Source organism: Neisseria sp. HMSC073G10 (assembly GCF_001812605.1).
Lineage (GTDB): Bacteria > Pseudomonadota > Gammaproteobacteria > Burkholderiales > Neisseriaceae > Neisseria > Neisseria subflava_A.
Map to the genome: position 1 here is coordinate 153,699 of NZ_KV809528.1, position 42,279 is coordinate 195,977.

At 47.4% G+C, this 42,279-nt stretch carries 40 protein-coding genes and 1 pseudogene; 14 read left to right on the top strand and 27 right to left on the bottom strand.

Annotation, left to right across the window (positions count from 1 at the left end; genetic code table 11):
• Positions 1-21: 21 nt before the first annotated feature.
• From HMPREF2865_RS06680 to galE, 9 genes are all read right to left on the bottom strand, one after another.
• On the bottom strand, positions 22-1,044 hold the full coding sequence (locus HMPREF2865_RS06680; RefSeq protein WP_070646506.1) for a lysozyme inhibitor LprI family protein: 1,023 nt from the start codon (positions 1,042-1,044) through the stop codon (positions 22-24).
• 105 nt (positions 1,045-1,149) lie between these two features.
• Positions 1,150-2,364, bottom strand: a complete 1,215-nt coding sequence (gene gltS / locus HMPREF2865_RS06685) for a sodium/glutamate symporter (protein ID WP_070646507.1) — start codon at positions 2,362-2,364, stop codon at positions 1,150-1,152.
• 217 nt (positions 2,365-2,581) lie between these two features.
• Positions 2,582-3,988 carry an SEL1-like repeat protein gene (locus HMPREF2865_RS06690; RefSeq protein ID WP_070646508.1) on the bottom strand — a complete coding sequence of 469 codons (1,407 nt, stop codon included), beginning with the start codon at positions 3,986-3,988 and terminating at the stop codon, positions 2,582-2,584.
• Between the two features lie 368 nt (positions 3,989-4,356).
• The gene (locus HMPREF2865_RS06695; RefSeq protein WP_070646509.1) at positions 4,357-5,616 is read right to left on the bottom strand and encodes a capsule biosynthesis protein; all 1,260 of its coding nucleotides are present in this window, start codon (positions 5,614-5,616) and stop codon (positions 4,357-4,359) included.
• Between the two features lie 136 nt (positions 5,617-5,752).
• Positions 5,753-7,867 carry a capsular polysaccharide biosynthesis protein gene (locus tag HMPREF2865_RS06700; RefSeq protein WP_070646510.1) on the bottom strand — a complete coding sequence of 705 codons (2,115 nt, stop codon included), beginning with the start codon at positions 7,865-7,867 and terminating at the stop codon, positions 5,753-5,755.
• A gap of 24 nt (positions 7,868-7,891) precedes the next feature.
• Positions 7,892-8,431: a dTDP-4-dehydrorhamnose 3,5-epimerase gene (gene rfbC, locus HMPREF2865_RS06705; RefSeq protein WP_070646575.1), complete on the bottom strand. Its 540-nt coding sequence runs from the start codon at positions 8,429-8,431 to the stop codon at positions 7,892-7,894.
• A 53-nt stretch (positions 8,432-8,484) separates the two neighbouring features.
• Positions 8,485-9,351: a glucose-1-phosphate thymidylyltransferase RfbA gene (rfbA, locus tag HMPREF2865_RS06710; RefSeq protein ID WP_070646511.1), complete on the bottom strand. Its 867-nt coding sequence runs from the start codon at positions 9,349-9,351 to the stop codon at positions 8,485-8,487.
• A 73-nt stretch (positions 9,352-9,424) separates the two neighbouring features.
• Positions 9,425-10,492 carry a dTDP-glucose 4,6-dehydratase gene (gene rffG, locus HMPREF2865_RS06715; RefSeq protein ID WP_070646512.1) on the bottom strand — a complete coding sequence of 356 codons (1,068 nt, stop codon included), beginning with the start codon at positions 10,490-10,492 and terminating at the stop codon, positions 9,425-9,427.
• A gap of 116 nt (positions 10,493-10,608) precedes the next feature.
• Entirely contained in the window at positions 10,609-11,625 is a 1,017-nt protein-coding gene (gene galE / locus HMPREF2865_RS06720) for a UDP-glucose 4-epimerase GalE (RefSeq protein ID WP_070646513.1), read from the bottom strand.
• A 221-nt stretch (positions 11,626-11,846) separates the two neighbouring features.
• Between galE and HMPREF2865_RS06725 the strand changes: the two genes are divergently transcribed.
• The 3 genes from HMPREF2865_RS06725 to HMPREF2865_RS06735 are packed head-to-tail and all read left to right on the top strand — an operon-like array spanning position 11,847 to position 14,892.
• Positions 11,847-12,077 (top strand): acyl carrier protein, encoded by a 231-nt coding sequence (locus HMPREF2865_RS06725; RefSeq protein WP_003747973.1) that lies wholly within the window; start codon positions 11,847-11,849, stop codon positions 12,075-12,077.
• A gap of 3 nt (positions 12,078-12,080) precedes the next feature.
• The gene (locus HMPREF2865_RS06730) at positions 12,081-13,520 is read left to right on the top strand and encodes an AMP-binding protein (RefSeq protein ID WP_004519078.1); all 1,440 of its coding nucleotides are present in this window, start codon (positions 12,081-12,083) and stop codon (positions 13,518-13,520) included.
• Position 13,521: 1 nt separating this feature from the next.
• The gene (locus tag HMPREF2865_RS06735; protein ID WP_070646514.1) at positions 13,522-14,892 is read left to right on the top strand and encodes an XcbB/CpsF family capsular polysaccharide biosynthesis protein; all 1,371 of its coding nucleotides are present in this window, start codon (positions 13,522-13,524) and stop codon (positions 14,890-14,892) included.
• Between the two features lie 103 nt (positions 14,893-14,995).
• Here HMPREF2865_RS06735 and HMPREF2865_RS06740 read toward each other — a convergent pair whose 3' ends face one another.
• Both HMPREF2865_RS06740 and HMPREF2865_RS06745 read right to left on the bottom strand, forming a co-directional pair.
• Entirely contained in the window at positions 14,996-18,685 is a 3,690-nt protein-coding gene (locus HMPREF2865_RS06740; protein WP_070646515.1) for a CDP-glycerol glycerophosphotransferase family protein, read from the bottom strand.
• Between the two features lie 18 nt (positions 18,686-18,703).
• Positions 18,704-19,807 (bottom strand): stealth family protein, encoded by a 1,104-nt coding sequence (locus HMPREF2865_RS06745; protein ID WP_070646516.1) that lies wholly within the window; start codon positions 19,805-19,807, stop codon positions 18,704-18,706.
• A 120-nt stretch (positions 19,808-19,927) separates the two neighbouring features.
• On the opposite strand from HMPREF2865_RS06745, the gene HMPREF2865_RS06750 reads away from it, so the two are divergent.
• From HMPREF2865_RS06750 to HMPREF2865_RS06785, 9 genes are all read left to right on the top strand, one after another.
• Positions 19,928-21,106, top strand: a complete 1,179-nt coding sequence (locus HMPREF2865_RS06750; RefSeq protein ID WP_070646517.1) for a polysaccharide biosynthesis/export family protein — start codon at positions 19,928-19,930, stop codon at positions 21,104-21,106.
• 11 nt (positions 21,107-21,117) lie between these two features.
• The gene (locus HMPREF2865_RS06755; RefSeq protein ID WP_070646518.1) at positions 21,118-22,287 is read left to right on the top strand and encodes a capsule biosynthesis protein; all 1,170 of its coding nucleotides are present in this window, start codon (positions 21,118-21,120) and stop codon (positions 22,285-22,287) included.
• Complete coding sequence (locus HMPREF2865_RS06760; RefSeq protein ID WP_070646519.1) at positions 22,287-23,084, top strand: ABC transporter permease; 798 nt, start codon at positions 22,287-22,289, stop codon at positions 23,082-23,084. Before HMPREF2865_RS06755 ends, HMPREF2865_RS06760 begins: the two co-directional genes overlap by 1 nt.
• Positions 23,081-23,731: an ABC transporter ATP-binding protein gene (locus HMPREF2865_RS06765; RefSeq protein ID WP_036492188.1), complete on the top strand. Its 651-nt coding sequence runs from the start codon at positions 23,081-23,083 to the stop codon at positions 23,729-23,731. Before HMPREF2865_RS06760 ends, HMPREF2865_RS06765 begins: the two co-directional genes overlap by 4 nt.
• 202 nt (positions 23,732-23,933) lie before the next feature.
• On the top strand, positions 23,934-24,953 hold the full coding sequence (locus tag HMPREF2865_RS06770; RefSeq protein WP_063076743.1) for an FRG domain-containing protein: 1,020 nt from the start codon (positions 23,934-23,936) through the stop codon (positions 24,951-24,953).
• A gap of 62 nt (positions 24,954-25,015) precedes the next feature.
• A complete protein-coding gene (locus HMPREF2865_RS06775) occupies positions 25,016-27,289 on the top strand; it encodes a Tex family protein (protein WP_070646520.1) in 2,274 nt (757 codons plus the stop codon).
• 145 nt (positions 27,290-27,434) lie between these two features.
• Positions 27,435-28,064, top strand: a complete 630-nt coding sequence (locus HMPREF2865_RS12375; RefSeq protein WP_283120649.1) for a Fic/DOC family N-terminal domain-containing protein — start codon at positions 27,435-27,437, stop codon at positions 28,062-28,064.
• The gene (locus HMPREF2865_RS12380) at positions 27,968-28,501 is read left to right on the top strand and encodes a Fic family protein (protein ID WP_283120650.1); all 534 of its coding nucleotides are present in this window, start codon (positions 27,968-27,970) and stop codon (positions 28,499-28,501) included. Before HMPREF2865_RS12375 ends, HMPREF2865_RS12380 begins: the two co-directional genes overlap by 97 nt.
• A 129-nt stretch (positions 28,502-28,630) precedes the next feature.
• Positions 28,631-28,972, top strand: a complete 342-nt coding sequence (locus tag HMPREF2865_RS06785; protein WP_003683849.1) for a hypothetical protein — start codon at positions 28,631-28,633, stop codon at positions 28,970-28,972.
• Positions 28,973-29,029: 57 nt separating this feature from the next.
• Here HMPREF2865_RS06785 and HMPREF2865_RS06790 read toward each other — a convergent pair whose 3' ends face one another.
• The gene (locus HMPREF2865_RS06790) at positions 29,030-29,920 is read right to left on the bottom strand and encodes a LysR family transcriptional regulator (RefSeq protein WP_070646521.1); all 891 of its coding nucleotides are present in this window, start codon (positions 29,918-29,920) and stop codon (positions 29,030-29,032) included.
• A gap of 127 nt (positions 29,921-30,047) precedes the next feature.
• Here HMPREF2865_RS06790 and HMPREF2865_RS06795 point away from each other — a divergent pair, with 127 nt between their 5' ends.
• Both HMPREF2865_RS06795 and HMPREF2865_RS06800 read left to right on the top strand, forming a co-directional pair.
• Positions 30,048-30,443 (top strand): DoxX family protein, encoded by a 396-nt coding sequence (locus tag HMPREF2865_RS06795; RefSeq protein WP_049335799.1) that lies wholly within the window; start codon positions 30,048-30,050, stop codon positions 30,441-30,443.
• A 15-nt stretch (positions 30,444-30,458) separates the two neighbouring features.
• Entirely contained in the window at positions 30,459-31,064 is a 606-nt protein-coding gene (locus tag HMPREF2865_RS06800) for a nitroreductase family protein (RefSeq protein WP_049335801.1), read from the top strand.
• 112 nt (positions 31,065-31,176) lie between these two features.
• Here HMPREF2865_RS06800 and cysS read toward each other — a convergent pair whose 3' ends face one another.
• The 15 genes and pseudogenes from cysS to HMPREF2865_RS11690 form a co-directional block, all read right to left on the bottom strand.
• Positions 31,177-32,805 (bottom strand): cysteine--tRNA ligase, encoded by a 1,629-nt coding sequence (gene cysS / locus HMPREF2865_RS06805; protein WP_168163635.1) that lies wholly within the window; start codon positions 32,803-32,805, stop codon positions 31,177-31,179.
• 63 nt (positions 32,806-32,868) lie between these two features.
• Positions 32,869-33,477: a cysteine--tRNA ligase gene (locus HMPREF2865_RS06810; RefSeq protein WP_070646522.1), complete on the bottom strand. Its 609-nt coding sequence runs from the start codon at positions 33,475-33,477 to the stop codon at positions 32,869-32,871.
• Between the two features lie 9 nt (positions 33,478-33,486).
• Entirely contained in the window at positions 33,487-34,644 is a 1,158-nt protein-coding gene (locus HMPREF2865_RS06815) for an AAA family ATPase (RefSeq protein ID WP_070646523.1), read from the bottom strand.
• Between the two features lie 83 nt (positions 34,645-34,727).
• Positions 34,728-35,882, bottom strand: a complete 1,155-nt coding sequence (obgE, locus tag HMPREF2865_RS06820) for a GTPase ObgE (protein WP_070646524.1) — start codon at positions 35,880-35,882, stop codon at positions 34,728-34,730.
• A 143-nt stretch (positions 35,883-36,025) separates the two neighbouring features.
• Positions 36,026-36,514 (bottom strand): peroxiredoxin family protein, encoded by a 489-nt coding sequence (locus tag HMPREF2865_RS06825; protein ID WP_004519060.1) that lies wholly within the window; start codon positions 36,512-36,514, stop codon positions 36,026-36,028.
• Positions 36,511-36,894: an acyl-CoA thioesterase gene (locus HMPREF2865_RS06830; RefSeq protein ID WP_070646525.1), complete on the bottom strand. Its 384-nt coding sequence runs from the start codon at positions 36,892-36,894 to the stop codon at positions 36,511-36,513. The genes HMPREF2865_RS06825 and HMPREF2865_RS06830 overlap by 4 nt, the downstream gene beginning before the upstream one ends.
• Positions 36,894-37,256, bottom strand: a complete 363-nt coding sequence (locus HMPREF2865_RS06835) for a hypothetical protein (protein ID WP_003681812.1) — start codon at positions 37,254-37,256, stop codon at positions 36,894-36,896. The genes HMPREF2865_RS06830 and HMPREF2865_RS06835 overlap by 1 nt, the downstream gene beginning before the upstream one ends.
• A gap of 114 nt (positions 37,257-37,370) precedes the next feature.
• Positions 37,371-38,195 (bottom strand): MlaA family lipoprotein, encoded by an 825-nt coding sequence (locus HMPREF2865_RS06840; RefSeq protein WP_070646526.1) that lies wholly within the window; start codon positions 38,193-38,195, stop codon positions 37,371-37,373.
• The gene (locus tag HMPREF2865_RS06845; RefSeq protein ID WP_036493932.1) at positions 38,192-38,470 is read right to left on the bottom strand and encodes an STAS domain-containing protein; all 279 of its coding nucleotides are present in this window, start codon (positions 38,468-38,470) and stop codon (positions 38,192-38,194) included. Before HMPREF2865_RS06845 ends, HMPREF2865_RS06840 begins: the two co-directional genes overlap by 4 nt.
• 63 nt (positions 38,471-38,533) lie before the next feature.
• Positions 38,534-39,124: an MlaC/ttg2D family ABC transporter substrate-binding protein gene (locus tag HMPREF2865_RS06850; RefSeq protein ID WP_049332874.1), complete on the bottom strand. Its 591-nt coding sequence runs from the start codon at positions 39,122-39,124 to the stop codon at positions 38,534-38,536.
• 32 nt (positions 39,125-39,156) lie between these two features.
• Complete coding sequence (gene mlaD / locus HMPREF2865_RS06855; RefSeq protein WP_003748012.1) at positions 39,157-39,651, bottom strand: outer membrane lipid asymmetry maintenance protein MlaD; 495 nt, start codon at positions 39,649-39,651, stop codon at positions 39,157-39,159.
• 49 nt (positions 39,652-39,700) lie between these two features.
• Positions 39,701-40,477 carry a lipid asymmetry maintenance ABC transporter permease subunit MlaE gene (gene mlaE, locus HMPREF2865_RS06860; RefSeq protein WP_049344968.1) on the bottom strand — a complete coding sequence of 259 codons (777 nt, stop codon included), beginning with the start codon at positions 40,475-40,477 and terminating at the stop codon, positions 39,701-39,703.
• 65 nt (positions 40,478-40,542) lie between these two features.
• The gene (locus tag HMPREF2865_RS06865) at positions 40,543-41,343 is read right to left on the bottom strand and encodes an ABC transporter ATP-binding protein (protein WP_070646527.1); all 801 of its coding nucleotides are present in this window, start codon (positions 41,341-41,343) and stop codon (positions 40,543-40,545) included.
• A 189-nt stretch (positions 41,344-41,532) separates the two neighbouring features.
• Positions 41,533-41,727 (bottom strand): annotated as a pseudogene (locus tag HMPREF2865_RS12475) (hypothetical protein); the annotation flags it as partial.
• Between the two features lie 113 nt (positions 41,728-41,840).
• Complete coding sequence (locus tag HMPREF2865_RS11690) at positions 41,841-42,077, bottom strand: YrhB domain-containing protein (RefSeq protein WP_081456507.1); 237 nt, start codon at positions 42,075-42,077, stop codon at positions 41,841-41,843.
• Positions 42,078-42,279 lie beyond the last annotated feature (202 nt).

The window sequence follows — 42,279 nt, forward strand, 5'->3', positions numbered from 1 at the left end:
GTTCGGACGGCCTTATCGGTTTTAGTTGATGGAATAGCCGCGCAGGTATTGCGTACGTTCGCGGGTCATGCGTGTTTCACACTGCAGGCGCAGGTATTCTGCTTGCGCGGCGTTGTCTGCGGACGCGGCGGCTTGTTGGCAGTTGAGTTTTTTGCTTTGAATCCAGGTGCGTTGTTCGCCGAGGATTTGTTGTTTGACATCGCTGTCCATGCCGCCCCAGAGGTCGTTGATCTCGCCGTCTGCCTGACGGTTTTGCGCGCGCGCGTTGTCGAGCTCGCTTTGGCTGAGGCCGGGTGGCTCGTTGCGCGGAGTTTCACGGTCAGGACGCAGGACTTCGTAGTCTGAATTATCGTCATCATCGGTCAAGCCGACAGCTTGGCTGGCGGCGTTGTTTTCAAGGATGTCTTGCGGATCAATAGTCGGTGGCTCTTCCGTGTTTGGGTTTTGCAGCAGCTTGATGGCCTGCTCTTTGGATACGGGTTTGCCGTCTATCATGACGATGCTTTTCACGCCGTAGGGCAGTAGGGTGGCGGAAAGGGTTTGGGCTGTGGTGCTCAGGGTGTTGTCTTCGAGAACCAGTTTGCCGTCTTTGTCGGGGGTGTAGAGCAGGGTGGTGCTGAACGTGTTGTTTTCAAAAGTCAGGTTGCTGCCCATTAGTTTTTGTTCGAGCATGTCGGACAACGGGGTGTTGCCGTAAATCAGCGGGCTGTTGTCTATAGCCGTTTTGAGGATGGTGTCGGGAATGTGGATTTTGAGGTTGGCGCGGCAGATGGCTTTGCCGTTGTCTTCGGTTTCTTTGGCGTCTTCAAGCAGGGTTTCTAATTCGAGGCCGGCGGCGATGATTTTGTCGGCATCAACGAATTGGCGGCTGTCATTGCGGGCAAAGGAGCGCGCTTGTTGTTTGAGGGTGTCTTCGATGGTGGTACGGATGTTTTGCAGTGTGGCCGGTTGGGCGCAATCAAGCGCGGCTTTCGGCTCTTCTTTGCTGCATGCAGCAAGAAGAATCGTGCTTAAAATCAATACGGAAGCGGTTTTTTTGTACATGGGTACTCCTGAAGATGACGGCCTTTCAGACGGCCTGACGTGCCTATCATAACAAAAGCACTTGCAGCAAGTAAATGCGGCAAGTGCTTTTCTATGTCAGATGTATCAGCCTTTGATGACGCTGACAAAGCCGGAGAGGATGGCGGCGTTGAGCAAGTCAACGAAGAACGCACCGACCATAGGTACAATCAGGAAGGCTTTGTGCGACGGGCCGAAGGTTTGGGTCAGGGACTGCATGTTGGCAACGGCGGTCGGGGTGGCACCCAAACCGAAGCCGCAGTGACCTGCCGCCAATACGGCAGAGTCGTAATCGCGACCCATGAAGACGTAGGTAACGAAAGTGGCGTACAGAATCATCACAACGGTTTGTACGGCCAAGATGATGGTCACAGGGCCTGCCAGACCGGTCAACTCCCACAGTTTCAGATTCAGAAGAGCCATGGCAAGGAAGAGTGACAGGGAAGCGTTACCGAATACGTCGATGGCGCGGTCAAACATATTGACTTTGAAGGCTGAGGTCAGGACATTGCGGATGACCACACCTGCAAACAGACACCATACGAATTTAGGCAAGTCGAAGAAGGCTTTGTCGTAGCCATCCACGATTTCGGCAAATGCCAAACAGCCGGCAAACATAGCCAGGGTTTCGACAGCAGATTCCGCAGTAATCAGGCGGGTACGCTGTGCTTGTTCGAAGATGTCGTCGGCAGCATCGTTGTCGTCGGATTTGGCAGTTTTGACGACAGGTTTACGGCCCAATTTGTTGATCAGACGGCGTGCAACAGGACCACCGATCAAACCGCCGAATACCAGGCCGAATGTTGCAGAAGCCATACCTAAGCCGGTTGCGCCGGTCAGGCCGAATTTGCTTTCAAAGTCAGGACCCCATGCACCGGCAGTACCGTGACCGCCGGTCAGGGTAATCGAACCGGTAATCAGGCCAATCAGCGGATCCAAGCCCAATGCGCTCGCCAAGCCGACACCGACGAAGTTTTGGATGATGATGAATGCACCCACCACGGCGGTAAAGATAACCAAAGGCAAACCGCCCGCTTTCAAACGGGAGAAGTCGGCACTCAAACCGATGGATGTGAAGAAGATGAGCATGAACGCATCTTGCAGCGGTTTTTCAAATTTGAAGCTGACGCCGTAGGCTTCGTGCAGGGCGAACAGGACGATAGCGGCAATCAAACCGCCGGCGACCGGCTCGGGAATATTGAAGTCTCTTAAGAATTTGATTTTTTGAACCAGAAATTTACCAACCAGCAACACGAGCGTGGCGGCAATCAGTGTGTAATAACTGTTGAATTCCCATTCCATGTTGTTTCACCTCCTAGAAATGTTTTTCCGAGCATCCGTTTTTGTTCCGGATGTAGTGTGTTTCAACGCTTGGCGTTATCCGCCGAGTGTCATGGTATTGATGCGCGGACAAGGTGTTTTCAGAAAGAAATGAAAACGATGACGTGTCCGTGAAAAATAACTGGCAAATATTAGGGTAATAGTTAAAGATTGTCAAAAAATGCGAGTGTAAATCTTTTCAGACGGCCTTTTGTCCGATGGCATGATGCGCTTCGCGGCGCCATTGTTCTAATAGGGATGTTAAAGATTCGGCCGAAGTGTGGCCGTTGCTGATGGCGGCCTGCAGCCAGTAGCAGGCGGTCGGAACATGACAGCCGACACCTTGCCCGTGATAGTAAAAACAGGCGAGGTGGTATTGGGCGGAAGGGTGGTTTTGTTCGGCAGCGATGGCGTACCAGTGTGCAGCCGCCCGAGGGTCTTGCGCTGTACCGAGGCCGTAATGGTAGATGCGGCCTAAGGCTGCCGCCGCGTTTTTATGGTGGAACTCGGCAGCTTCCATGTAATTCTTACGCGCGGCATTGTAGTCGGCTGGACGGCCGATGGCGTGGGCTTGTGCTTCCGCCAAACGGTAGATGGTTTCGGTTTGTTGCTGTTGCAGGGCGGCTGTTTTGATTTGTTCGTATTGTTGCGGATGGTACAGCGCGGCGTCGCTGATGAGTTTTTGTGCGGCGGCGGCAGAACCCAGCGCGGCGGCCCGGTGGTAGTAATCGTGCGCGACATGGTTGTCGGCTTTGATGCCGAGGCCGTAGCGGTAGAGGTCGCCCATGATTTTCAGGGCTTCGGGATGGTTTTTCTCAGCGGCGGCTTTGGCATAGCGCGCCGCTTGGAACGGGTCGCGTTTGGAAAGTTCGCCGGTCAGGGCATATTGGGCCAGCTTGGCTTGAGCTTCCGCTTGCTCTTTATCGGCGGCACAACGATACCATTCCAAGGCTTCGGGTTTGCGTTGGGCGGCAAGAAGGTCGGCCAGCAGGGTTTGTGCGGCGATGTGGCCGGCTTGCGTGGCTTGTTCGAGATAGTGTTCGGCTTGTGCGTGGTCGGGGCTGATGCCTGTGCCGTAGAAGTAGATTTGACCGAGTTGCCAACAGGCGGCAGTTACGCCGAGCGCGGCCGCTTTTTCGTATTGTTCGATGGCTGTCGCAACGTCGCCTTGGCGTTGATGATGGCGTGCCAGATGGTAATATGCAGGCGCGGCATATCGGGCGGCAGCAAGTTCCGCCCAGTAAAGGGATTGTGGATCGTTGCGCTGCGCGTGGTAACGCATGAGGATTAATTGGGCTTCAAGATGACCTTGCTCACCCAGCCAGGCGTAGTCGTTAAGAAGCTGTCCTGTTGGGGTACCGTTGTGTTCGCGTTGTTGCAGCAGGATAAAGAGTGCCTTGGGATGGCGTTGGGCCGCGGCGGCTTCCAGCCATGGAAGTGCCTGCTCCGGATGACCATTTTGCAGCAGATGATTGCCCAATACAAAAGCAGCTTCCGTATAACCCTGCTCTGCGGCCTGTTGCAGCAGGGGCAGGGCTTGGGCGGTATTGGATTGTTCCAAAAGGGCGGCGGCTTGCCGGTAGAGGATATCAGGAGCGGCGGTCATGGTTTGCGGGCGGATATAAAGTGGAAGACGGATGCTGCAGCATATGGGCGGCAATACCGGCTGAGGGCTTTGTAAAAATATTGCTCGCCACAGTTTTGTAAAGTGTATTGCCTTGCTGGCTTATCTTTAGGATGTTTGGCTTGTTATATTGTTTTGCCTGGGAGTACATCCATATTTTGTGTGTTATTAAGGCCTCAGCTTGAGTTGGTATGCTTTTATGACATCTCAGTTATTATACTGTCTTTGTAATTTATTGTTAATGATAAATGCAGTTTTTATGTTTTATTTACATGGCAGTAGCTAAGATATTGTTTGCTTCAGGCCGTCTGAAATGTTTTTCAGACGGCCTGAACTTTTCCTTCACTAAGTCAGGTTGTCGGTGTGGAAGAGTCGGATGTGTTTTTGTGAGGAAAAAAGACCTGACTGTAGAAGTTACCGTTAATTTGGGTCACGTTGAGGTGGTACATTCGGTAGGCATGGAACAGCTCTTTGTCAGGCGGTGTCGGATGATTCCAAAATTCTGCCAAGGTATTTTGGTCAGTAATGCCGGGAATATCATAATAGGCACGGCCGAGCACTTTGACAGGCATATTGTGTATCAGTCCGGACAGGCCGCTGGTGCTGTTGATGGTAACCATGCCGAGGCCGTGGCGCAGGAAAACGGGCAGGGGGACATCATGGACGTAAGTGATACGGCCTTTGAGTTTGGGGTGTTTTTTGATAAAGCGTTTGATGTCGCGCGAGTAGTCGATAAAGCCGCGGTCCATCGGATGATGCTTGATGATGAGGTTGGTATCGGCAGGCGCGTGCGCGGCAAAGGAGGCCAAAATATGGAGCAGGAAGCTGCGGACGCTGGAAAAGTCACAATGGATGCGGACTTGGCTGTCGTTGAATACCTGCAAGGGAACAATAAAAAATTTGCCGTATTTGCCCGTCTCCACGCGTTTGGCGATTTGGATGTCTTCAATATAGTAGTTCAAACGCTTGAGGATGGAGATCGACCACAGTTTGAGGTAATGGCCGGCATTGGATGCGCGGTGGTGGATGTAGTTTGGGTACTTGTTCGGGTTGCGGAACAATTCGATATAGTAACGGACGGCGTTTTTGGCCATGGGCATAAACCCGCCGCGTACCGGCGTCGGCGCTTTGTATTCTTGCTGGGCCAGCTTGGGGAATTGTTCCAAAAAAAAGTCGGCACGGCGCGGTAACGGGGAAAATGCGTTGACGCCGTCTTTTTCTAGGGTGATGTAGTAGGGGCGGAAATAGCCTTCTTCAAACGCCCAGAAACCGACTTGGTTTTCGTTTGCAATGCGTTTTGCAATGACGTGATAAGGGCGTGTGTCGCCAAAGCAGACAACGGCCTGGATGTGATGTTGAACGATGTATTCTTGCAAAAACTCAGGAAAGGCATCGTAGTCATCGTTAAAAACAACGGTATGAGCTTGAGTGGGCGGATAAAAATAGTCGTCGCCTGCATTAAAGTTGAATTTATGTACGGTTTTGCCGTTTACAGTCAGCCAGTCGGCAAGACGCAGAAAAAAATTGCCGACAGGACTTTGAAGCAGCAGGATATTTTCTGCGCTTTCAAGCAGGTTTTGCAGGTTGTTTTTGAGGACGGTCTGTTTCATGTCGCAATGTGGTTTTGTTTTTTATGTAATAGTTTTAGGTTGAACTTTCAAGCACACGCCAAGAGAATTAACGATGCAAAGGCAATGATGCCTCAATAGAGGTAAGTTTATGATATATCGTTAATTTAGATGGTGTTTATTTGAAAGATCGATATAGTTGTTTTATTTTACCTAATTTTTTAGCAAAGTACCCGCGATGTAATCCGTTGTTGTTTTTTTGCATATTTTTTTGACGTATCAGGATTTGGGCTGCGGTTTCCGCATTGATGGCCTGATGGGTTTCGGGGTGGATGTAGTCGGGGTAGTGGATGAGCGTGCCGGCAATCAGCTGCCAAAGCTCAAGCCTGCGGCTGCGGCGTGGAATGGGCAGCAGATCTTGGGTAAGCCCCCAGCCTGCATAGAAAGGCAGGCCATAGCAGCTGACTTTTTTGCCGCGCAACAAGGCTTCAAAACCAGTCAGCGAAGTCATGGTGTGAACTTCGTCTGCGTATTGGAGACAGGTCAGGATATCGGCTTGCTCGGCGGTTTGGTCGGCATATCGTGCCGTATCTTCAGGGGAAATATGGCCGATGCGGTTACCGCTGACTACATCGGGATGCGGTTTGTAGATGATATAGGCATCGGGATTGCGTTCGCGTACGGTACGGAGCAGATCCAGATTGCGATAGATTTGGGGTGAACCGTAGCGGATAGACGCATCATCTTCAACCTGGCCGGGAACGAGGATCACGGTTTTGTCGGTTGACGGGACGGTGAAGTCTGAGCTGCCGACGTTGTATTTACTGATGTGGTTTTCGGTCAGCATTTTTTGCAGCTTCAAGGCCGTCTGAAAGTCTTGATTGTCGAAGTTTTGGTTTTGCAGGATGTGTTCAAGACGGGACGGGGTTTCGGCGTTGAAATAAATGCCCATATCGTCGGTAACGAGCGACAGTGGTGGGACTAAATTAGAACCAAGCCCGACCGAGCGGATAAAGCCGTCTTCCATGCGCAGCAGGGGGATGTTGTGTTGTTCGGCAAAACGGACGATGGCCTCTTTGCCGTTGCCCCAAGCAAGGATGCGTGCATCGTTGGATAGTTTGACCCCGGCCAGTTTTTGGGTGGAGGAGATAAATTTCAGACGGCATGAGGGTACGTTAAAGAACGGTTTGGCAACCGCGCGTTTCCACAAAGACATGCCGACGCAATACAACTCGCCACGCAATTTGTCGTTTTTGCGTTTGACCGTCGTCAGATAGTCGATGACATCAAAGAGGCTGCCTGCTTCACCGGTATTGGGGTTGAGGTAGCGGCTGTATTGCAGATAGGCCGCGGCGAAGAGTTGTAGCAAGTTGCGGGGGGCGCGGCGTTGGGTTTGAACAAGGCGGTTGATTTCAGGATGGCGGTCGTCACTCACACCCCATCCGGCATACCACGGCAGGCCGAAGGTGGTCAGCGGTTTGTCGCACAAAAGCGCCTCAAAACCCATTTGTGAGGTAACGCAATAAACTTTATCGACGTTTTGCAACAAAGAAATCGGGTTGATGTCTTCTGCCAAAAGATGGACACGGTGTTGCTGCGCCAGTTGGGTCAGATAGCCTTGTTTTTTGCCGCACAAAACATCGGGATGGGTTTTGACCCAGATATCGGCTTGCGGGTTTTCATTCAAGGCCGTCTGAAACATCAGTTCAAACGTAGAGGCATCTGCACCGCCATATTGGATGGCCATATCGCCGAAGGTTTGATCAATGATGAGGACGGTTTCAGGCTTGGATGGGGAGCGTAAAGGATGATCGTCTGAAAGCTCGGGCGCGTGGTTGTATTTGGACAGGTGGTGTTGCAGGATGAAATCCATCGCCTGTCGCGCCTGAGCCAAGGTTTCAGACGGCATGGTATCGGCTGCGAGAATCAGTTGTTCCAAACGCGAAGGACGCGTGGTGTCGTAGTAGATGCCGATGTCGTCATAGACGATGGAATAGGGCGGATAGCCGGCAACACCCAGTCCGAGCGATCGCAAAAAGCCGTCTTCCAAAGCAATAAAGGGAAGCTGGTGTTCGGCGGCAAAAGCACGCGCTTTGTGTGTCGTCGGGCGCAAACCCCATCCGACAACAGTCTCTGCACCTTTTCCGTCTTTGCAGATATGAAACTCAGGCAATAGGGTGGAGAGATGGGGAATTTTGCGGATGCCGCGAGAGGGAATGTAGGCGTTTTTCACAATGCGTTTTTGTCGATTATTGTTATTAATAGATTGTAGGCCGTCTGAAAAGAGGAACATTCTTTCAGACGGCCTGAATTATTTTTAAAACGTTACGGCTTCGCCCAATACTTTGCCTGCCAAGTCTTTAGGCGACAGGTTCGGCTCGCCTTGCAACGGCCAGTCGATACCGACGGTCGGATCATTCCAAATCAGCGAGTGTTCGGCTTTTGGGTTGTAATAGTCTGTGCATTTATAGACGAACTCAGCTTCATCGCTCAGTACATAGAAGCCGTGAGCGAAACCTTCGGGTACCCATAGTTGGCGTTTGTTTTCTGCGGACAGAATCTCGCCTACCCATTTGCCGAAAGTGGGGGAGTCTTTACGCATGTCGACGGCCACATCGAATACTTCGCCGACAACCACGCGCACGAGTTTGCCTTGTGTGTTTTCAGTTTGATAGTGCAGGCCGCGTAATACGCCTTTGCTGGATTTGGAATGGTTTTCCTGCACGAAGGTACGGTCGCAGACTTGTGTCTTGAACCACTCGTCGCGGAAGGTTTCCATAAAAAAGCCGCGCGCGTCGCCGAAGACTTGCGGCTCAAGCAGTTTTACGTCAGGAATGGCGGTATCAATGATGTTCATCGTTTTATCTTTCATCTAAAGGCCGTCTGAAAAGTTTCAGACGGCCTCAAACATTATTTTTTCAACAGGCGCAGCAAATATTGGCCGTATTGGTTTTTTGCCATCGGGCGCGCCAGTTCTTCCAGTTTTTCATCGGAAAGCCAACCGTTGCGCCAAGCGATTTCTTCCAGGCAGGCGATTTGCAGGTCTTGGATGTTTTGCACGGTTTGGACGAATGAAGCGGCTTCGTGCAGGCTCTCGTGGGTGCCGGTGTCCAACCATGCGAAACCGCGTCCCAAGAGTTGTACCGACAATGAACCGTCTTCCAAATACATTTGGTTGAGGTCGGAAATTTCCAATTCGCCGCGGGCGGATGGTTTGATTTGTTTGGCAAACTCGACGACGCGTTGGTCGTAGAAGTACAAGCCGGTTACCGCCCAATCGGATTTGGGCTGTTGCGGTTTCTCTTCGATAGACAGGGCGTTGAAGTTTTCGTCAAATTCAACCACGCCGAAACGTTCGGGGTCTTTGACCTGATAACCGAATACGGTTGCGCCGTGGGTCTTGGCGGCAGCCTGTTTCAATGTTTGCGTAAATGATTGGCCGTAGAAAATATTGTCGCCCAAAACCAAGCAAACATTGTCGTTGCCGATAAATTCTTCGCCGATGATAAATGCCTGTGCCAAGCCGTCCGGACTGGGTTGAACGGCATAGCTGATGGAAATGTCGAAATCGCTGCCGTCGCCGAGCAGGCGCTTGAAAGAGGCGTTGTCTTCTGGCGTGGTAATTACCAAAATATCGCGGATTCCTGCCAGCATCAATACGGACAGGGGATAATAAATCATGGGCTTGTCGTACACGGGCAGCAGCTGTTTGGATACGCCGCGCGTGATGGGGTAGAGGCGCGTGCCGCTGCCGCCGGCAAGGATAATGCCTTTCATGGGTTTTCTCCTGAGTAGTGTGTGTTTGCGTGATTTTCAGATGGCCTAATATGGGAACAGGCCGTCTGAAAACTTATTTTCCGGTGCCTAAACGTTCCAAACGGTAGCTACCGTTCAATACGTTTTGCCACCAGGTTTTGTTGTCCAAATACCATTGCACTGTTTTGCGGATGCCGGATTCGAATGTTTCCTGTGGTTTCCAGCCCAGCTCCCTGCCGATTTTGGCAGCGTCGATGGCGTAGCGTACGTCATGGCCGGGGCGGTCTTGCACGAAGGTAATCAAATCTTCATAACGCGCCACACCGGCCGGTTTTTCAGGAATAAGCTCTTCCAGCAGGGCGCAGATGGTTTTGACGACTTCAATATTGGCTTTTTCATTGTGGCCGCCGATATTGTAGGTTTCGCCGACAACACCTTCGGTAACAACCTGATACAGCGCGCGCGCGTGGTCTTCGACAAACAGCCAGTCGCGGATTTGCATACCGTCGCCGTAAACGGGCAGCGGTTTGCCGTCGAGTGCGTTCAGAATCATTAACGGAATGAGTTTTTCCGGGAAGTGGTACGGGCCGTAGTTGTTGGAGCAGTTGGTTACGATGGTTGGCAGTCCGTAAGTGCGCAGCCATGCACGTACGAGGTGGTCACTGGACGCTTTAGAAGCAGAGTAGGGGCTGGACGGCGCGTATGGCGTGGTCTCGGTAAATAAATCGTCCGTACCGTGCAAATCGCCATAGACTTCATCGGTAGAAATATGGTGGAAGCGGAAGGCTTCGCGTTTTTCAGACGGCATTTGTTGCCAGTAGGCGCGGGCCGCTTCAAGCAGATTGAATGTACCGACGATATTGGTTTGGATAAACTCGCCTGCCGAATCGATGGAGCGGTCGACATGGCTTTCCGCAGCCAAGTGCATCACGGCATCAGGCTGGTGTTGTGCGAATACGCGGTCGAGTTCGGCGCGGTCGCAAATATCCACTTGCTCAAAAGCATAGCGAGGATTATTGGCTACCCCAGTCAAAGATTCCAAATTGCCGGCATAAGTTAGTTTATCGACATTGACGACAGAGTCTTGGGTGTTTTGGATAATATGACGGACAACGGCAGAACCGATAAAGCCCGCGCCGCCGGTAACAAGGATTTTTTTCATAAGTTTCAGAGGATAGTCAAAATAATATAAACGGATTATAGCAGACAGAAAGTGTGTTTTTCAGATAAAGAGGCCGTCTGAAAACATCTCTTTCAGACGGCCTGTATCAGGTCAACTTAATCGTCGTAGCCATTTGGGTTGTTGCTGACCCAGCGCCATGAGTCTTCCATCATCTGCGCCAAATCGCGTTTGGTTTCCCAACCTGTTTGCGCTTTGGTGTAGGCAGGATCGGCGTAGAAACAGGCCAAATCGCCATCGCGACGCGGTTTGATTTGGAACGGAATGGTCAAACCGGAGGCTGCCTCAAAAGCACGGATGATTTCCAATACCGAATAAGCACGTCCCGAACCCAAATTAAACAGGTGTACACCCGAAATATCGCTTTTCGCCTGCATCGCCGCCACATGGCCTTCCGCCAAATCCATCACATGGATATAGTCGCGCATACCCGTACCGTCTGGGGTAGGGTAGTCATCGCCGAAAACCGACAATTGCGGCAGCTTGCCTGAAGCCACTTGGCAGATATAAGGCAGCAGATTGTTTGGAATACCGTTTGGCTGCTCGCCGATCAGACCGCTTTCATGCGCACCGATAGGGTTGAAATAGCGCAACAAAATCACGCTCCAACGCGGATCAGCCTTTTGGATATCCGTCAAAATGCGCTCCACCATAGACTTAGACGTGCCGTAAGGGCTGGTCGTATTCCCCGGTTGCATATCTTCCGTATAAGGCACTTTACCCGGATCGCCGTAAACCGTAGCCGATGAACTGAACACAATCTTAAATACACCGGCACGCGCCATTTCTTCAGCCAAAACCAAGCTGCCGGACACATTGTTGTCATAGTATTTCATTGGTTCGGCCACGCTTTCACCGACTGCCTTCAAGCCGGCAAAATGGATGACGGCATCAATATCGTGTTCTGCAAAGATTTGACGCAACACTTCACGATCACGGATATCCCCTTGGTAAAAAGGCACAGACTTGCCGGTAATCTTTTCCAAGCGCGGGAGGATGTTGGCAGACGAATTACACAAATTGTCCAAAATCACGGCATTAAAACCTGATTTCAGCAGGGAAACAACGGTATGAGAACCGATAAAACCGGTACCGCCGGTGATAAGAATAGTCATTGGTTTTCCTTAATTAAAATTGTGTTTGGAAGTCGTGAAACCGGTTGGCTGAAAATACAAACGCTTTCAGATGGCCTGGTGTAAGTGTTGTCAAAGAGGGATTGCTTTATTTGGTTATTGTATATTTAGTTACCTGAAAAGTAAAAAAATATGGGATAATCACAGTGTTATGCACAGGGTGCAAAGCGTTATCATTTCAATTTTAATAAAAGGATCTTACCATGTCAGTATCTAACGAAGTTTTGGCGTTGATTTCACAAGTTGCACAAAAACAAGTGTCAGCAAATGAAGAATTGTTGTCTACAGGACTTATTGATTCTGTGAGCGCAATGGATTTGGTTATGGCCATCAAACAAAAATTTGATGTTGATTTGCCGTTTGAGCAACTGGTTGATATTTTGGCAAACTCAGCCAATATCATTCAATATGTTGAAAATAATTACAAAGGCTAAATCATGAAACAATTAAATGAATTCCAAAATCTTGATGATTTTTTGGAATACCGTTTCAGCCAAACTTCGGGAAAAGCGTTAGTTAATGATACTCAGGAATGTTCTTGGGAAGAGTTGCGCGTAAAAATAGCCGCATTTATCGAGGCTTACAAAAGCATAGCAGATATTACCAAAAACATTCCTTTGGTGTTGCACGGCCATAAAGAAATTGATTTTGCAGTGGCAATTTATGCCTGCTTATTAAACAAAATCCCTTTTATTCCGGTGGATAGTATTTATCCTGAAAGCCGTCTGAACAATATCTGCCAACTGTCGAAAGCACGCTTTGTGTACCGTTCGGCAACGCAAACTTTTGAAAAGCAGACTGATGAAGAAGTAGAGTTGGCTGAAAAAGATTTGGCTTACATCATGTTTACTTCAGGAACAACCGGCGCACCTAAGGGTGTGCAAATCGGTCGTGAGGCTGTATTCAACCTGATGAAATGGATGAAAGAGCAGCTTAATTTAGCCGCACCTAATGTATTCATGAATCAGGCTCCGTTTGCGTTTGATTTGTCAATGTACGAAATCTTTGGCAACTTGGCTTACGGTGGTTGCATTGTCATGAACAGTCGTGATGCTATTTCTAATCCTGCCACCTGGATTGATTTTTTGGCCAAACAACAAATTACTACTTGGGTTTCCACGCCTTCTTTTGCCATGCAGCAGCTGCTTAACCCTAAATGTAGTCAGGCTACTTTACCGAGTTTGAAAGAATTTTTGTTCTGTGGCGAAAAACTTGGCAAACCAGTAGTAAATATGATTTTTCAAAAATTTCCCGGTGTCCGTGTTATCAATACCTATGGTCCGACTGAGGCTACTGTAGCAACAACTTACGTTGATATTACGCCTGATATGCTGGCGGCAGAAGAAGAGTTGCCTGTAGGCGTTGCCGTGCTTAATTCCAAATTAGAGATTGTTGATGAAGAGATTTGGATTAGTGGCAATCATGTGATGCGTGGCTATCTGAACAACGAAACTGAAAATGCTAAACGCTTGGTAGTACACAGTGCAGATAACCGTACTTATAAAACAGGTGACTATGGTTTTGAAAAAAATGGATTGTTCTATGTACAAGGCCGTAAAGACGAGCAGATTAAGCTCAATGGCTACCGTATCGAACTTTCAGAAATTGAAGAAAAAATCCTTAACCTTAAGGAATTTGCCTTTGATAATGTGGCAGTAGTGGCTTTGAAGCGCAACACAGGCGCAGTATTGCGTTTGGTGTGTTTCTATACAGCCAAGCAAAGTGCAGATACTCAGGCGATCAAAGACGCATTAGTACAAAATTTACCGTCTTACATGATGCCGTCTGAATTTATTCACATTGATGAAATTCCAGTCAGCACCAACCACAAAACCGACAAAAAAGCATTGTTGGAAAAATATCAGCAGGGTTTATAAAATGGATTTATATCAAATTCAGCAAAACATCTTACGAAAAGCCAAGATTGATCCTCAAAAGGTTAACGCTTGGATTTATAACAATCAAAGTATAGTGTTTGATTTTCTGTTGAACGACTATTTTGTCAGCGTCAGTTATACGGTAGTAGGACAAACCTTTAACTTTATTGAGCGCAATAAGAGCAAGGTTTCTCAAATTTCTGGTTTTCCAAAATTTTTGAAATATATTTCAGAAGTCTATGGAAGTTACCCGCAATCGGTTAATCAAGAAAAGACAGTATTGTCTTTTAAATTTGCTGAAGCCGATTGGGCAAAAATTGAGGATAAATTTAGTGAGATTTTAGAAGTTACTTCTATTTATCTTGGTAGCGAATTGTGTTACATCCTGAATGTTGAAAAAAATAAAGGCATTAATTTAGCCGAGTACTTGGATAAGCCGGAAGTTGAATACATTGGTGTCAAAGGCGACAGTAATGAGTTTTTCCTAAGCTATGCTCGGAATCATGGACTAAGTGATTATGTTTATGAGCTAAATAATAGAGGCTTTTTAGCTGTTGAACACAAAATGGGTGTAAGTGTGTTCCGTCGTGTGAACAAGCACAGCTATAAAGATCTTTTGGCTTATTTCCCAGACTCTTTCCATGAGTTGGAAAATGTCATTTATACTGTTGAAGCACCGAAAGTATTGAGTGCCAACAAGAAAAACCTATTGGTGTTGTTCTCTTATACCAATAAGAGTAATGAGAATATGGTTGACCGTTATTATAGCCACCCATTTCCATTTATCAGCAACAGCATTATGCCAAATACTTATATCATCCGTATGGCTGATGTATCAGATGCGTTTGGCAGTCACGGGTTGAATACAAAGTTTGATGAAAATATCGAAGACAATATCCAGCGTTTCATTAAGAGCCTGATGAGTATTTATGGTGTAGATAAGAAAAACGTAGTCATTTGCGGTGCATCATCAGGCGGTACAGGGGCGGTATATCATGGCTTAATTGGTGGGTACAAAACCTTTGCAATCGACCCATTTTTGGGCAACCATAAATACTATGGTGGCAAAGATCCATTGTATCTGCACTCTATCCGTACGCCGATTTTGGAGACTTTCAAAAAGCTACCAGATGTAATTGATCATAACCTTGAAAATCAAGTGGTCATTTCATCGGCTAAGGTATCAGAGTTTTACCCGGATATTAAAGAGCTGAAAGAAGCATTGCCTACAGTTGTATTATGTGAGTTTGACTTTGAAAAAATTCAAAAGCACATAGATTTTTCAGGCAACACAGTATTCTTGTCCAATACCATTATCAATAATTTGCTGTTGGATATCCATATCACTGATTCGGACATTAATCTGAATTAAAATATGAAGTAGATATATACTAGCTTGATTAGTGTATTAACAGTAAAGGCCGTCTGAAAACATAAAAGTTTTCAGACGGCCTTTTTTTAAGATAAGACAGAGATTACTCTAAACAAGCCAATTGTTTTTTCAGACACTCAGCCTGTAATGTCTTGTCACCTTTCGCTTCCGCTATTTCAGCTGCCAGTTTCCAATATGCTGCTGTGTCTTGTAGAGAGAGGCTGTCAAAATAACGTTGTGCTGCCTGATGGTTTTTCAGACGGCATAAAGCAGTTGTATAAAGATACATCGTTTCCGGTGAGGTTTGTGCAAAATCAGCCAATATTTTGGTGACAGACTCCCAATCTTGGTTTTGGGCAAGTTTTTCAGCTTCATACAAGGCCAAAGACGGATTCTCAGGATATTTTTGGCGCAGTTGAGCCAATAGATATCCTTCGCCGTCAGTGTTGCCGGTAGCGTACATTTTTTTCAGATAATCGACTGTTAAATCTTCAGGAATTAAGAGCAGATTTTCTTCAAAGGCACGGTTAAGCTGGGTAAATAGTTTTTCAGAATCACCGCGTAATTTTGCCAGTCTTGCAATCGCGATACGGCAACTTGGATCATTCTGAGTATGGTTTTCAAAAGCAACCAAAAACTGATGCGCGCCTTGTAAGTTACCAAGTTTCATACAGAGGTAAGAAGCCAACAGCTCGGGTTTGAGATAGCCTTTTGTGCGATCATCCAAGCCATCAATATACGTTTTCAGTAAAGCCAATGCTACAAAATAATTCTGCTCCGATAGCTTTTGTGCTACGGCTAACAAAGGTTGATATGAGTCGGATAAGTCTGTACCTATACGAGCAAACAGTTTTTCAGACGGCCTTTTTGCTTGGTGAAACGAGGCTGCAAGTAATGCTACAAGTAAATCATTTTGCGTTCCTATATGCTCGTTTTCAGCAAAAAATTCCGCCCCTTTAACGGCATTACCGATATATAAATCCATTTTCGCATGCCAGTAATCAGCGGTATCAGGATAATCAGGTAACAGGTTTTGCAAAGTATCAAACTGGTTGCTTTCAAATAAAGCGTTCAGATAACGATGGCGATAATCAGCTGTTTCTTCCGCATTCAGACGGCTTGTATCAAGCAGAGTTTGGATACGGGTTGCTGCCAAGTCCCATGCATGATGATTCTCTGCTTGCTCAATCATATTGATTAAAATAGGCAGATTGTCAGCGGTTTCGGCATGGTCAAGAGCAGTAATAGCTTGATACACGCGTTCGCAGTTGCCACCTTCCTGGAAGGGGAAAGTATCGCGGATACGATCAAGATATTCGGGTTTGGCATGTCCTGATTTTAAAATGCTTTCTAATTCAGTCAGCGTTTCATGCTGATTGATGGTAATAGGGCCAAATCCGTCAGTTTCGTAAGAGAAATAGCCTTTTTGATAGGTGTGCGTACCTGAAAAGAAGGCTTCTTTATCAAATTGATAGTAAATAATTGCCTTATTCAGATAGGCCATGTCAAATGCTACTGATGAGTAGTCGGTAATCAATACGGCGCAACGTCCGAAAAGATACTGAATACTTTCAGTTTCACGCAGTCCACTCCAGATTTTTATATAGGTAGGGACATTCATTACTTCCAAATAGGGCTCGATATTTGGGTGTGGTGCAAAAATTACTTCGTAGCCGTAGGTTTCTGCCATTTCCTTCAGGCGCTGGTCGTGAAGCAGAGCCTGCCAGTAACGGGCATAGTCAGTTTCCATAAAAGCACTGTTGAGCGTACGAGTATTGCTACCTGTACCGATATTTTGACCGACAATGTTATTGCGCCAAGTTGGCATAATCAGGATCTTGCGACTGTCGGGCTTATTTTTTGATAGTAAGGAGTCGTAGCGTGGAAATCCAGTTAGTGCTACTTCTTTTTCGGTCAGCTTGTAGGTATTGAAGTCAGCCTTAATCGAGCGACTTTCTGGCTCAGTAGTGGTAATGAAACAGTGTAGGTTTTGCTTGCTATTTGTCCATGCAGAAAGATTGTCTTTGGTTACTCCGTGCTGAAGAAAGACAAATTTTTTGCTGTGTTCGTATAAATCCCCAAAATAATTATTAATGTGTTTTTCCAAATGACTGGAAATGATTTTTTCAGCTTTACGTAGATGTCGTTCATATTCACTACCGCCGAATTCTACAAGTTTGAAGCCTTCTTGTTCGAGACGGTTCCAGTCTGGGGCAGTTTTGTTGAGTACGAAATAGCAAGTTTGTTCAGGGTGGTTCTGCATCATATAACGATAAAAATGCTCAGCGTTGTCGTCAGCTTTAGTTTCCCTATCCATTAAGAGCCAGCTGCCGTCTGAAAGGTATTTTTCAGACGGCGTAAATAAACCGATAAGTTCATTTAATGCGATGCCGTGCATAAAGGTTTTACCTTTAATTGAAATTCGCATTGCTTTTTTGTTAAGTAGAATATTAATTTTGGCGTTGTCTGCAACATCACCATAGGGAATCCACAAACGTTTTTCGTAAACAAATAATTGTTCATTTAGCTTATTGACCACGCTTTTTGCATAGACAGGAATAAGATCATGCCCATCGGCCTGCACAGAATATGGCTGGTCGAAATAGGTAAAATAGCTGATAAGGAACTGTTTGCGTTCACGATCGATATTTTCAACATAGGCGATTTGGAATGGTGGCTCGCTCTGTTTGAACATTCCAAGCATACCAACTTTATGGAATAACCATACTCCCGCTAAGCCAAATTCCATAATATTTTTTTGATCAATATAATTAAAAACCTGCTGCATTAGATCATAAAAATGTGATTTTTGTTTGGCATCCAACAAATCTAGACGTTCAGGTCTATTAAGCAATTGTTGGATATACCAAGCCATATCATATAATGCGGTTTTTTGTATTGAGGAGGGTACATGCCCTAAGCGGTTTTTATAGTTTTGAAGCATAGGCAAGAAGCCATACTCAAAAACATTAGAAAACTTTTCTACTTTTTGCCAAGAAGTATCTAAAGTGGATGTGCCACTTTCACGTTTACGATAGAAATAGACGGCATCTCTGTCAAACACAGCTTTTGCGTCCTGCAAATCTAATAAATAGTCTGCAATAAATTTGCCATCTTCAAAGTTTGGCTTAACATTGTGGTTAAACACCAAATTCTGTTTTTTAATATGGCTGACTCTGAAAAAGGTGGAGGCAGCAGACATATTGATGAATTTATCGAGTTTGACAACATCAATAACGTGGGTTTTGTTAAAACGGAATCTTAGAGGATGACTGTCTTTAATGATATTTTGATTTTCAAAGAAAAACTTCATGTTAGTAGCTACAGTTACTGTCGACGGATGTTGGCTAATTTGAGTATCTACTGATTTGAAGTAGTCAGGGTGAAGATAGTCGTCAGGGTCAGTAAATACTACCCATTCAGTTTGTGTATGTTGCAAACCCAGATTGCGTGCCGAGGCCTGACCGCCATTTTCTTTGTAAAAATAATGGATATTTTGGGGAAACTTGGCTTGCCATCGTTTGATGATTTCTGCCGAATGGTCGGTTGATCCATCATCTACTAGAATGATTTGAATGTGTTTTTTGAAATTCAAGCTTTGTTTGACGATGCTGTCAAAGTATTCATCAAGGTATTTTTCGACGTTATAAACAGCTGAAACGATTGTAAATTGATTATTACCTTCGTATTTTAAGGGAAGGTATTTTTTGAGTTTCATTACGCGTTTGGCGTACATGTCGCGGAAAAAGAGTTTAGGGTCTCGTAAGAGCTTCCGAAATTTTTTATTGTTCATTTTTTTGACCTTTTATTTTTATTTGGTTTTGAAGTAATTTTCCAGCATTTGAATCAGTTTGTCCTGGTAGTTTTCAATCTGTTGCTGGCTGTGAAAATCGTTGGCACAAAAAGAGTGTGGCTGCCGCCCATTTTTTTTATTTTCTAAGAGCTTGATATATTGGGCAGGCGCTTTGTTGGAACGGATATTAAAATAATAACATATTTCATTACCTACTGTAGATTTCCTGTTTAAAAACATCAGCCAAGGTACGAGGAAGGTGGCAAGATTGAGATCGTGGTTAGAACGGAAACGGTTGGATAAAAAGGCTTGAATCTCAGTACGGTAGTGCTGCCAAGCAAATTGAAAGCTGCTTTTATGCAGTGGGATATAGGTGTGTACTAACGGACGGTCGATGTGGCAGTCGTAGTGCTGTTGCAATAGTGCGATACAGTTTTTTGAGGCGGAAAGAGTGGGTGTATCGGTTCCTCTTTCGGACATTTGTTTTAGGCTTTTGTCTGCAATAAATAGTGAAGCAATGCCGTTGGCGTGAAAAAAATGTTCCTTCGGTAATGGCCGGGCAACAAATACATCATCGTTAAAATAGATGAAGTGTTCATTTAGATTAGGAATGTTGTGCAGGTGTGCTTCGATTACATGCGAATTGAAGGTAGGCAGGTATTGTGGGTCAATGATTTGACTGTGATCTATTATGCTGACATTGGGATAGTCGGCAGGATTGAGCCAGTCGGGGCGTTGGTTGTCGGTAATGATGTAGATATGGTTGACCCACGGCAGGAAGGTACGCACGCTGTGAAGTGAATAGTAAAGTTCGTTGTGGTTGCTGAAACGGGCTTCGTCATTATTGTGGAGTGCGTTTTGTTCGGCGGTAGGGCTATGTTGGCGGCGGCGTTGCTGCCATTTGGGATCTTGGTTATTTACCCATGTGAAAACGACATCAACTTTAATAGGGGGAAGGTTGATACTATTTTCAAGTTCGGCTAAATACAGGCTGTTGTCGATAATGACCGGTTCGTCAGACTCTGTTGTACGCTGTTCGGCGTTGCGGACAGGGTATCTTTTGTTGAGATAGTCGCGGAAGAATACGCCTGGTTGTCGAATCAGTTTTTTAAGTTTTCTCATGACGGTATTCGCTGTAATGTGATGTTTTTTGATGCTTATGTCAGGTTTTCAGACGGCCTAATATTTCATTCAGGTGTTATAATGGCTGTGCGTAATTAAAAGTATAGTGAGATTTAATCAATGTTGAAAGCAGAATGTCTTACCCGCAGGGGCATGTTATTGTTGTGCGTCAGTCTGTTGGCTGCATGCTCTTCTCTTCCTACTTCCGGCCCAAGTACACGAAATGTTGTTGCTTTGGGGCAACAGCCGGCTACAGTCGAAGTGCCGGAGGTGGAATTGATTGATGTGAATGGTGCGGTAGCTCAGTCGCTATATCAAGCGCAAGTTAATCAGTCATTTGCTCAGCTGGGCGATGGTACGTCATCAATAGGGGCTATCAATATAGGTGATGTGCTGGACATTACGATTTGGGAAGCTCCTCCGGCTGTGTTGTTCGGTGGGGCTTTGTCGTCTACCGGTTCGGGTAATGCGCAGCAAACGAAGCTTCCTGAACAGATGGTCAGCTCTTCAGGTACGATTTCTGTGCCGTTTATTGGCGATGTGTCTGTCCTTGGTAAAACACCGGTTCAGGTGCAAAACATTATTAAAGGCCGTCTGAAAAAAATGGCGAACCAGCCGCAGGTAATGGTGCGCATGGTGCAAAACAATGCGGCGAATGTATCGGTTATCCGTGCGGGTAACAGTGTGCGTATGCCTTTGACGGCTGCAGGCGAGCGCGTGTTGGATGCGGTGGCTGCGGTGGGCGGTTCGACTGCGAATGTTCAGGATACGAATGTACAGCTGACACGTGGCAATGTTGTGAGAACGATTGCTCTGGAAGATTTGGTGGCGCATCCGCGTCAAAATATTTTGTTGCGTCGCGGTGACGTGGTCACGATGATTACTAATCCGAGCACGTTTACGTCTATGGGTGCAGTCGGTCATACGCAGCAGATTGGTTTTTCTGTGAAGGGTTTGTCTTTGGTTGAGGCTGTGGGACGTATGGGCGGCTTGCAGGATTATCGTGCAGATGCGCGCGGTGTATTTGTATTCCGTTATGCGCCTTTATCCGAGCTGCCTCCTGAGAAACAATCTAAATGGGTTGAAAAGGGCTATGGCGATCGTGCGGAGATTCCTGTGGTTTACCGTTTGAACCTGGCAGATGCGAATTCTATGTTTTGGATGCAGCGTTTCCCTGTGAAGGATAAGGACGTGGTGTACGTATCGAATGCGCCGATGGCTGAAGTACGCAAGTTCTTGTCATTTGTGTTCTCGCCTGTGGTTAGCGGTGCGAACAGTATTAATAATTTAGTGAATTAATGGGGAAAATAATGTCTGAGCAAGTTTCTGCAAATGTGGATGTGAAACCGGAACAACCGGCTCCCGAAAAGAAAAAGACCAAAAAGTCTTGGTTGCGTAAGATTAAGCCGTTGCTTTGGGTAACGGTTATCGTGCCGACTTTGTGTTCCGGTGTGTATTACGGACTATTTGCTTCTGATCAGTTCACATCCCAGTCCAGCTTTGTGGTGCGTTCTCCTAAAAGCCAATCGTCTTTGAACGGCTTGGGCGCTATTTTGCAGGGGTCTGGTTTCTCTCGTGCGCAAGACGATATTTATACCGTGCAGGAATATATGCAGTCGCGTTCGGCTTTGGACGCGTTGCGTAAGAAAATGCCCGTTCGTGATTTTTATGAAAAAGAAGGCGACATCTTCAGCCGTTTTAATGGTTTTGGCCTGCGTGGCGAGGATGAGGCGTTTTATCAATACTACCGCGATAAGGTATCCATCCATTTTGACTCTGTCTCAGGCATTTCCAATTTGAGCGTTACATCGTTCAATGCCGGTGAATCTCAAAAGATCAATGATGCTTTGCTCAAACAGGGTGAGGTATTGATCAACCAGCTGAACGAACGTGCTCGTCAGGATACGATTCGTTATGCTCAGGAAGTGGTCAATTCGGCTGAAGAGAAAGTTAAAGAAGCTTCGGCTCAATTGACAAAATTCCGTGTTTCCAACGGTATTTTTGACTTGAAGGCGCAATCCGATGTGCAAATGGGTTTGGTGTCTAAATTGCAGGACGAGTTGATTGTCATTCAAACCCAGCTTGACCAGGTAAAAGCCGTTACGCCTGAAAATCCGCAAATTCCAGGTTTGATTGCGCGCGAGAAGAGCTTGCGTAAAGAAATCTCGCAACAAATGAAAGCGATTTCCGGCGGTGGCGAGGGTTCGTTGTCCAATCAAGCGGCGGAATATCAGCGCGTGTATTTGGAAAACGAATTGGCTGAGAAACAATTGGCTGCGGCAATGACTTCTTTGGAAAGTGCAAAAGCGGAAGCAGATCGTCAGCAATTGTATTTGGAAGTGATTTCCCAGCCGAACAAACCTGACTTGGCGCATGAGCCAAACCGTCTGTACAACATCGTGGCAACGTTTGTCATCGGTTTGATTGTCTATGGCATTGCCGTGTTGCTGTCTGCAAGTATCCGTGAGCATAAAAACTGATGAAAGAGCTACATAAAACATCGTTTTTGGAGTCGCTGCTTATCCAAAAAAGGGTAATCGGCGCACTCTTAATGCGTGAAATTATTACTCGCTACGGTCGTAATAACATTGGTTTTTTGTGGTTGTTTGTCGAACCTTTGCTGCTGACTTTGGTTATGGTGTTGATGTGGAAATTCTTCCGCATGAACAACGTGTCAGCTTTGAATATCGTGGCTTTCACGCTGACAGGCTATCCGATGATGATGATGTGGCGTAATGCTTCTAATCGTGCCATCGGTTCGATTTCTGCCAACACAAGCCTGCTGTATCACCGAAATGTACGCGTTTTAGATACCATTTTTGCGCGTATGTTGTTGGAGATTGCCGGCGCCACCATTGCGCAGGTTGTGATTATGTTCGCATTGGTCGTCATCGGCTGGATTGATGTACCGGCAGATATTTTCTATATGTTGTTGGCTTGGCTTTTGATGGCAATGTTTGCCGTTGGATTGGGGCTGGTCATCTGTTCGGTGGCGTTTCACTTTGAGCCGTTTGGCAAGGTTTGGAGTACCATCAGTTTTGTGATGATGCCTTTGTCCGGCGTGTTTTTCTTCGTACACAACCTGCCTCAGCAGTTGCAACACTATGTGCTGATGATTCCGATGGTGCATGGTACAGAAATGTTCCGTGCCGGATATTTCGGTAATAGCGTTACGACTTACGAAAATCCTTGGTATATTTTGTTGTGTAATTTAGTTTTGCTGCTGCTTGGTTTGGCGATGGTGGCGAGATTCAGCAAAGGGGTTGAGCCGCAATGATTTCAGTTGAACACGTTTCCAAACGCTATCTGACCCGCCAAGGTTGGCGGACAGTCTTGCACGATATCAACTTCAAAATGGAGAAGGGTGAGAAAATCGGTATTCTCGGCCGCAACGGTGCAGGTAAATCGACGCTTATCCGTTTGATCAGTGGCGTTGAGCCACCGACTACGGGCGAAATCAAGCGGACAATGAGTATTTCTTGGCCTTTGGCATTCTCCGGTGCGTTTCAAGGCAGCCTGACCGGTATGGACAATTTGCGTTTCATCTGCCGGATTTACAACGTCGATATCGATTATGTGAAGAACTTTACCGAAGAGTTTTCCGAGCTGGGGCAGTATCTTTACGAGCCGGTTAAGCGTTATTCTTCAGGTATGAAGGCGCGTTTGGCATTTGCTTTGTCGTTGGCGGTAGAGTTTGACTGCTATCTGATTGACGAAGTGATTGCAGTTGGCGACTCGCGCTTTGCCGATAAATGTAAGTACGAGTTGTTTGAAAAGCGCAAAGACCGTTCCATCATTTTGGTGTCGCACAGCCACAGCGCCATGAAGCAATATTGCGATAATGCGATGGTGCTGGAAAAAGGGCATATGCACCAGTTTGAAGATATGGACAAAGCCTACGAATATTATAATTCGCTACCTTAAAGCGATTGTTTTTTAAATCAGGCCGTCTGAAATTTCAGACGGCCTGTCCGTTGGAATTTTATTGATGAACATTACTCAAATTCTTTCCCAAGAACTTTCGGCTACGGCCGCCCAGTGTCGCATTGGAAAAGTTTTGAAATGGTTGGTTCATGCAATATGAAAAATTTAATCCTAAAAATTTAATGTTAATAGAAGGCACCAAATGACCAAACAATCCAATGAAATCCAAAGTATTAGCGACTTAACTCAAATTCTTAAAGAATTGGGCGAGCCAATACATGGCAAAACACGCTTCTTTCGCGGGCATGCAGTACAAACATGGCAAATTCTTCCCAGCATTTATCGTGAGCAATACTTAATTGAGAACGAAGATAAAATCATCAAAGATGCTCTAACCAACTGCCCTGATGACTTTTCACCAAATGATACGTTATTTGAGAAACTAGTTAAGTTGCAGCACTATGGATATGCCACACGATTACTGGATTTAACAACAAATGCATTGGTTGCCTTGTATTTTGCTTGTAATAAAGAAGAACATCATAAAGAGCTTGGGGAGTTTATTATTTTCGACATTCCCGATACAAAAATTAAATATGGGGATAGTGATACCGTAGCTATCTTGGCTGCACTATCCTTTCGAAATAAAGATTTTGATTTCTCAGAATATATGAGGAATTCAGATATCATTTCTAATAGAGAGATAACAGAAAAAGCTTTAGATGAGATACATCTTACAATTCAAAGAATGAAAACTCTTGAATCCCTAAAAGTACTGAACCCGGATATAGAAAAACTTCTTCAAACAAATGAGACTAAACAACTAGTTAATCTTGATACTATGAAATTATTAAACTTCAATAAACAGAATGAAGTCATCTCATTGATACATGATGTTCGTACCGACAAACCCAGTTTTCGCCCAGCTATTGAACCAGAAGATTTAACCCGCGTCCTATGTGTTCGTGCCAAACTCAACAATGACCGGATTTCTAGGCAACAAGGTTGCTTTTTACTTTTCGGTATTAATAATAAAAAATGCAATCCTGCTGAAATTCCAGATGATTGGAAACGTCTTCCAACAAAAGGAAAAAGGTTTATCGTTAGAAATAAAAGACAAATCATGCAGGAGCTCAAAGCATTCGGCATTAGCAGGCAAGTCCTCTTCCCCGAGCTCGAAAGCCAAGCTCAAGAAATCATGTCGCAATACAAGCCAAAATAACCTTTTAGGCTACCTGAGAATTTTATTTAAACAGCAGTTTGCCCCCATCAATAAGATCCCACATGAACATTACTCAAATTCTTTCCCAAGAACTTTCGGCTACCGCCGCGCAAATTAATGCCGCCATTGAGCTTTTGGACGACGGTGCGACCGTCCCCTTTATCGCGCGTTACCGCAAGGAAGCCACGGGCGGGCTGGATGATACGCAGCTGCGCCAGCTTGCCGAGCGGCTGCAATACCTGCGCGAGTTGGAAGAGCGCAAAGCCGTTGTTTTAAAAAGCATTGAAGAGCAAGGCAAGCTTTCAGACGACCTCAGGGCGCAAATCGAAGCCACCGACAACAAAACCGCGCTGGAAGACCTGTATCTGCCCTACAAGCCCAAACGCCGCACCAAAGCGCAAATTGCGCGCGAACACGGGTTGCAGCCGCTGGCGGACGTGTTGCTTGCCGAGCAGCCGCAAGATGTGGAAGCCGCCGCGCAAGGCTACCTGAACGAAAACGTTCCCGACACCAAAGCCGCGCTGGACGGCGCGCGCGCGATTCTGATGGAGCAGTTTGCCGAAGACGCGGAACTCATCGGCACGCTGCGCGACAAGCTGTGGAACGAAGCCGAAATTCACGCACAAGTCGTTGAAGGCAAAGAAACCGAAGGCGAAAAATTCAGCGATTATTTCGACCACCGCGAACCCGTCCGCGCCATGCCCAGCCACCGCGCGCTGGCAGTTTTGCGCGGCCGCAACGAAGGCGTGTTGAACATCGCGCTCAAATACCAGCCCGACGACACGCCGATTACCCAGCAAAGTGAATACGAGCAAATCATCGCCCGCCGTTTCAAGGTTTCAGACGGCCACAAATGGCTGCGCGATACCGTGCGCCTGACTTGGCGCGCAAAAATCTTTTTGTCGCTGGAACTTGAAGCCTTAGGTCGTCTGAAAGAAGCCGCCGACACCGACGCGATTACCGTGTTCGCCCGCAATCTCAAAGACTTGCTGCTCGCCGCGCCCGCCGGACGGCTGACCACGCTGGGGCTCGACCCAGGCTACCGCAACGGCGTGAAATGCGCCGTGGTGGACGACACGGGCAAGTTGCTGGATACGGTCATCGTCTATTTGCATCAAGAAAACAATATGTTGGCAACGCTGTCACGTCTGATTAAACAACACGGCGTGAAACTCATCGCCATCGGCAACGGCACCGCCAGCCGTGAAACCGACAAAATTGCGGGCGAACTGGTGCGCGGAATGCCGGAAATGGGGCTGCACAAAATCGTCGTGTCCGAAGCCGGCGCATCGATTTATTCCGCGTCCGAACTGGCGGCGCGCGAGTTTCCCGACTTGGACGTTTCCCTGCGTGGCGCGGTATCCATCGCCCGCAGGCTGCAAGACCCACTCGCCGAGTTGGTCAAAATCGACCCCAAATCCATCGGCGTGGGGCAGTATCAGCACGACGTGAACCAAAGCCAGCTCGCCAAATCGCTGGACGCAGTGGTCGAAGACTGCGTGAACGCCGTCGGCGTGGACGTGAACACCGCCTCCGCCCCGCTCTTGGCGCGGATTTCTGGTTTGAATCAAACCCTTGCCCAAAACATCGTCGCCTACCGCGATGAAAACGGCGCGTTCGACAGCCGCAAAAAATTGCTGAAAGTACCGCGCTTGGGCGAAAAAACCTTCGAGCAGGCAGCGGGCTTTTTGCGGATTAACGGCGGAAAAGAGCCGCTGGACGCGAGCGCCGTCCACCCCGAAGCCTATCCTGTCGTCGCCAAAATGCTGGCGCAACAAGGCATTACCGCCGCCGAACTCATCGGCAACCGCGAGCGCGTGAAGCAAATCAAAGCATCCGACTTCACCGACGAACGCTTCGGCCTGCCGACCATTCTGGACATCCTGTCCGAGCTGGAAAAACCCGGCCGCGACCCGCGCGGCGAGTTTCAGACGGCCTCCTTCGCCGAAGGCATTCACGAAATCAGCGACTTGCAAGTCGGCATGATACTCGAAGGCGTGGTCTCCAACGTCGCCAACTTCGGCGCGTTTGTGGACATCGGCGTCCATCAAGACGGCTTGGTACACATCTCCGCCCTGTCCAATAAATTCGTCCAAGACCCGCGCGAAGTGGTGAAAGCCGGCGACGTGGTGAAAGTGAAAGTACTAGAAGTTGATGCTGCGCGTAAACGCATTGCGCTTACCATGCGTTTGGATGACGAAGCGGGCAGTACAGCCAAAGGCAACAGGTCGTCTGAAACCCGACATCAGGAACGCCGCGACCGCAAATCCCAACACAACGACCGCGCCCCGACCAATTCGGCAATGGCGGATGCGTTTGCGAAGTTGAAGCGGTAACAGTAGTCTGAAGTGCTATTTAAAGTAAAACCGTTTTGAAACAAATAAATAAAATTAAATTGTAAAAAAAATCCCGTTTTTTTATCATATCGAAACGATATAGCAAAAAAATGGGATTTTTTTATCAATTAACCGAAAACCTAAAATGTACTCGATCGAACAATTCCCTCCCGAAGCAGACCTCGAAACGGTCCCTGTCTTGAAAAAACTGAATTCCGCCCATCGTTATCTGGCTGAATTAAAAGGTATCTGCCGCAGTATTCCCAACCAAGGCATTCTGATTAACACGCTGTCTTTGCAGGAAGCCAAAGACAGTTCCGAAATCGAAAATATCATTACCACCCATGACGAACTGTTCCGCGCAGGAATATCGGCAAGCCAGTCTAGTCCTGCCATCAAAGAAGTGCAGAATTATGCTTCAGCACTGCATTGCGGCTTCGACCTTATCCAAGAACACGGAATGCTGACCAACAATCATATTTTGACAATACAGGCCGAGTTGGAAAGCAACCGTGCCGGATTCCGCAAACAGTCGGGGACGATGCTGAAAAACGACCGTACCGGCGAAACCGTCTATACGCCGCCGCAACATACGGACGACATCATCCGCCTGATGAGCAGATTGGAAGCATTTATCAACGACGACAACACGGAAAAACCTATGACCCGCTTATCCGCATGGCGCTGCTCCATCATCAGTTTGAAAGCATTCACCCGTTTTACGACGGCAACGGCAGAACAGGCAGGATTATCAATGTGCTGTATCTGGTTTTAACCGGATTGCTGGATATTCCCGTCTTATACCTCAGCCGCTATCTGGTGCGGAACAAAAGCGAATATTACCGCCTGCTGCAACATGTACGCGATACGGGTGAATGGGAAGGCTGGTTGCTGTATATGCTGGAAGCCGTGGAACAAACCGCCAAGGACGGCATCGATACCGTGCAGCACATCCATCAGGCGATGCTGGACTACAAACATCGTATCAGGCAAAAATTCAGCTTCTACAGTCAAGACCTGATTAACCACCTATTCAACCATCCCTACACAAAAATCGATTTCCTGATGAAAACGCTGAACGTTTCTCGTCCCAGTGCCGCCAAATATCTGGACGAACTGACAGAAGGCGGGTTCCTTCACAAAGAAAAAATAGGCAGAAGCAACTACTATATCAATATTGCGCTGATGAGTATCTTACTACCAACCAATTGATAATATTTGAATTTATACAATATTAAATTAATATATTATTTACCATCATACTTGATGGCTTGCCGATATAAATAAGCGTATAGTTCCAAATATTACAAACCCATCATCACAACCTTAGGAGTTCAAACCATGAAACCTGTTTTGTTTGCCGCGCTGATTTCCTGTTTCTCCGTTGCTGCATATGCGGCCTGTACCGACAGCCAGCAACAGTGCGTGATTTATAAAAACGGCAACGTCGCGACAGAAGGCGGCTGTACGGTCAGCAAGTGCCAAAGTGCCGATGCGCAAGTGTTGAAATGGAAGCTGAAAAACGGCAAAGGCGTAACCGTTGAAATCGGTAAAAACGGTAAGGTTTTGGTGAACAAGAAACCGGGTGCGAAAGCGAACAACAGCAATGCGTCAGGCATGGGTTTGACATGCTATGCCGCCGATGCGGACAAACGCGAACAGTTCTGCTCGACCAATTATTGATTGGATTGTTGCTTTGATTAAAGGCCGTCTGAAAAGTGTTTCAGACGGCCTTGATGTTTATCCTTCCGATATTTTTTCATTGAGAAAGTCGATAAAGCTGCGCACTTTCGCACTGAGAAATGCCCTGTCGACATAGGTGGCGTTCAGTTGATCTGTCCAGATGGTGTAATCGGGCAGGAGTTGGACCAATGTGCCGTCCTTCAATTCCTGCTGAACTGCCCAAAGGGGCTGATAGCCTATGCCTGCTCCTGATTTAATCAGCTCGCGGATCATCAGTGTGTTGTCGCTGCGGATAACCGGGGAGAGGTGGAGAATGGCTTTTTCTCCGGTGTGGCGGTGGGTAATTTCCCAGTTTTGTTGACTGGTATAGGAGGGCAGGATGGCTTGGTGCTGCATGACGGCTTCGGGTGTATCGGGTGTGCCGTGTCGGGCAAGATAGTCGGGGGCGGCAAGCAGGACGAATTCGATTTTGGCCAGCGGTTTTACGATCAGCGAAGGGGAGGGGGTTTTGGAAACGCGTAAGGCGAGGTCGAAGCCTTCGGCGATGAGGTCGATATGGCGGTTGTCGAGGACGAGGTCGAGCGTGACTTTGGGATAACGCTGGCGGTATTCTGCCAACCATGCGCTCATATTACCGCCTGCAAACCACAGGGGCATGGTAACGCGCAACATACCTTGCGGCGTGTCGGTACCGCCTGCCGCTTTTTGGGCAGCGGTGTCCAAGGTATCCAGCGCGTAGCTGCACTGGCGGTAGTATTCTTCGCCTGCTTCGGTCAGATGAAGGTTGCGGCTGTTGCGGTGTAAGAGCTTGGCTTGAATGGTGTTTTCCAGATGGCTGACGTGTTTGCTGGCCATGGCGGTGGAGATATCGAGCTGATCGGCGGCACGGGTAAAGCTGCCGCTTTGAACAACTTGGCGGAAAACTTTTAGGCTAAATAGGGTATCCATTATTTCTTATTAGGAAACGTTGTATCAATAATTCGAGTATATATCTCTTACTGGGAATTATCTATACTGCACTTATTGAAATTGCTCCATACCTCTTCAGGTAGCCATTAAAATAAGGATTATTAAGATGTCAGCCCTCAAATCATTCCAACCTGTTGTATTGTCTGTCTTGCGTATTGTTGCGGCGTATCTGTTTTTGCTGCATGGTACGGCCAAGTTTTTCAGTTTTCCGATGTCTATGGGCGGTGCGCCCGAAGGCTTGATGCTGGTGGCCGGTGTTTTGGAAATTGTCGGTGGTATCTTATTGATATTGGGCCTGTTTACGCGTCCGGCCGCGTTTGTTTTGTCCGGTCAGATGGCAGCCGCCTACTTTATGGCCCACGCGTCTTCTGGTAATGTTTTGTTCCCATTGGCCAACCATGGCGAATCTGCCGTTTTGTTCTGCTTCGTGTTCCTGTATCTGGCAGTAGTCGGTGGCGGAGCGTGGGCTTTGGATAACGCTTTTGGTAAAGATAAAGATTAATTTAAGGAAAAGATCATGACTTATTCTGTTTTGCAACAAGCTGCTGAAACCCGTCGTTCTATCTATGCATTGAGCAACACCCTGCCTCTGTCCAATGAGGAAGTAACCAAAATCATCGAACACGCCGTTTTGCATACGCCGTCTTCTTTCAATTCGCAATCTGCCCGAGTGGTCGTATTGTTTGGCGAAGAACATGCCAAAGTGTGGCATTTTGTTGAAGAAGCTTTGCGTGCAATTGTTCCTGCCGAGCAGTTTGAAGCCACTGCGCAAAAACTGAACTTGTTTAAAGCAGGCGCGGCGACAGTTTTGTTCTTTGAAGATCAAGATGTTGTCAAAGGCTTGCAAGAGCAGTTCCCATCTTATGCGGCCAACTTCCCGATCTGGGCGGATCAGGCAAATGCCATGGTTCAATATGCTGTGTGGACAACATTGGCGGCTGCCGGTATCGGCGCCAATCTACAACACTACAATCCACTGCCTGATGCGGCCATTGCCAAAGAATGGAACTTGCCGGAAAGCTGGTTGTTGCGTGCGCAAATGGTGATTGGCGGTATCGCGGCTTCAGCCGGTGAAAAAGCCTTCCAACCAATCGAAGGCCGTCTGAAAGTATTTGGCGCATAAGTGAAATGATGTGTTAAACAAAGGGCGCGATGTTTGCGCCCTTTTTGAAATAACAAAATTAAAAAGGCCGTCTGAAAACAGTTTCAGACGGCCTTTTATCTATGCCATAAAATCAACCGCGGCGCCAAGTCGTACCGCCGGCGTTGTCTTCCAGAATGATTTTGTGTTCGTTCAGAAGGTCGCGGATACGGTCGGATTCCGCCCAGTTTTTATCCGCACGTGCCTGTTTGCGGCGGGCGATTAAATCTTCGATTTCTTCGTTGGAGAGGCTATTAGGATTGATTTTAAAGTAATCTTTATAAGTCAATTTGATTGGGTTTCCTTGCCGCCAAGTCGTACCGCTGGCGTTATCTTCCAAAATAATGTTATATGTATCCAAGAGCAGGTTGCGGATGCGGTCAGACTCTATCCAGTTTTTATCTGCGCGTGCTTGTTTGTCTTGCTCAATCAAATCTTCGATTTCTTTTTTGAAAAGATTGTCTGAAGCCGCACCACCTTGCAAGAACTTGATTGGATTGCGTTGCAGCAGGCCGATGATGCCGCCCAAGGCTTTCAGACAGCCCGCAAGGTGCGCATCATTAGTCTTGTTTACTTCACTGGCAAGTTTGAACAATACAGCAATGGCTTCGACCGTGCCGAAATCGTCGTTCATGGCGGCGTAGAAGCGGCGGGTGTAGTCGTTAGCGTTTTCAGATAAATCAAACTCAGCCGCTGGTGTGTTTTTCAAGGTTGTGTACAGGCGTGTCAACGCACCTTTTGCGTCGTCCAAATGCGCGTCGGAGTAGTTCAACGGGCTGCGGTAGTGGGCGCGCAGGATGAAGAAGCGCACGACTTCCGGGTCATATTGTTTCAACACTTCGCGGATAGTAAAGAAGTTGCCCAACGATTTGGACATTTTTTCGCCGTCCACACGGATGAAGCCGTTGTGCAGCCAGTATTTGACGTGGCTGGCGATGCTTTGACCGTGGTGGGTTTGCGCGTGGTCGTGGCCGCAGGTATGTCCTGTCGCGCCGACACTTTGGGCGATTTCGTTTTCGTGGTGCGGGAACTGCAAGTCCGCACCGCCGCCGTGGATATCGAAAGTATCGCCGAACAGGTTTTCACTCATGGCAGAGCATTCAATATGCCAACCCGGACGGCCGTTACCCCAAGGGCTTTCCCATGCAGGTTCGCCTGCTTTGGCCGCTTTCCACAATACAAAATCAAGCGGATCGCGTTTGAAACCGTCCACTTCTACACGCTCACCTGCGCGCAGGTCGTCTAGCGATTTGCCCGATAATTGGCCGTAAGCGGCAAACTCGCGCACGGCGTAGTAAACGTCGCCGTTTGAAGCAGGGTATGCCTTGCCGTTTTGAATCAGGGTTTCAATCATGGCAATCATCTGCGGAATGTTTTCTGTTGCCTTCGGCTCAATATCCGGACGCAACACACCCAAAGCATCGGCATCTTCGTGCATAGCCTGAATGAAACGCGCAGTCAGTTCGCCGATGGTTTCGCCGTTTTCAGCCGCGCGGGCGATGATTTTGTCGTCGATGTCAGTGATGTTGCGCACATAAGTGAGCGGATAACCGCACTCGCGCAACCAACGGGCAATCATGTCGAACACAACCATCACGCGTGCATGGCCTAAGTGGCAATAGTCGTAAACAGTCATACCGCAAACGTACATACGCACGTTTTTAGGATCGATGGGGGAGAAGGGTTCTTTTTGGCGGGTAAGGGTGTTGTAGATGGTGGTCATGGGATTATGGATTGATCTTTGTTGCTCGGATGATGATTGCTGTTCTGTTCCTGTAGATACAGACTAAGGAATATCACACGGTTGCCCGTTATTAATATGGTTGATATTCGTGAATATTGGTTTTGCATAACAATTCTCAAATGTTTTTGTAAACTTTGATGTTTTAAACCTATCTTTTAATAAGGCTACATCTAATGAAGAAGGAGAAAGTTTACTTTTACTAGGCATTTCAATATGAAGAACTATTTTTATTTCGTTGCAATTTAAGGCTAAGTGAGCAAAATCTTTTTCCTCCTGCTTTTCTGCTTTAAATTTAGCGGAAACCAATCCTGCTAATGAATCTCGAACTTTTCTTGCGATTAAATATGGTAGGTCAGATAATTTTTCATCTATTGATTGAGCATTTGGCTTAGACTCAAGTTGGTAATAATCTTTGATTTCAATTAGCCAAAGTGTCGATTCATGAAGAGCTATTATATCTACACCTGAGCTGCCACTATCGTTATCCACACTTTGATCTATCCCATTTTTCCCTTTTTCATTTGTATCAATTTTGTTACGTAAATTACAACTGTTCTGAAAAATTTCATAATGTTCCCAATCGTCATATTTGGTAGCACAGTAATCTTCAGGAAAAGTAAAAGTTAATCTCTTTTCTTTGATTATGGTCATAATCTAACCTCAAATATTCAGATACCTGTCTGCCTGCATAATGCTTTCATCTAACAATATCAATGTGTCCAAATCATTAATGCTGTCCCCTTGTTCTACTTTTGTTCCATCATCGGAAGCAACCAATGAGAAAAAACGTACAGGTAAATCTGTTTTATTTTCAAAATTCAAAAGTTCCAATTCTCTCAATAGGAATAAAGAGTGTGTTGCAATAAAAACCTGAATACCTTGTTGGGATAAAGACCAAATAATACGGGCAGCCACTTTGATCAATTTAGGATTCAGATTAGCTTCTGGTTCATCCCAAAATAGATAACCTTTATCTAGCAATGCCCCTGTTGCGATTAATCTGGCAATCATGACAAATTTACGTAAACCTTCTGCTACAAGAGGTGCTTCGATTGTTCTGTTGCTGCGATGGGGTCTTAAATAAAAACGGCCTTGTTTTTCTAGAACAGAACCATCCATTGCTTTTTCAATTTGGGAAAGTAAGTCTTTAATACGTTCATTGTCTTTTAATAATGGAGCAGTTAAGAGCTTACAAGTATCAAACCATGTTTCTTCAAATGGGATACTGTTTGTTAAATATAAAGATACAAACCAAGGGCATAAAGTGATGAGTTCCCTGCTTGGTATAAATATTGGTAATTCAGAATAGCTATTAATTAATTTTTCTATAACAACTTTTTTACTTGCCGTATTTGAAAATTTGATATGATAGTATTCTTCATTCAGTAAGGTTAATTTAATATTTGCTTTTTTAGAGTTTAAAGGGTTATCCCCTGTATTAGAATTTTCCTCATAATCCAAATCATTTTCAGTTTTAGATTTTTTCATCAGTATTTCCAAGGCACGTCTATTCGCATCAAGTTCCTCGATGATTCCCTGAAGGCCAAGAGCTTTTTTTACCAAACTACCTAAAGAATCTGGACGGAATACATTAATTAATTTGTTTGCAAATTGCGTTTCCAAATTGGTTTTCGAAAGTTCATTGTTGGGATTGGAGGTAACTTCCAATAGGCTATAAATCAGTTTAAGTAAATGACTTTTCCCACAACCATTCTCAGCCATAATTACATTTAATTGTGGAGAAAATTCAAAATTTGTATTCGGTAAGACGCTGAAATTTTCCAAATTTAAAGATTTAACAGCTTTACTTTTGCTCATAGATTAATCTCTCAATTTTTTAATATACTGATAGTTTGCTTGAAAAAGATAATATCTTCAGGCGCTCTATAGGGATAATAAATTTACTCCGGCTTAAACACGCCAGTATCCGTTTTAGGCTGCTGCTCGGCAATCTCGGCTTTTGCCGCTGCCTGCTCCGCTTCTGTTTTTTCGGCTTCGATGCGTTTTTTCTCGGTCAGGTATTGGTTGATTTGGTGTACCAATTCCTGCGTGCCTTGGTGGGTCAGGGCGCTGATTTGAAAGAGGCGCGGAGTTTCCATGTCGAATTGGAAGCGGTCGTCTGGTTTCGGATAGTCCCAGCCGATGGCTTCGAGGAAGGCGGCGCTACGCGCTTGGGCTTCTTCTTCATCAAGCATGTCGAGTTTGTTCAGCACCAGCCAGCGCGGTTTATCGTAGAGTTCTTCGTCGTATTTGCGCAATTCATTGATGATGGCGAGGGCTTCTTCGGCGGGGTTGACGGTTTCGTCGAAGGGCGCCAAATCGACAACGTGCAACAGCAGGCCGGTGCGCGATAAGTGTTTGAGGAAGCGGTGGCCTAGGCCTGCGCCTTCTGCCGCGCCTTCAATCAGGCCGGGGATGTCGGCCATGACGAAGCTGTGGTTTTCGTCGATGCGCACGACGCCTAAATTCGGATGCAGGGTGGTGAAGGGGTAGTTGGCGATTTTGGGGCGTGCGGCGGATACGGCGGTAATCAGGGTGGATTTACCGGCGTTGGGCATGCCTAACAAGCCGACATCGGCGAGGACTTTAAGCTCAAGTTGCAGGGAGCGGGTTTCGCCTTCTTCGCCGGGGGTGGATTGTTTGGGCGCGCGGTTGACGGAAGATTTGAAGTGGATGTTGCCCAAGCCGCCTTTGCCGCCCTTGGCGAGGCAGACGCGCTGGCCGTGGTAGGTGAGGTCGGCGACGATTTCGTCGGTGTCGAGGTCGCGGATAAGGGTGCCGACGGGCATTTTGAGGACGATGTCGTCCGCACCTGCGCCGTAGCGGTCGGAACCGTGGCCTTTTTCGCCGTTTTTGGCTTGGTAGCGTTTGACGAAGCGGTATTCGACGAGGGTGTTGGTGTTTTCATCGGCTTCTGCCCAAACGCTGCCGCCTTTGCCACCGTCACCGCCGTCAGGGCCGCCTCGGGGTACGAATTTTTCGCGGCGGAAACTGGTTGCGCCATTACCGCCTTTGCCTGCGGCGACTTCGATTTTTGCTTCGTCGATAAATTTCATGATGTTCTCTTATGGGTATTCGGTTGTTTCAGACGACCTTTGTTGATAGAGGAGCTTGGTGTCTGAACGGATAAAATGTTGCTTATTATAAAGGATATTTCGGTTTTAGGCCGTCTGAAATATGGTTTCAGACGGCCTTGGATTTATTGGGCGAGGGCTTGGTCGATTTCTTGGTAGAGTTGGGTGAAATTGGGTTCGCCAACGTAGGTTTTGAGGATGTTACCGTTTTTGTCGATCAGGACAGAAGTCGGGTAAACCTGTGTGCCAAAGGCTTTTGCGGCAGTTTTGTCGGCATCGTACATGACGGTGAAAGGAAGGCCGTATTCTTTGACGTACTGATGGACGCTCTCAATAGGGTCGATGGGCTGGGCAATGCCGAGGACTTGGAAATTTTTGCCTTGATAATCTTGGGCGGTTTTGATGATTTTAGGCATCTCGCTCACGCAGCCGGGGCAGGAGGGAAACCAGAAGTTAATGAGGGTAACTTTGTCTTTTAAATCGGCGTTGGTAATGGTTTTGCCTTGCAGGTCGGGCAGGGCGAAATCAGGGGCGGCTTTGTTGCTGGGGATAAGGACGAAGGCAAGAAGCGCGCCAATCGTGGCAACGACAAGGAGTGTGAGTATTTTTTTCATGATGTGAGGCTTTGAATTGCGTGTGCTAAGGTTTGGGGAACGCTGATGCTGCGGCCGCTTTTGCTGCTGACGGGCATAAGGGTAACTTCGGCTTCGATGGCGGCTTTGCCGTTGGGCAGGGTCGCGGTTTGGCTGAGGATGATGTGGCGTGTGCCAATGTCTTTCAGACGGCCTGTAAAGGTTAAAACATCGCCTTCAAGCGACGGGCGGCGATAGCGGATATCAACGCGTGCAACAACGAGCATGATGCCTTCGAGTTCGGACAGAAGCTCATGCTCTTGGAAAAACGTCCAGCGCGCTTCTTCGAGAAATTCGAGATAGCGCGCATTGTTGACGTGGCCGTAGCCGTCGAGATGGTAGTTGCGGACGGTCAGTTTCATCAGTTGAGATTGATGGGTTGGAACTCTTCGCGTGCGATTGGTTCGTGTTCGAGGTCGGTAATTACGGTGGAGAGTTGGATGTCGAACCATTCGTTGAAAATGTCGGCGTCCAAATCCGGCCATTCGCTTTCGTCTTCGCACCAGTCGGCCAATTCGGCAGCAAAAATGTCTTCGAAACGCGCTTCGATTTCATCCCATACTTCGTCGGCGGTTTCGCACGGGCGAACGAGGTAAGAATTGGCATCGGCTTGGATGTCTTCAAGCGTCAGGCCATCCAAGTGATTGCCGGGTAGGGATTTTAGCCAGTTCCAAAAAGGATCGAGGGGGATAAGCAGGAAGACGCTGCGGTTGACTTCGTACATGGTGTTTTCCTTGGTTTCTGTATAGTTGAATGATATAGCAAAGGTGGGGGACTGGCTATCTTTTGGGGGATAAAGGCCGTCTGAATTTCAGACGGCCTTTATTTTTGGAAACAATCAGGGATTTTCTGATGGTGTTTGATACAGAGTTTGAGGATTGGCTGTATCGGGGATTTCTGCTGGAGCGGATTGGGGTGCTACCGGTTCGGAAGTGGCATTGCTGTCCACCAAGTCATCAATGTCGATATTGTCGTCTTCGCTTTGAGGGAGCGTGCCGCCGGTTTGTTGGGTGCGGACTTTCATGTAAAGGTCGCGTGTGTAGCTGTATTTGTCGATGGCTGCACCTTCGAGGCTGTCGGTCAGGTCGAGGAGCTCTTCGCGGGTGTTGATGGCTTGCTGGCCGGTTGTACCCCAGCGTCCTGCGCTGGTGTGGAAGATGGCATTTTTAACCGGATAGACGGTGGTAATGGCGTTGCCGACGGTATCGCGTACGGTAGACGGGCCGAGCAGGGGGACGACGAAGTAGTTGCTGTTTTTCCAGCCCCATGAGGCGAAGGTGTCGCCGAGGGTGTTTTTATTGCTGGGTACGCCGCCTGCACCGGCTACGTCGATTAAACCGCCAAGGCCGAAGGTGGTGTTGATGCCGACGCGGACGAGGTCTTCGCTAGCGCGTTTGATGTCAAGGCGCAGCACGTTGCTGCCGAAGCTGACAACATCGCGCAGGTTGTTGAAGAAGTTGCTCACGCCGGTACGCACCGGTTTGGGCGTTACTTTGCGATAGCCGCGTGCTACAGGGGAAAGGACGTATTTGTCTGCTTTGTCGTTGAACTTGGAAACGGTGCGATTGTAGCCTTCGTAAGGGTCGGCCGGATTGCGTTCGGCAAGTGCGGGAGCGGAGGCAAGGCTGATGATGAGGCAGAGGGAAGCGGTGGTTTTTTTCATGATTGCAACCAGTCTTTGATTTCGTAAAGTTCGGCCAGTGCGCGGACGGAATCGGGAATGTTTTGAATGGTCGGTTTTTTGTCTGTCCGGCGCAGAGCGTTGAGCAGCAGGGAAACGCAGGCGGAATCTGCTTTGCCTACTTGGCTGAAGTCTATGCTGTCTGTTTCTTTCAGACGGCATTGTTGTTCGTAGCGCGCAAAGGCGGAGGCAGTCAGGGTTTTGACGGTAACGTCGCCGCTGATGTAGAGCGTGCCGTTGCGGATTTCTGTTTGCATGGTGTCTTTATGATGTAAGGCACCATGCCGTCTGAACATCAGGCGGCATGGTGCGGGGGTGGATTATTTACCGCCGTTTTTGGCTTTCAAGTCGGCAATCAGACCATCAATACCTTTGGCTTTGATGGTTTCGCCGAATTGGTTGCGGTATACGGTAACCAAGCTTGCGCCTTCGACTGCGACATTGTATGCGCGGTATCTGCTGCCGCTTTGGTAGGTGGTGAAGTCCATGTTGACCGGTTTTTGGCCGGAAACGTTGATTTCGGCGCGGACAACGATTTCTTTACCGCCTTTGTTTACGACCGGGTTGTCTTTGATGTTGACCTTGGCGTTTTTGAATTTCAGCATGGTGCCGGAGTAGGTGCGGATCAGCAGGGTTTGGAACTCTTTGGTCAACGCTTGTTTTTGTGCGTCAGTCGCAGTGCGCCACGGATTGCCGACGGCCAAAGCGGTCATGCGTTGGAAGTCGAAGTAAGGGATGGCGTAGGCTTCAGCTTTTTGGCGTGCAGTGTTGGCGTCGCCGCTGTTGAGGATTTTCAGCACTTGAACGGAGTTTTCACGGACTTGGTTGACTGCGTCGGCAGGAGAGGCAAAGGCCATGCTGATGCTCAATACGCCGATGCTCAATGCGCTGATGAAGGAAGTTTTTTTCATGGGAGTGTCCTGAATATTGAGTGGATATGTGTTTATTGTTTGTTTTGACCGGCAGATTCACCATCTGCGTTTTTCTCGGCAAAGCTGGTCATGAATTTGCCGATAAGGTTTTCCAAAACCATGGCGGAGCTGGTGACGGTAATGGTGTCGCCTGCCGCCAAAGAATCGGTATCGCCACCTTGTTGCAGGCCGATGTATTGTTCGCCCAACAGGCCTGAAGTCAGGATTTGTGCGGAAACGTCGCTGCTGAACTGATATTGGCTGTCCAGATTGAGGGCGACTTTTGCCTGATAGGATTTAGGGTCGAGCTGAATGGAGGCAACGCGGCCGACCAGTACGCCTGCGGATTTGACCGGAGCGTTGGTTTTCAAGCCGCCGATGTCGCTGAAATCAGCATAGACGGTGTAGGTTTGTGATGATTTGCCGAACGATTGTCCGCCGGCGGCGCGGAAGGCGAGAAAGCCGATAGCGGCCGCGCCCAGTAAGACAAACAGTCCTACCCAAAATTCCAAAGCATTTTTTTTCATGTGCTATTGTCCTTGTTTCATTCTTTTTAAGTGTCGTTTCAGACGGCCTTCAGTCGGTAAACATCCATGCGGTCAAAATGAAGTCGACAGCGAGGATGGTCAGGGCGGAAGACACTACGGTGCGTGTACTGGCGCGCAAAATACCTTCGGAAGTCGGTACGCAGTGAAAACCCTGATGTACGGCTATCAGCGTAACGGCTACGCCGAAAGCGGCGGATTTGATTAAGCCGTTGAGTACGTCGTAATGGAAGGTAATGTTGTTTTGCATTTGCGACCAGAAAATACCGCCGTCCAAACCCAGCCATTCGACGCCGACCAAATACGCGCCGTAAATGCCGGCAACGTTGAAAATCGACGCCAGCAAAGGCATGGAAAACACGCCCGCCCAAAAGCGCGGCGCAACCACGCGTGCCACGGGGTCGACCGCCATCACGTTCATTGCTTCAAGCTGCTCGGTGGTTTTCATCAAACCGATTTCGCTGGTCATGGCACCGCCCGCGCTGCTGGCAAACAGAATAGCCGCCAATACGGGACCCAATTCGCGCAACAGGGAAGCGGCAACCATATAGCCCAAAATATCGGCGGATTTGAATTTTGCCAGCTGCGTATAGCCTTGCAAGCCCAATACCATGCCGACAAACAGGCCGGAGACGGCAACAATCAGGACAGACAACACGCCTGCAAAGTAAACCTGGCGGATGCTCAGGCGCGGTCGGGTAAATGCCGTGCCTGATTTGGCCAGGATATGCAGGAAAAACAGCGTAATGCTGCCCAGCGATTGGATGAAGCCGAGGGTTTTTGCCCCGACGGAACGGATAAAATTCATAGGTTTCAGTTGATTGGTTAAATGGTTTTCAGACGGCCTTGTTTAAGCTTCAGGCCGTCTGAACATCAGCCCAGCAAGTCTTGTTTTAAAGTCGTTTGCGCCGGATAGCGGTATGCGACGGGGCCGTCTGCCAAACCGCCGACAAACTGGCGCACCCAAGGCGAGTCGAGTTCGCGCATTTCTTTGGGCGAGCCGGAGAACATGATTTCGCCGTGTGCCAAGAAAATCACTTGATCGACGATTTCCAGCGATTTTTCGATGTCGTGCGTTACCATCACGCTGGTGGAGCGCAGGGCTTTGTTGGCGCGGCTGATGAGGTGGGCGATGACGCCCAGCGAAATCGGGTCGAGGCCGGTGAAAGGTTCGTCGTACAACATGATTTCAGGGTCGAGCGCAATCGTACGCGCAAGGGCGACGCGGCGCGACATACCGCCGGAAAGTTCGGAAGGCATCAGGTTTTCAACACCGCGCAAACCGACTGCATTCAGTTTCAGCAATACTAAATCGCGGATGACCGCTTCGGGCAAATCCGTCAGCTCGCGCATGGGGAAGGCGATGTTGTCGAAGACGGATAAGTCGGTGAACAATGCGCCGTGTTGGAACAAAACGCCCATGCGGCGGCGGTGTTCGTACAGCTCCTGCGCCGAAAATGCAGCTAAATCGCGCCCTTCAATCAGCACTTTGCCCGATTGCGGGTGGATTTGCCCCGTAATCAGGCGCATCAGCGTGGTTTTACCGCTGCCTGAACCACCCATTACGGCGGCGAAATTGCCTTGTGGAATGCTGAAGTTGATGTTGTTCAGAATAGGACGGTCGCCATATGCGAAGGCAACGTCTTTCATTTCGATGAAGGGTGTGGAACTCATGCAGGAGAGGGGTGTCAAAAAATGTATTTTAATTACGGGTATTGTAAAGGGTATTGGATATTCGGGCAATTTTCAGACGGCCTGCGCTTAGGAATAACGGGTAAAAACGTGTGAAAGAATGCAGAAGCGTTGGTGGTACGGTCGTTTTGTTGCGTGTTGTGTCAAACATACAGACGGCTGTGTAGGTATATTTTGTATAGAAATACAAAAAAACAACTGAATCAAATCCAATAAAAATATTTTTATCATCAAATATCAATACTTTTTTTGGGGGCGCTTATACAGGACACGGCTAATCCAATATCTATTGAATTCTTTGTGAAAAGAAAGAATAAAACATCAATAAATCTTCTTTCCTCTCTCTTGTAGAATAATATATTTCTTTAATTTTGTTATTTGCTCCACGCCTAAAGCGTCCTGTTGGTCCATATATTTCACCCGTTTCATCCATATAGTTTCAAGTTTAGTGGGATACGGACTTAGCTAATGGGCTTGAATCAACGAATAGAAGGAACTCCTCCATTTTTAGAAACAAATATAGGCCAATTTCCAATAATAGATTTGTTTATATCCATTGTTTCTAAATATTCTTTTGACTGATATGGGAAAACCCACCCATCATCATTTTCTCGTACATGAGATTCAACTATTAACAATGAAATTCCCATTTCTTGCTCTATTTGACTTAAAAAAGATACTGCGATTTTCTTTGCTTCTTGATAAGTAATTACCATGGAAATACCCCAAATTGAAAATGTTTGAAGATAGCAAAATTGACTTCTCCTCCTTTTTGTATTTGCCCATCAATATACCTTTTTGGATAATTGCACTTTATGGCCTGCTGGATCGATGGCGTTAAACAAAGGCCGTCTGAAACGGTTTTTCTGTTTTCAGAAGGCCTCTTAGCTCAAACCTTGAGAACCGCATGCGTGCGTT

Excerpts from the sequence above, each read along its gene's own strand:
- HMPREF2865_RS06680 (WP_070646506.1), bottom strand. The coding sequence starts at position 1,044 with ATGTACAAAAAAACCGCTTCCGTATTGATTTTAAGCACGATTCTTCTT.
- gltS (WP_070646507.1), bottom strand. The coding sequence starts at position 2,364 with ATGGAATGGGAATTCAACAGTTATTACACACTGATTGCCGCCACGCTC.
- HMPREF2865_RS06690 (WP_070646508.1), bottom strand. The coding sequence starts at position 3,988 with ATGACCGCCGCTCCTGATATCCTCTACCGGCAAGCCGCCGCCCTTTTG.
- HMPREF2865_RS06695 (WP_070646509.1), bottom strand. The coding sequence starts at position 5,616 with ATGAAACAGACCGTCCTCAAAAACAACCTGCAAAACCTGCTTGAAAGC.
- HMPREF2865_RS06700 (WP_070646510.1), bottom strand. The coding sequence starts at position 7,867 with ATGTTCCTCTTTTCAGACGGCCTACAATCTATTAATAACAATAATCGA.
- rfbC (WP_070646575.1), bottom strand. The coding sequence starts at position 8,431 with ATGAACATCATTGATACCGCCATTCCTGACGTAAAACTGCTTGAGCCG.
- rfbA (WP_070646511.1), bottom strand. The coding sequence starts at position 9,351 with ATGAAAGGCATTATCCTTGCCGGCGGCAGCGGCACGCGCCTCTACCCC.
- rffG (WP_070646512.1), bottom strand. The coding sequence starts at position 10,492 with ATGAAAAAAATCCTTGTTACCGGCGGCGCGGGCTTTATCGGTTCTGCC.
- galE (WP_070646513.1), bottom strand. The coding sequence starts at position 11,625 with ATGACTATTCTTATCACCGGCGGTACCGGTTTTATCGGTTCTCATACC.
- HMPREF2865_RS06725 (WP_003747973.1), top strand. The coding sequence starts at position 11,847 with ATGTCAGTATCTAACGAAGTTTTGGCGTTGATTTCACAAGTTGCACAA.
- HMPREF2865_RS06730 (WP_004519078.1), top strand. The coding sequence starts at position 12,081 with ATGAAACAATTAAATGAATTCCAAAATCTTGATGATTTTTTGGAATAC.
- HMPREF2865_RS06735 (WP_070646514.1), top strand. The coding sequence starts at position 13,522 with ATGGATTTATATCAAATTCAGCAAAACATCTTACGAAAAGCCAAGATT.
- HMPREF2865_RS06740 (WP_070646515.1), bottom strand. The coding sequence starts at position 18,685 with ATGAACAATAAAAAATTTCGGAAGCTCTTACGAGACCCTAAACTCTTT.
- HMPREF2865_RS06745 (WP_070646516.1), bottom strand. The coding sequence starts at position 19,807 with ATGAGAAAACTTAAAAAACTGATTCGACAACCAGGCGTATTCTTCCGC.
- HMPREF2865_RS06750 (WP_070646517.1), top strand. The coding sequence starts at position 19,928 with ATGTTGAAAGCAGAATGTCTTACCCGCAGGGGCATGTTATTGTTGTGC.
- HMPREF2865_RS06755 (WP_070646518.1), top strand. The coding sequence starts at position 21,118 with ATGTCTGAGCAAGTTTCTGCAAATGTGGATGTGAAACCGGAACAACCG.
- HMPREF2865_RS06760 (WP_070646519.1), top strand. The coding sequence starts at position 22,287 with ATGAAAGAGCTACATAAAACATCGTTTTTGGAGTCGCTGCTTATCCAA.
- HMPREF2865_RS06765 (WP_036492188.1), top strand. The coding sequence starts at position 23,081 with ATGATTTCAGTTGAACACGTTTCCAAACGCTATCTGACCCGCCAAGGT.
- HMPREF2865_RS06770 (WP_063076743.1), top strand. The coding sequence starts at position 23,934 with ATGACCAAACAATCCAATGAAATCCAAAGTATTAGCGACTTAACTCAA.
- HMPREF2865_RS06775 (WP_070646520.1), top strand. The coding sequence starts at position 25,016 with ATGAACATTACTCAAATTCTTTCCCAAGAACTTTCGGCTACCGCCGCG.
- HMPREF2865_RS12375 (WP_283120649.1), top strand. The coding sequence starts at position 27,435 with ATGTACTCGATCGAACAATTCCCTCCCGAAGCAGACCTCGAAACGGTC.
- HMPREF2865_RS12380 (WP_283120650.1), top strand. The coding sequence starts at position 27,968 with ATGGCGCTGCTCCATCATCAGTTTGAAAGCATTCACCCGTTTTACGAC.
- HMPREF2865_RS06785 (WP_003683849.1), top strand. The coding sequence starts at position 28,631 with ATGAAACCTGTTTTGTTTGCCGCGCTGATTTCCTGTTTCTCCGTTGCT.
- HMPREF2865_RS06790 (WP_070646521.1), bottom strand. The coding sequence starts at position 29,920 with ATGGATACCCTATTTAGCCTAAAAGTTTTCCGCCAAGTTGTTCAAAGC.
- HMPREF2865_RS06795 (WP_049335799.1), top strand. The coding sequence starts at position 30,048 with ATGTCAGCCCTCAAATCATTCCAACCTGTTGTATTGTCTGTCTTGCGT.
- HMPREF2865_RS06800 (WP_049335801.1), top strand. The coding sequence starts at position 30,459 with ATGACTTATTCTGTTTTGCAACAAGCTGCTGAAACCCGTCGTTCTATC.
- cysS (WP_168163635.1), bottom strand. The coding sequence starts at position 32,805 with ATGACCACCATCTACAACACCCTTACCCGCCAAAAAGAACCCTTCTCC.
- HMPREF2865_RS06810 (WP_070646522.1), bottom strand. The coding sequence starts at position 33,477 with ATGACCATAATCAAAGAAAAGAGATTAACTTTTACTTTTCCTGAAGAT.
- HMPREF2865_RS06815 (WP_070646523.1), bottom strand. The coding sequence starts at position 34,644 with ATGAGCAAAAGTAAAGCTGTTAAATCTTTAAATTTGGAAAATTTCAGC.
- obgE (WP_070646524.1), bottom strand. The coding sequence starts at position 35,882 with ATGAAATTTATCGACGAAGCAAAAATCGAAGTCGCCGCAGGCAAAGGC.
- HMPREF2865_RS06825 (WP_004519060.1), bottom strand. The coding sequence starts at position 36,514 with ATGAAAAAAATACTCACACTCCTTGTCGTTGCCACGATTGGCGCGCTT.
- HMPREF2865_RS06830 (WP_070646525.1), bottom strand. The coding sequence starts at position 36,894 with ATGAAACTGACCGTCCGCAACTACCATCTCGACGGCTACGGCCACGTC.
- HMPREF2865_RS06835 (WP_003681812.1), bottom strand. The coding sequence starts at position 37,256 with ATGTACGAAGTCAACCGCAGCGTCTTCCTGCTTATCCCCCTCGATCCT.
- HMPREF2865_RS06840 (WP_070646526.1), bottom strand. The coding sequence starts at position 38,195 with ATGAAAAAAACCACCGCTTCCCTCTGCCTCATCATCAGCCTTGCCTCC.
- HMPREF2865_RS06845 (WP_036493932.1), bottom strand. The coding sequence starts at position 38,470 with ATGCAAACAGAAATCCGCAACGGCACGCTCTACATCAGCGGCGACGTT.
- HMPREF2865_RS06850 (WP_049332874.1), bottom strand. The coding sequence starts at position 39,124 with ATGAAAAAAACTTCCTTCATCAGCGCATTGAGCATCGGCGTATTGAGC.
- mlaD (WP_003748012.1), bottom strand. The coding sequence starts at position 39,651 with ATGAAAAAAAATGCTTTGGAATTTTGGGTAGGACTGTTTGTCTTACTG.
- mlaE (WP_049344968.1), bottom strand. The coding sequence starts at position 40,477 with ATGAATTTTATCCGTTCCGTCGGGGCAAAAACCCTCGGCTTCATCCAA.
- HMPREF2865_RS06865 (WP_070646527.1), bottom strand. The coding sequence starts at position 41,343 with ATGAGTTCCACACCCTTCATCGAAATGAAAGACGTTGCCTTCGCATAT.
- HMPREF2865_RS11690 (WP_081456507.1), bottom strand. The coding sequence starts at position 42,077 with ATGGTAATTACTTATCAAGAAGCAAAGAAAATCGCAGTATCTTTTTTA.